We start from the raw sequence: 57,671 nt of genomic DNA on the forward strand, positions 1-57,671 counted from the left end.
GAAATCCACTTGTAATCAGCTACCTCTGTTACATTTATTTTTGGTGTTCCATCCCATTTCCCCACAAAAATATGATCGTATTCCTCTTCCGTCAGGCCATTATCAAACTGGGCTTTATAAATAAATGCAAAAGATTTCACCATTTTAGTATCAAAGCCCATCTCTTCCTGAAGTCTTCTATGCGCGGCTTTCTCCAAGGATTCACCTGGCCGCGGATGACTACAGCAAGTATTCGCCCACATCCCTGGACAATGATATTTATTCTCAGCACGTTGCTGAATTAACAATTTACCCTTTGAGTTGAAAATAAAGATTGAAAACGCCCGGTGCAGCTTTGGGTTCTTATGAGCATCAATTTTCTCGGCGATTCCAACCGAATTATCATTTTCATCTACTAAGATAACATATTCCTTCACCAGTTCCACCTCCAGATACCCTAGATTATACCTGAATCCGTACTGCTTTGAAATACAAATATCCATATAACATTATATGGGATATTATTAATAAGTATGCAAATAAAGCAATTTATGTCGTATAGTGAATTTCAATTTATTATTTTAGCTTATCTTACTATCAAAAAATGAAAAAATGAAATATTTGTTTTTAATTATTTTAATAGGTTATGCTGATTAATAGTACGGATACAAGCTGCATAATAAAAAAAGCCGTCCACTGCTTGATAACTAAAGAATGAGACGGTTTTTCATTAATCGTTTTTTCGCATTATCATATGAAAACTAGTAACTGTCCCAATGTAATTAATTTCATATGAATCCTTTCTCTGCGAAACTAAAATATCTGTCTCCAGCAACAATAATATGATCCGCTACATGCACAGAAATTGCCTCCAGCGCGGCAATTATCCTTTTAGTAATCTGCAAATCGGCATCCGACGGCCGCATGGAGCCACCAGGATGATTGTGGGCCAAGATCACACTGTTCGCCTGATGCCGCAAGACCGTTTCAACAATGATTCTTGGATACACCGGTGTCTCATTGATAGTCCCTTCATGGACCAGCACAGCATAATTGACTCTGTTTTGTGAGTCCAGGCAAATAACATAAAACACCTCGTAAGTGCGGCCCGTAAAAAGCGAAACAGCATATTCACCAGCTTTAGTAGAACTGCTCAATACCGGCTTCTCACCCCATTTACCCTTGAAATATCGCCGGGTCAAGGAGGGAATGATTGAAAGAAGTATTGCCGTATTTTCACTTACTCCGCAACGTTTGCATATATCTTTAGGATCTGCTTCAAATATGTTGGCCAGTGAACCAAACTCACCGATTATTTTATGCGCCAGTTCGTTGGTGTCCTTCATTGGTATACAATAAAACAACAGGAGTTCCAGTACTTGATGGTCTTCGAAAGAGTCCAGTCCTTCCGCCAGATACCGGCCTTTCACTCTCTGCCTGTGCCCTTCGTGCAATTTCTTCCCCATAATAATACCTTGTTTTTCTATCAGATTACATAATCACTATTATTATAAAACATTTCCATATTTTACTTCAACCATATAATTTGGATTCCATTCGGCACATCTCATATTTTTGATTATGGATATAATTTTTGTATGTATCTCATTCTTCGTATCTATTTCTCCATTTTAATACGCCTAATTTATAATTGACATATTGTGATACAATATCTAATATGAGAGTAAAATAAAGTTTAAATAAAAGGAGATGCCTATAAGTGGAAGAAGTACTAAAGTTTTTAAGTGAGAATAATCCGTTCTATTTTGCAACAGTTGATGGCGCCAAGCCGAAAAGTAAGGCCGTTTGGCTTTTTTATGTGTTATGAGAACAAGCTTTATTTCGGCGCAGGTAAACATAAAAAATCCTATCAGCAAATTTTAGCAAACCCCTACGTTGAAATTTCCACTACAAGCGCTAAGGGCGAATGGATTCGCATTAATGGCAAGGCCGTTGTTGATGATAGAGAAAATGCTCTTGAGAAAGCATTTGAAACGTTGCCAAGATTAAAGGAAATCTACAATGAAAAAACAGGATATAAAATGGGATTATTTTACCTGGAAGAAGCAACAGCAGAAATTGCTGACACCACAGGCGGCTTTAAAAAAATAACTTTGAGTTAGCCATCTAAACATTCATTTTGTGAATAAGCTGTACAGACGACGTACAGCTTATTGGTATTGGAGGATTTGTTTTTTTGACAGAATTAGTAGATGACCTACAGGCCAAAGGCAGCCTAACACTGAAACAAACAGCCTCCATTTGGACCAGGAATTTCACCTTGCTATGTTTAGCCAATTTAACCCTATTTATGAGTTTACAGATGCTCCTCCCCACCCTGCCTGTGTATCTTTTGGAAATTGGCGGTGACCAAAGGGACGTTGGATATGTGATGGGCGTCTATACCATTAGCGCGATGGTTATTCGCCCCATATCCGGCTGGTTGTTAGATAACTATGGCCGGAAAAAATTTATGATCATGGGTCTGGTGATGGTGGTGGCCATCACTTTACTATACAAGTTTGCAACGGATATCCAATTATTGATGGTGATACGAGGTTTTCATGGTCTAGCCTTCGGCTTGGTCACCACGGCCATCGGCACCATCGTATCGGATAGTTTGCCCCTTGCCCGTATGGGCGAAGGCATGGGGTATTTCGGGTTAACCACTTCTCTTTCGATGTCTTTAGCCCCCATGCTGGGTTTTTGGTTAGTGGGAAGAGCAGGTTACACCACATTATTTTTAATGATAACTCTATTGGCCTTGGTGGCCTTCTGCTGCAGTTTGCCTGTCCGGGAAGCCAATGCTCCCGCCAGAACTCCAGCCAGCTCTGTCACAGGGCTCTGGGCCAGCCTTCTGGAAAAAACCGCCATGCCGGCATCCGGAGTGATGTTCTTTCTGGCGGTTGTTTACGGTTCAGTGCTTTCGTTTATTGCTTTGTACGCGACTGAACGCGGCATTGCCAATATCGGTTTGTTTTTTACCGCCACTGCCCTGACTATGATAATTTCCCGGCCTATATCCGGTCGCTGGACGGACAGAGGCGGCGCCGATATGGTCTTACTCATTGGCCACCTGGCCCTTTTCATTGGCATGGCCGCCATTGGCCTGTCCAATACCATCACGGGCTTCCTTTCTGCCGGCGCAATCGTTGGCCTTGGTTTTGGCTTTTGCATTCCTACTTTACAGGCCCAGGCCGTGCGTTTTGCGCCAGTTCATAGACGGGGCTCCGCCACCAGCACTTTTTTTATCGCCTTTGACCTGGGCATTGGTTTGGGGACGATTCTCTGGGGCTATGTGGCAGAGGCAACCGGTTATCAAATTATGTATTTCATTACACTCTTTCCCCTGGCTCTGTCCGGAGCGCTTTTCTACAGGTTTAGCGCCGCGCGTCAACTCTTTATTAAATCCCGGCAATGTGGTTAATCACGCAGCGACATTATGGGCTTCATTTGTCATCGCAAAAGTACAAAAAAAGCCCAGGGTTCCAAACATAGCCCCAACCCACATAACAATTGAAAATGCGTGTAAAAATGCGGGTACCGTGTCCGCACCCTGGTGGGTGAAGTACCCAATTAACAAATAGAAAAGCGACCCTCCAATTGTAATTCCACACATCATGCCGATATAGCGAACTGTGGCTAAAACCCCGGATGCCACACCCTGTTGAGAACGCGGAGCCGCACCCAAGATCGCTGAGTTGTTCGGAGCTGCAAAAGTACCTGTTCCTAATCCTGCAAAAATCAGCCCAGCGATCAATGTCCAATGTGCTGTTAAACCCAGCTGAACCATGATCCCGAACAAAGCCAGGCTTATAGTATTGAAAGCCATCCCCAACGTAGTTAGCGTCCGTGGACCATACCGGTCTGACATAGCGCCTGCGATGGGAGCGCAAACCGTCATAACCAGTGGTGTAATGGCCATAAACATGCCCACCGTTGAGGCCGGAAAATGCAAAACCTGGTCAAAATAAAAAGGAAGAAGGAATATAATCAGAAAGAAGCACAGATAATTTAGCGCCGCGCCTAATGCTCCGAAGCCAAAATTATTAATTCTAAAGAGTTCAAGGTCGATCATTGGATCTCCTTGCTCACGTTCAGTGTGAATAAAAGCCCAAATTGCACCCACGAAAACGATAACAAGTAGTGACAGAATAAGGGTACGGTATTGTTTGATGGCATTAGAATTCAGCAACAAAGTTACGGCTGCCATTCCAAGTATGAACAAGAAAGTCCCTTTCAAGTCTAGAGCTTTTGGGTCCGCCACAACAACTTTTGGAACTGCCCATATACCTAATAGAAGGCCGCTGATACCAAAAGGAACTGTTACAAGGAAGATTGTCTGCCATCCCCAAGCCTGTGTCAACCAGCCTCCAAGGACTGGACCCAGTGAAAGCCCTATATATGTCATAAGTGCTTGAATCCCGAGCACTCTGCCACGCTGTTCAATCGGGAATGTGGTCGTTAAGATGGCAGGACCTACTGACATGATCATGGCTCCACCAAGAGCAACCAACGCCCTTCCCCACAATAGCGAAAAATAATTTTGCGATACACCGCATAGTACCGCTGCTGATGTAAAAATAGCAAATCCGAATAAAAGCACCCGCCTGTGTCCCCATAAATCCGATAGCCTTCCGATTGGTATCAGTAATATAGTCAAAACGAGCAGATAAATCAGGACAATCCATTCCGACTGAACCAGCGTGATCCCCAGGGATCGTTCGATTGTGGGTAATACTGTGTTTGTGGTGCTTGTGTTTAAGGAGGATAAAAAGGTACCAACCCCTACGGTGAATAATACGTACCAGGAACGAAGATAACCGGGTGTAAATTTCTCCATTTAAAATCATACCCTTTCCCATCGGGATCGCTCTTAAACAAAGTATGATTTATTATAGCAATATGCCTATATATATGACTAATATTTATTATTTATAAATATTGTATGAAATTGCTTTTACTTCAAGGTCTTGATTTCAGTTTTCCATGACATCTACTTGTTTTTCGTTTTATCTTAGAATACAATCAAAAATAAGTTAGAGCTAATAGAATATATTCGGATTATCTTTCCGCCGAGATTAAGGAAGTGACAGTTGGCGGTGAATCGGGAAATAACGCCCGTATTTGCAGGTACGACTGGGTGCTTGACATTCGGGAGCAATGCCTTCGAGCGGGAGTGCCTTTCTATTTTAAGCAAACTGGCGCTCGTTTTGAAAAGGACGGCAGACTCTATACCATCCCCCGAAAGTATCAGCATTACCAAGCGCAAAAAGCAGGTATCAATTTCCCTTAATCGTTCGATATCATCTGTTTCTCTTGCTGCTGTTTTCATGTCACCCTGCGCTGGCATCATAATTCCAGGAATTAATTGGCGCCGTTGAATGATCCTTCTAAAAGTACCGTAAATTTGCTTGCGGATTTGGACTAGCTAATAAAAAAGCGGCTGCTTTTTAATAAATAAGCAGCCGCTTTTTTATTTTCGTCAACTAATACTTTGACGGGCGAACTTTACCCCCATCTCAAAGGCTTTTTGGCAGTCCACGGGGAAGACTTCTTTCCGTCTCTTTGCCTTCTCTTCCACATTGAAAGCTGACGTCTCATATTTGGAATAATCGTCAAACTGATATGTATCGGTAACAAATAGCGCTTCCGATGCACCAAAAGTTCTCTTCATTGCCATTTCCGTTCCTTTGAGATTCTGCTGGTATGCCATCTCCTCCAAACGTCTCTGATTCACATTCATTGTGTAAATAAAACCTGTCGGGATTCTCCTTTTAAAAAGACTGGAATAGTTTGCATCATACACCAGGTACTGAAACATTAACCGCTCCAGGAAGGATCTCATCCCGCCCGTTGTCACCCCAAAGTATATCGGTGAACCCAGAATAATGGCGTCGGTTTCTTCAACTTTTTCAAGAATTGGTTTTAGATCATCATCTACAACACACCTGCCATAACTTTTACCGCCTTTCAGCTTACAGGCAAAACAACTGATACAGCCCTTATAATTGTAATCATAAAGATGGATAAGCTCTGTATCAGCTCCTTGCGAAGCGGCGCCTTTAAGCGCGTGGTCAAGCAGCGTCGCAGTATTCCAATTTTTTCTCGGACTCCCGTTAAAGGCAATAACTTTCATAAAACGACCTCCTGGAGCGATATTTTTGAATAGCCAATCCTTCCTGTTGGCATAAGAATCTCATTAAACACTTTCAAGACAGTTTTTTTCAAGTTAGTCTCCTGACTTCCATGCCGGCAGTCGGGCCATCATTTTTCGGGCCGCAACTTCTTTGATAATATCGATCGGTGCTTTTTTTAATGACCCTACCGCTATTATATCATAATGATAGTATAATGATGCCAGACAGCGCCAACTTCAATGGCATCAACCGAGCAGCATTCTGTCATTATCAAGCATTGAGCCGCTTTTCTTGCCAAAAAGTTCAACCAGATCTTCCACCGTCATATCTTCTCTTTCTTTCCCTTCGATATCAAGTATTATTCTGCCATCGTGCATCATGATAGTCCTTGTGCCATATTCCAATGCCGCCTTCATATTGTGGGTAATCATAATCGTACTAAGCTTCTGTTCGGCTACAATGTCCCGTGTAAGCTGCAATACCTTGCTTGCTATGGACGGGTCCAAGGCAGCCGTGTGTTCATCAAGCAATAACAGCTTCGGCTTGACGATGGTAGCCATGAGCAGCGTAAGGGCCTGGCGCTGCCCTCCCGAAAGCAGCCCGACCTTCTGCTCCATTCTATCTTCTAATCCCAGTTCCAAAAGTGACAAGCGCTCTCTAAACAGTTTCAGGTCGTTCTTTCTTATCCCTGCTCCCAGTCCAACGGGCTTACCTTTTGCATACGCTATGGCCAAATTTTCCGCAATGCTCATATCATAGGCATTACCTTTCATCGGATCCTGAAACACCCTGCCCATATATCTTGAACGTTTGTACTCGGGGCTGAAGGAGATATCGATTGAGTCTATCATTATTTTTCCACTGTCTATACCATGCACGCCTGATATGCAGTTTAACAGAGTAGACTTTCCTGCTCCGTTTCCACCAATCACAGTGGTGAACTCGCCTTCACCGATGGAAAGACTGATATTATCCAAAGCCAGCTTCTCATTGACGCTGCCTTTACCAAATGTTTTGCTTATTTTTTCGATTTTTAACAACAGGGTTGCCCTCCTCTTTAGCTTCTTGCGTCCAATCTCTTTTTCATAACTTCAAAACCATCTTTTATCGTAGACATAGATAGTGCCAAAGCTACTATCACCGCTGAAACAAGCTTCAGATCTGTTGTCGGCATACCGAGTTCAAGGGCAAAGGCGATGACCAATCTATAAATGATAGAACCAAGTATTACGGCAATAAGCCTTTTGAGCAGGGTCTTAGTCCCGAATATAACTTCCCCTACAATGACAGAGGCCAGACCAATAATGACCATACCGGTTCCCATGCTGATGTCGGTAAATGATTGATACTGAGCTATAATCGATCCGGATAAAGCCACCAGTCCATTGGATATAGCCAGACCAACAAGTATGGTAAAGTCCGTATTCACACCGAGAGCCCTCACCATTTGGTCATTATCGCCAGTTGCCCTCAAAACAAAGCCTAGTTTGGTTTTAAGGAACAGAAACAGAATTACTAGAATAACCAGTAATATACCAAAAGATATGACTATTTTCGTATAATCATTTAATAAAAAACCTTCAAAACTGCTGAAGATGGTAGCCATATTAATAAGTGGTATATTCGCTTTGCCATGCATTACTTTTAAGTTTACGGAATACAAGGCCAGCATGGTCAGTATCCCGGCAAGAAGCGGCTGAATCTTTAATTTGGTATGAAGCAGCGCAGTTATACAACCGGCTCCGCAGCCAGCCACAAAAGCCAGCAGCAATCCTGTGAACGGATTGCTGTTTGTACACATAACCGCCGATATGGCCGCACCCAGGACAAAGCTTCCGTCCACCGTCAGATCGGGAATATTGAGCGTCCTGAAGGATATGAAAACACCCAGGGCCATTATGGCATATATAATTCCTAATTCTATGGATCCTTGAAACACCGTCAAAGACATATCAAACTACCCCTTTAAAATACTTTAGTCAGCACACAATAGCCTTATTAAATGCAATAAAGAATTTACACCTCTTTTGGATTGTAAATTCTTTATTGCTGCTTATCAGCTCAATTTGTTCTGCTGCTTATTTTTTTAAAAAACCTGTGCCGCCTCTTTTAATACGTCTTCGGGTATGGTTATACCTATTGCCTGAGCGGTATCCTTATTTAAATATATATCCATCTGATTCATTCTTTTAACCGCCATGTCCCCGGGCTTTTTGCCATTCAGTATTTCTATGGCCATGTCCCCTGTCTCTTTGCCAAGCACCGTATAATTTACGCCACAGGTAGCAAGCCCGCCGTCCTTAACCATTGAGTCGGCTCCCACATACACAGGTACCTTAGCCTTATTGGCAACCTGGGCAACTACAGGCATGGCCGATGCAACAGTATTGTCAATTGGTGAAAATATGGCATCCGCTTTTCCAGCAAGAGATTGTGTTGCCTGCTGCACCTCAGATGAATTGGTAACTGTCGCTTCCACAACAGTCAGTCCATTATTCTTAGCATATTCTTTTAATTCATTGATTACTGAGATAGAGTTGGTTTCACTTGAATTATACAAGGCTCCGACAGTTTTGATATTAGGCGTAATACGTTTTGCCAGCTTCATGATCTGTTCTGCTGATACGGCATCGGATGTACCTGTAACGTTGCCACCCGGCTTATCCAGGCTTTTTACCAGGCCTGAGCCGACTGGATCGGTACAGGCTGAGAAGAGAACCGGTATATCCTTTGTTTCACCTGCTGCGGTCTGCGCTGATGGGGTCGCGATGGCAATAATCAAATCATATTTGCTGTTGGCAAACTTCTGGCATATGGTTTTAAGGTTGGTCTGATCACCCTGCGCGTTCTGATAATCTATGGTAATATTTTCTCCGTCCTTAAAACCTTTGTCAGCCATTTCCTTTATTATGTTTTCTCTTATTGTGTTCAGTGACGGGTGTTCAACTATCTGGACGATACCGATCTTTTTCTTTGCGTCACTTGTTTTTGGGGTACTGCTGCTTTGATTCTTTGAACACGCCGTCATGGTCAACATTGCTGTAACCATCATACAAATCGTTAGGACCACTGATAACAACCTCTTCATTGAAACTCCTCCCTTATCTTTTTAATTTTTTAAATAAAAACACCTGCCCTCTGAATAAGGACAGGTGTAATAACCTGCGGTGCCACCTTGATTGATGCATTGAAACTCCATTTCAATGCATCCTCTTTTGCAGGGCGCCAACACACCCCTCACCAATAACGCCGGCTGCGCGTCGTAAGCTACTAAACTTTCACTCCGCCCTCAGAGGCCCATTTGTCTGCCCCAATGCCTGCCAGGTTTCCATCATCCCCGGCTCTCTATAAAGCTGGTTTGCAGTTTTACTCCCTCTTCATAGGTTTAATGGAATAATACCATATGAAAAATACACCGTCAACTGCTTTTACAGACTATGATAATACTAAAACCGTCCTATTCCAAGCCTCTTAACACCTTTCCCACCTGGAGGAGATCTTTCTTAAACAGCTCTTTTTTCTCTTCGTCGTGAAAAATCGCAGCAGGATGATAGGTGGGAATCACCTTTGTACCATCCTTTTCTCTCCACTCTCCCCTGATTTGGGTGATCTTGGCCTTCGGCTCAAGAATCGCCTGCACGGCGATGCTTCCCAGACATACGATGACTGCCGGGTGTATCAACTCAATTTGCCGTAACAAAAAGGGCAAGGACTCTTTTATTTCCGCTTTTCCTGGTGTCCGGTTACCGGGAGGCCTCACTTTTAAAACATTGGTGATATAAACATCCTCCCTGGCTATTCCCGCTTCCTCCAAATATTTATTAAGCAGCCTCCCTGCATTCCCTACAAAGGGACGACCTGTTTTGGCCTCCTCTTTCCCTGGCGCTTCCCCGATCAGCGCCAGGCGGGCAGGTTCCGGTCCTTCGCCGAACACAATGTTTTCCCCCGGCGCCGGCAAAAATATACGCAAACAAAGGTTTTTCAATGTTTCCATATCTGTTATGGTCTCCAGGCTAACCGTCCTGCCCGTCATTTTAAACTCCCTCCTTCTCCAGCATCTTTTTCAGCATGCGCCCGTTGATCACAGCCTGGGCCCGGTAATGATTGTTCATACTGACAAAAGTCTTTTTTGTCTGCCGGAGAAGTTTTAAAATCCTGGGGAGCCAGTCCTGCAATTCCTCTTCTGTATATAAATAATCGTAGCGTTCGTGGGTTTCCTCATGGCGCCACCATTTTTTGTAATTGCGTCCATGGAAACGCACATACCCAATGGAACCGGTGGCCCTGATCACAGGTGGAACTAAGGTTTTAAACTGGGGTTCATCGACACAAACATAACCTAATCCTTCTTCTTCCAGGAGCTCAAAAGTTCTTTCGTTAATCCACTCTTCGTGGCGAAATTCAACGACAACAGGGATGTCTCCCAGCTGCTCCTTAAACTCTTTCAAATAGTCCGTGTTCTCATCCCGGTCCCGGAAGCTGGTAGGAAACTGGGCCAGGATACAGCCCAGTTTACCTGTTTCAATCAGTGGTTTTAGAGCTTCTTTAAAATCGCTGAAATGCTGGGCATTGTCTTCCCGTTTATGGGTCAGTCCCCGGTAGGCTTTAATCACGAATTGAAAATTGTCAGGAGTTTTTTCCTGCATGTGATAAAGCATAAAGCGGTTAGGGAGCCTGTAAAAGGTTGTATTTACTTCCGTGAAAGCAAATTCCCGGGCATAAAAACTGAGCATTTCTTTCTTGTCGATATCTTCAGGGTAAAAGATGCCCCGCCAGTCCTCATAACTGTACCCGGCGGTACCGATCAAAAGCATAGTTACCCTCCCATGGCTTTAATTTTTTCAGCGACAATATGCAAATTCTTGTCCTCTGAATGGAGAATTCCTTCTACTATTATGCCCTGTGGATTTAATTCATACAGGCAGGCCTTGTATGTCTTGGGATATAAACTCACTTCCACCATCCCGGAATGATCCTGAAGAACAAGAAACAGGACATATTCCCCGTTCCCTGTGGGGTGACGCCTGCTGTGTATAATTGCGCCACAAATTCGAACCCGCTTATTCTTTTGCCCCTCACATAAGGTATCAATGGGAGCTATTTGATAGCGTTTTAAAAATTGCCGCCACTTATGGGAGGGGGGTTGCACCAGGGAAAATCCCAACAACAATTTTTCCTTTCTCCTCTTTTCACTCGCGGAAAAATCTTCGATTGTATCGAGGGATTCACCGGCAAAAAGACTGTTTTGTAAAGAATTTAGCGAGAAAATCATTTGCCGCCTGTTGTCTCCCAAACTGTCACAGGCGCCTGCAGCGATCCATCCTTGCAAAACCGGCCTTTTAACACCATAGGCTTTCATCCTTTTAACCAGTTCCTGAAAAGAGGTAAAATGACCGTCTTTTTGGCGGGAGCATAACAGGGAAGCCACTGCTTCCGGACCGGATCCTTTGATGGCATCCATTCCTATACGGATCCCCTCTTTCTCCGGCAGGAAGCCAAAACCACTGCCGTTCACATCTGGGACGAGCAGGGGAATCCCCATTTTCACAGTTTCCCGGAAATACACTCTTTTGTCGTAGTATCCTCCTTCCAAACTTAATAGGGCTGCCATATATTCTTTGGGATAGTGGGTTTTTAGATAGACAGTCCAGTAAGAAATATAAGCATAGGAAACACTATGGGCTTTATTGAAACTGTAGCCGGCAAAGCGGGCTAAAAAATCAAAAACAGCGGCAGCCTCCTCTTGCGAGCGGCCCCGTGCCATGGCCCCCCGGACAAAGCGCTGGCGGTGACGGGCCAAACCCGCAGCGGATTTTTTAGCAAGCACACGCCGCAGGGAATCGGCTTCCCCCATGGAATAGCCGGCCAATACATGGGCGATTTGCATCACCTGTTCCTGGTAAAGAATAAGGCCGTAGGTCCGTGAAAGTATCTCTTCCAGTTCGGGAAGGAGAAAACTACTTTTCTCCTGGCCGTGCCGCCGGCGCAAATAAGTTTCAACGATCCCTTCCTGCCAGGCCCCGGGCCGGTATAGGGCCAGCAAAGCCGTAAGATCCTCCAGGTTTTGCGGTTTCAGCCTGCGCATCAGGCTCCGGATTCCCATGCTTTCCAACTGAAAACAACCGAGGGTATCCCCCTTTTCCATGGTACGGAAGGTATCCGGATCATCCAGAGGAATATCTTTAACCTCTATTTCCCTTCCTGTAAGATTCCGAATGGTCTGGAACGCGCCATTAATCACACTGAGATTGCGCAAGCCCAGCAAGTCTATTTTCAATAAGCCGAGGGCTTGAATGTCCTCCTTGTTAAAGGAGGTCATCAGGGCTCCATTGGGTCTATGCTGCAGGGGGATGACGCCGGCTAACTCTTCATGCCCGATGAGAATTCCCGAGGGATGGGCAGAGTGATTGCGGGGTAATCCTTCCATACGTTGGGCATAGTGAAACAGGGATTGATACGGTTCCTGCCTGACCGGTAATTTCCGCAGTTCAGGCAGCTTTTCCAGGCAATGCCGGATTCCACCCTGGCCGGTAAAGGGAGGAAGAAGCTTGGCCAGAAGATCAATGTGTTCCTCCGGCAGCTTCAAGTATTTTCCCGCTTCCCGAATCGCCCCCCGCGTACCGAAGGTGTTTAACACACCGATATGAACAACCCGGCCGGCTCCGTACTTGTCCTTGATGTACTGCAGTATTTCCGGGCGCCTCACCTGACAGACATCCAGGTCAATGTCCGGTAAATCAGCCCGATCCGGGCTTAAAAAACGTTCAAAAGACAATTCATGCACAAGGGGATTGACCTCCGTGACGCCTAATAAATATACCACTAGACTTCCTGCCGCCGAACCTCGCCCCGGACCAACTGGTATTTTGCTTTGCCGGGCAAATTTCACCATATCCCAAACGATAAGAAAATAAGAGGCCAGGCCGCGAGCAAAAATCACAGCCAGCTCCTGTTCCATCCGCTCCATAACTTTCTGCTGCTCCCCGTCACTTAAGGCCTGCAAAGCAAAACGTCTGTGCAAACCTTCCAGGCAAAGATGTTTTAGATAGGCTTCCTCGTTCCAACTTTCCGGCACTGGAAATTGGGGCAGCCTGTAACATCCAGGGTCCAATCTTACCTGGCAGCGCCGGGCAATAATGCCCGTATTGGCTAAAGCCGCCGGAAGGCCACAAAATTTTTCCTCCATTTCCTGGGGGGAGGGAAAATAAAAGGGCCTTGCCGCTGTTTGTTGAGTCTGGGGGTTATTTTGCAGCATTTGAAGCAGAGAGGCGTCTTCGGAAACAAGGTAATGCGCATCATGGGTAGCCACCAGGGGAATCTCTGTTTTCTGAGAAAGTTTGACAGTCCGCTCCATGATCATACGCTCATCAGCCAAACCGTGATCCTGCGCCTCAAGATAGAAGTTTCCCTCCCCGAAACACTTTGCATATTCACGAGCCTGCTCTTCCGCCAGATCCATCTCTCCCCTGGCCAGTAAACGATAGATGCTTCCGTTTCTTCCCCCGCTCAAGGCAATCACATCCCCGGGAAAAGGCGGCGGTGGGGAAAAACCATTGTTCAACCATTTAACGATCCGGGCATACCCACTGTTCGTAGCAGCTAACAGAATGAGCGATTCTCCCGCGTCATTAACCTTTATTTCACAGCCAATAACAGGATGAAGGCCATATTTCCGGGCCAATTCATAAAAGCGAATGGCTCCGTCAATTCTGCCCTTATCTGTGATGGCCAGGGAATTCATACCGAAAGACTTTGCCTTTTGGATTAACTCTTCCAGACGGCAAGTGGCCTCCAGAAGACTGTATTCCGTATGAACATGCAAATGTACGAACCCTGTGACTTTTACTTTCATTACTATACCCCTCAAATAGAACATTTGTTCTTATCATACCGGGGTAACCGCACTTTTGTCCATTGGATATTGTTGGTAGAAGTTTTCATGTGCTGTTTCAATGCTTCGCAATACACTTCCGTCGGATAAATATAAAAATCGCCAGCCCTCAAGCTGACGATGTGAGGATAACGCTGTATTCTATTGATTCATTGACACAGCAAGCCCCGCTATCATCGCCGCAAGACAGATGATTGTTGAGGGAGCCGAATGTGTCAAGCGGCGAAAAAAAGACAAAAATATATTTGAAAGGCGAAATTTATTAGAAACGGACAGGTTCGCAAACCCATGTGTCGGTTTTAGACGGGTTATTCAAAAAGAGCGGCTTGCTGGTATTGAGGCGTTTGCTTGGGCGTAAAAGCATGCTCTCTTATCAGGTGCTTTTCGGATAGGTCGGCAATAAAAAGGGATGGGGTACGGTAGGTCAGCAGGATAAGTTCATCCCGGGCCCTGGTCATCCCGACATAAAACAGCCGTCTCTCCTCATCCATATTGCATTGAAGGCGGCTGTTCCTTAAAGGAATCCTTCCATCGGTGACTCCGCAGATGAACACGACGGGAAATTCCAGGCCTTTAGCGGCGTGGATGGTCATTAAGGAAACCGCATCCGGCGAATAGACTTTGCCGCCGCTGCGGACTACATCACTTTCCCGGCCCAAAATCAGGTTTTGCATCAAGGAAGGCATTTGGGTATACATAACAGCGGTATGGGAAAGCAATGCCATGGAATGGCTATCGGACAGGTTATGGTCGTCAATCCAGGAATCTATGATTTGCTTCGGCTTTTCCTTCCGAATGATTGGTGCATACTTTCTCAGCATCTCCAGGAAATTCCCGGGTTGGTCCGGTTGTTCCAGGGGCAGTCGAATCTCTTCCATGATTCTTGCCAGAGATGCCAGGCTTTTATTCCCGGCCGTATAACTTTCAAAAATTTTTTTGTTCAGGTCTGCCGAATAGCTCTCTTCTGCTTTCAGATATCGCAACAGGGAAACCGTATCCCCGGGGTTGAGCAGAAATTTGAAAAAAGCAAGGGCATGGCGCACCGGCTTATCTGTCAGGAACTCCTCCCGCCCGGCCACCACATATGGAATCCCCTCTTTTAAAAGACATTGCTCCAAAATTCGCGCCTGGTGATTGGTGCGGTATAATAAGGCTATATCGGAAAAGCCTCGGGGATGTTTGGCTCCGATTCTTTTGGAACGGGATGCCGATAGCGCCTGGGTATCCAGCATATCGATACCGCCGACCATCCGGTTTATTTCCTTGGCCACAAACAGGGCTTCAGAAAACTCATCCCTGGCATCTATCAGACGTACTCTGCTGCCCCTTGCCCTGCCGGCCTCCAAGAAAACCCCGCGCTCCCCGGCATTTTTCCGGGAGATTAGCGCTTGGGCGCAAGCGATGATCTCGGGCGTGGAGCGGTAATTCTGCGTCAGCCGGACCTGCTGGAGTCCTGGAAAATCATCTTTAAACCTTGCAAAATAGCGCAGATCCGAACCCCGGAAACCATAAATCGACTGGTCCGGGTCGCCGATAATAAAAATACTCTCGCTTTTCCTGCTCCATGCTTTAATCAAGCGGTATTGAATCTCGTTGACGTCCTGAAACTCATCCACAAGCAGGTGGGAGAAAGGGTTTGACACGTTCCTGCCTGCGGTATCCTCTGTGCTTCCACCTTCAAACTGGTAAAGGACCTCCAGGAGGATATCGTCATAGTCCATTACCCCGTAACCCTTAAGTTGCGCGCAGTATGCATCGTAGACCAGGACCGGGGGCACACCGTCGCTGAGGGGGCCTCCCTTTTTTTTATCTCCCACCGGGGATATACCGTTTTTAACCAGCGATATCCCTTTCATGACATCTCGAGGGGAAAGCTCCAATTTCATATCCTTGACGATTTCCCCGATGATGGCCAGGACATCCTCCTCATCAATAATCGTCATGTTATTTTTGCCCTTCCATTGGGACAAAATTTGCAGGCTTATGGAGTGAAAGGTCCCTATGGTCATGGCGGCCGTTGTCCGTTTTTCCCCGAAGTGCCTCTCCAACCGGACACGCATCTCCTGGGCGGCCTTATTGGTAAAGGTAACGGCAGTGATCTGGTCGGGATGGACACCACATTTTTCAACCAGGTAGATAATACGGTATACCAGTGTTTTGGTTTTGCCCGTTCCAGGGCCGGCCATGACAGCAATGGCTGGGCTGGGGGAGGAAACGGCTTCCCACTGCTCTTTGTTCAATTCATAAGACGTTTCCACGGGAACCGCGGTCTTTGTATCCTCGCGGCCCCTGAACGAAACAGCATCCTCTAGAACCGGCAGCAACACGGTTTCTTGCCGGGCCGAAGCCTTTTCAGCCGCAATCGTTTTGGATATTGATGGACTTGGCAGTGCATCGCTTTGATCGTTGAAAATGTATAGCTGACCGGAAAGCCGCTCGATTTCGCTTTTGTCCATGACTGTAATTTTACCGTATTCTCCGTCAAAACCGGGTTGTATGTCGATCTTGCCGCACCTCAGCCTGCGGATACCCTCAGCGATCCAGGAGCCGGCTACCAGTTCAATATCGGGCAGCGTTGCCTGGCGGAGTATAAACAACTCCGGTCCGATGCTCCGGATTAAATTCTCGTATGTTTCCTTCACCTTTTTGCTGGTGACCGTACAACCGATCGAGGAAGCGATGATCTCCTGAAGAGGAATCAGGCTTTCAAAATGCTTGGCCGCCGGTGCTACAAACCCTTCTTCCCGGTCGGCCATGGCTTCAACCCGGTGAAGCACGCCCACTGTAATTCGACCGCCGCAGACCGGGCATATACCTTGCGCAGATATTGTCTCCGCAGGCTTCCAGCACACCTTGCAGTTTCTATGCCCGTCATAGTGGTATTTTCCTTCTTCCGGAAAAAACTCTATGGTACCGAAAAACTCTTTTGTACTGCGGTTGTTTAATGCCTGCAAGATACTTTGATAAGAAAGCGCGGTATCAAAAATATTGGCTTCTCTTCCTAGGTTGGCGGGGGAATGGGCATCCGAGTTGGAAACCAGCGTAAAGCCATCCAAGGCGGAAAGGCGCCAATTCATGGGAGGATCTGAGGAAAGGCCTGTTTCGAGGGCATAAATATAGCCGGTTAAATCTTCAAAGCACTCTTGAATGTGATCGAATCCGGAATAAGCGCCGTACAGTGAGAAATGCGGGGTCCATATGTGAGCAGGTATCAATATAGCCTCCGCGCACATATCAAGTACGATCTCCAGCAAGTCCCTGCTGTCCAGGCCCAATATGGGCCGACCGTCAGAGTTCAAATTGCCTATGGCCTCAAGCCTGTGCGATACCAACTCAGCATGTTCCAGGCTGGGTAAAAGGATCAGGTTGTGGACTTTTCTTACTCTGCCGTTCTTTTTGTATATGGAACTGATTTCGCCAGTGACAATAAATTGAGGCTTGAGGCTTCCTCCCGCCACCAGATCCTTTTGGCGGAAATCATCCTTGAGAATATAAAGGCCTTCGCCAGTAGGGACCAGCTTTTCTTTTAATTCCTCACGCCAGGCCGGATGCGTGAAATCGCCTGTGCCGATAACGTCAATTCCTTTGCGCCGCGCCCAAAATTCGAGCATCTCAGGTACACAATTCTTACTGGTGGCTCTTGAGTATTTTGAATGTATATGAAAATCAGCGATAAACATCTAAAAACACCTGTTTTCTATATTGGGGCGTATGGGGAAAATCTGTAGCAAAATCCTCCCGTCGTATGGGCACTGCTTTTAAAAACGTCTGCCAGTCGTTACTGTTGTTCATTACTCATTTATGAAAAATCAGAAGTTAATATAATTATAGCACAAATGTTAAAATAAGGTCGAAAAACTGTTTCTTTGCTGCAGAATAGAAAATGCCGTAGTCGCTGTGCGAGGCAGAGAAATGCTCAACTGCCGATAGCACCATTACGCAAGGATCTATAAGGATTTTCGTAAACAATCTGCCGTAATTGTTTCTCCATTTTTCAACATCTCCAATGGCGTCCCTGTAAATACAACTTGTCCACCATTTTTACCGCCCTCTGGGCCAAGGTCGACAATCCAATCGGCGGCTTTTATAACCTGCTGATTGTGTTCCACTACAATTACAGTGTTTCCGGAATCTGCAACGCGGTTCAAAAGTGTAAGAAAATTGTCAACATCCATTGGATGCAATCCGGTCGTAGGCTCGTCCATCAGATATAAGCTGTGCTTGCCTGTATTGTTAATCAGTTCTTTTGCCAATTTTAAGGTCATCATACCTGCGGCCAATAACGAAACCTACTCCAGCGTATACGACCGCAGCCTGCTTTACATTGCCTGCACTCGAGCAATGCACCGGCTGTCTTTGACATATACCGGCGAGCTGACTCGGCTAATTGGTCCATAATCTACTTCTTCATGCTGTACGGCAGATTGCTCTGCTTCAAGCTGGGAGCAAATACCCGGCGCGGAGAAAACCGTATTTGTCATACAGGTCCGCCTGAATGGTCTTTCCGTCGCCTGCCTGGCAGGGTAACTGTCTCGTCGGGTTTGGTTTTGTAATTTTCATAGCAAAAATTCATATTGCCTTCGCCTATATAGTATTCGCCGTATTTGCACTGTTTTACCACTTACAACGTAGAACACTACATAATTATGCACCACCAGCATACGGTATTGTTTTGCTCGAAGCACAGTATTTTTAGCAAGGGGACAACACATTGGCATTTGCTCAAGAGAAGCGATGCTATCAACAATTTCATCATAGATTTTAAGAGCAGCCTGCGGTGAAAGCTCATTTAGATAATCAGTAATATCCTTTAGATCTTGCTCAGCCAAGGGAAATATCTTCAGTTCATACTTTTCCATGAACATAAGCCCTGAACTTTTTTGCCACTTCAAAAAAGTCCTTTCCCTCTGCACCGTTTGCAATCTCAGCCTCAGCTTCAGCCAACTTGCTATAGAGTTCAATTAAAGCCTGTTGTCGCTCATAGGTTTCTATGCTCATCACCACCATGTCACCTACGCCGTTCTTTGTTATGAAAACAGGCTCGCGTTCTTTATGGCAGAATTCGGAAATCTCGTTTGCATTATTGCGCAAATCAGAAATGGGACGTATATTTGGCATATCCCTCACCCTTCTCAATATTTATGTATTTATAATATCATAATTTTGAGAAAGCCTCAATCCCTCTTGCACCACAGATTACCAAAGCTGAGGCTTTTATTGGTCATCATCTTAATAAAGATCGGAACTAAAGTAGGATCAAACTGGGTTCCTGCTTTGAGACAAAGTTCATGTAGAGCTTCGTTTATAGTCTTGGCGGGTTTATAAGGCTGCTGGTGGGTCATGACATCAAAGGCGTCTAAAATGGATATGATACGCGACAAAAGAGGAATCTCATCTTCTTTAAGTCCCTGGGGATAGCCTTGGCCGTTCCACCATTCATGGTGATATAAAATGATATCGGCCAGATGGGCAAATTCTCCGGACGCGTAAGCAATTCGATAGCCAATTTCGACATGTTTTTTCATAATAAACCATTCTGATTCATTTATTTTGCCTTATTCCTATAATAATCGTAGCAATGCCAATGCCTGATAATATTAGTTCTCAACTATAGAAAATTATTCCAATGATAGCGTGCGAGCACTTGAAGCACTCAATTCTGCTTCACTATCCACTCCAGCACCGGATCAGTCCCTTCCAGGTAAGCGGCAAAAGTCTCTTCTATCACCTTATCCGGCTCCAGCGTGTTGACATCCTGATCCAACCAATGGAAATACTTCGTCGAATAACGAACCGGTTTTTCACTGTTCGGCAGTTTGAATTGTTTTACCTCTCCGTAGTGGTTCGGCTCACCGCCGGTCGCTTCTCCTACAAGATAGGCCTTCGTATCTTTCTTTAAACTGATCGCATTCAGAATAGCAGAAGAGAAAGTGTCTTTACCGATGATCACATAAAGCTTGCCATGCTTGTTAAAGCTGCTGTTTTTCACTTCTCTGATCAAAGGGTCCAGAATAGTCGAGATACCGCCGCGGTTTTCCCTGATATCAATAACAAGCTTGTTCACTTCATGGCTTTGAACAAAATTCCAGAATTCCTTGTCAAAGATTTCAAACGGCTTTTCTCTCATTTGGCCGCACCTGCTATAATTCAAATAAATGACTTTCTCGTCCTTTAAATATTCATACCAATAATTTTCGTCTGGATGGCTCCGGTATAGCGGAACAGATACTTCCGGCTGTTCGGCGGCCATATAGTCTTTATAACTAACCGGTTTCAGTTTGACCGTTTGCCTTTGGCCGTTTTTCAGTTCCACACCCAGTTCGATCTCATCTGCCTTGCTTAAGCCATAATATTTGAGAACACCCGGCATTGGCAGATAATAGACGATTTGAGTTTTAAACCAGCTTTCATTGGCCCCCGCTAGTAAGGGCCTGAGCGTATTGGCCGCTTCTTCGATTTTTTGGCCGTTCAGGGTGATGATTCTGGCATTCAGCAATTCCTGATATTCTTTGCTTGAACCCGTAATATAGATACCTTCGGCAAACCAATGAAGCTCCAGCGGGTACCGGTATTCCGAACCGATACTTGATCCGGTATGGGTATCACCGATACCGGCCAGAATAACGCTTAAGGCGATCTCGATCTGTTCGTCCGAATAAGCGGGAACCTTTTTCTTCAGCTCTTCCAGCTGCTGGTGGAACTCTTGCTCGGAAAGGTGAAAATACAAATTCTTATGGACTTTCGGCAGCGTTTTTTCCAGATAGGTGATATCGTTCACCCAACGGGTTTCCCTGTCTTTGGCCAGGTAAGGCTTGGTTGAAGGGACACTGCCGCAGCCCGTCAGCGAAATCATAAGCGTAAATATCAGTAGAAAGACAAGAACAAAAGGGACGCTTGCCAACCGGCAGTTCTTTCCACAATTAGAATGATTCATAATTCTCCCACCTCTTTACCACCATATCACGATATTTCTTGCATATAAAAAGATAGAAACCTGTCATGGCCAGGATCAAAACACCAACTCCTGTCAAGATACTGCCGGTAAATTGATAATGGATACACGATTCCAAGGCTTTAATGGCCATAGTTCCATGCAGGATTCCCAATAAAACCGGCAGAATAAAGGCAATACCTACTTGGGTATAAATACTTTTGGCTATTTCCTGTTCCGTCACTCCGATCTTCATCAGGATCTTATATTGTTCCCGGTCCAGGATGGCGTCGCTCAAAATCTTGAAATACATGGTACTGAAAGTAGAAATCATAAAAACAACGGCCATCACCAAGCCCATAAAATAAAAGGCCCCGATCAGATAGTACTTATATTGATATTGACCGGCATAGCTGTTGAGATTATCACTGGGGTTTTTTATCACCCCGGCGATTTTTTTTACCAAGGACATGCTGTCCTCCGGATCGGTAATATTGATCCCGTACATCGTCATCTCTTTACCGTCTTCTTTTAATTCATTGTATTGGTTATCCGTGACGATATAGGTATCATTATGGCCTATACCCTCCAGTTCACCGATAAACGGAATTTTCATCACTTTTTTCAAGTTATAGTCCCTACCCTGAATAACAAAGTCCTGTCCGATATAACTGACACCCGAAAAAACCAGATTGGAATGCAAGATACTTACAGTTTCATTATCATCAAGTTCAATTTCTTTTAAGATTTGCTGATAATTCTCAGGCCAGATGATCATCAAAGATTTTTTTACTTCGGAAAAACTGGTAATTAAACATGTTTCAGTACGCTCGCCTTTGCCATTATTATAGGAAACATTACCAGTCAGAAAATGGGACTCATGCTCGGCCAGAATCTGATGCGGCGATGCTTGAATCAGCGCTCTGATCTTTTGGTTCGTAACCTCGTCCTGATCGTAATAAGTAATGCTGTAAGGCGCTTCGACTGCCGTATTGGTGTCGGCAAAATACTTTAGGGCCAGGCTTCCGCTGAGGGCAGCCAAAGTTGCGGCACATAAAATCGCTGTCATGGACAGGCTCCGGTAATGCGTGCCCAGCCGGAATAACGTATTGCTAAAGCTTATAAGTCTTGATTTTTTATAAATAACTTTTTTCTTTTGAATCAGCGCGTTAAGGACAATCGCCAAAAAGCTGCCGAAGAAAAAATAGGTGCCGCAGCAGATCAGGATCAGGATTAAAATACTAGTCTGGAAAAAATCAATTGGTAAATTAAACGGTAAATCAAGAATATTCAAAGCCAGATAATAGGCCGCGGCAATGCAGACCACACCTGCGATGCCGCCAATCCATCTTATCTTAGGCAGTCTTTGTTCTTTTTTGGCCGCGTTCAGGATTTCGATCAGCTTGCTTCTTCGAACCATCCGGTAATTCTTTATGCCCATCAAAAGAATAATAAAGGCCAGGATTAAGAGCAGCGTGCCGATCGCCTTGAGCGGGATATAAAATGGAATCTGAGTGTCCAGAATCATCGCTTTGCTCAGTAGCATAAAAAAAAGCTTGGAAAACAGCAGGCCGAGAGGCAGGCCAATGATAACGGCTGTTCCCCCGAGCAGGATACTTTCCAGGGCAAAGACCGTTCCGATTTTACTGCCGGGAATGCCCATCAACATATATGTTCCGATTTCTTTGTAACGCAGCTTGTAAAAGAAATTATTGGCATGGAACATAAAAGAAAATACAGTCAGAAATAGGATGATACTGCCCAAGGAACTGGCTACTTTCGCAAAGACGTACTGCTCATTGAGAACCTCTAAGTAAGGGTTAAAGTTGACCGCCAGAAAATTATAATAAATGGCCGTCGTCAGGATAAGGACCATAAGATAAAACTGGTAGAGTTTCAGGTTATTCTTAAAGAGCAGCCAGGAGATTTTAAAGGCGTTCATTCCTTTCACCCCCTAACAAGGCCACCATATTTAGAATCTTTTTGAAGAACTCTTCGGCGTTGCCGTTTGTTTCCAACTTACCGCTGATCATCCCGTCTTTTAAAAACATTACCCGGTCACAGTAACTGGCGGCGGACGCATCATGCGTGACCATTACCACCGTTGTCCCGTATTGGTTTTTGACGTTTTGGAAACAAGCTAAAAGTTCGGAAGCTGATTTAGAATCCAGCGCGCCGGTAGGCTCGTCGGCAAACAGTATTTTGGGTTCATTGACCAGAGCTCGGCAGACTGCCGCTCTTTGTTTTTGCCCGCCCGAAAGCTGGTAGGGATATTTGTCCAACTGGTTATCGATGCCGAATAACACCGTCAACTCCTGGACTTTACGTAAGATTTCTTCTGCTTTAATATTATTCAGCGTGAGGGGCAAAGCAATATTATCCCGGATTGTCATATTATCCAACAAATTGAATTCCTGAAAGACAAAACCGATGACATCCCTGCGGAACAGGGCCAGTTCCCTTTCCTTGAAAGCCCCAGTTTCCCTGCCGTCGATTATGACCGTTCCTTCAGTCGACTTGTCGATGGTGGAAATTATATTCAGTAAGGTCGTTTTCCCGGAACCGGACGGTCCCATGACGGCGACAAACTCCCCGGCGCCTATCTCCAAACTGACCTCATGCAACGCCCGGCAGACAACGCCGCGCTGACCGTAAAGTTTGGTCAGATTATTTACTTTAATCATCGAAACCATGAACCTTCCCCCTTGTCATCTACCCATCCTGTTATGAACAGAACCGATACATTAATGGACGTAATCGATGCTTTTATTCTAGTATTCCTTCTGCTCCAGTTCCATCGGTTTTGATGACATTTCGGAAGTCAAATGTGACTTTTTTGTCATTTTAGAGTCGCTGGCGCTGCATGTAATCAGACAGCTTATAAAAAGATAAAACAAATTCGGTATACACCCCTTGCTCACTCTGTATGTTCAGCCCTATTCCCAGGGTATCGGCCATTTTTTTTGCGTAGTACATGCCCATTCCGGTGGACTTGGTACTGTTTCGGCCGTTGCTGCCGGTAAATCCTTTGTCAAAGACACGGCCGAGTTCCTCTTTCGGAATACCGATGCCGTTATCTTTCAGACGCAGATGGTAACCCCATTCATCTTCCTGACCGCTGATTGTCATTTCACCGTTTTTCTCCGTGTACTTGGTGCTGTTATTGAGGATTTGCGAAACGATATAATGGATCCACTTTTTATCGCTGATAAAATGATACGGCCTGATATTGCTCTGAATATTGATACTCTTCGCGATAAAAAATTCGGCGTTATCGCCGATAGCTTCTTTAACAACCTGTTCCAGGTCAACATTTTCCGATATGATATCCTCGCTGTAATGATTGGCTCGGGTGATCGATAAGGCTTGATTAATCCGGAATTTCATCTGTTCGATCTGAAATAACAATTTGTTGGCAATATCCGTTTCATTTTCCAACCGGTTTACAACCATTTCACTGACGGAAAGGTTCACTTTCAAGTCATGGACGGTCTGGGTCAGATAATCTTTTAAATCGTTCATCCTTTGCCGGTAATCGTTTTCTTTTCGGCTGAAGCCGTTGTTTTTATATTCCAGCAGTTCTTTCATCAGACTGATTCCCGGGACACTTTTTCCTGCTGAGGCTGAAGGGCCACGGAAAAGCCAGTCGATGTCCAGGCCCCCGGCCATTGTTTGCCTGATTTTCGTATAGGCTTTATTCAGCCGCCGATAATGAAAGGTATACCCCGCAGCGGCTACGAAAATCATAAGTAAATCCAGATAAAAAATCTCCCCCAGAGTTTTCGCCAGGGGAGTGCTTGTCAATAAAATCAAATTGACCAGGATAATAATACCCGCCTGACTGGCTATCCATTCCCACTGTCCCTTGATATAAGCTATCGTCTTCATAGAATCACATACCCCATTCCTTTTTTGGTCGTGATAAATGACTGAAGTCCCAGTTCCTCCAGCTTAAGCCTGACACGATTGACATTAACGGTCAGGGTATTTTCATTCACATAGATTTCATCATCCCATAAACTCCTCATCAAGGCTTTCCGGGTGACTATTTTCCCTTGGTTTTCCATAAGGAGTCTTAGAATCTTCAGTTCATTTCTAGTCAACTCACATTTTTTATTATCATAGACCGCCGTCGCTTCCTCCAGATTAACAGTCAGTCTGCGGCAGCAAAGAACATGGGATTCCTGGAAACTATACTCATAGGTTCTGCGGATGACTGCCTGGAGTTTCGCCACTAAGACGGCATTGTCAAACGGCTTGGTCAGGTAGTCGTCACCGCCGTTATTCATTCCCATTATAACGTCCATACTGCTGTCCCTGGAGGAAATATAAATGATCGGAACAGCGGAAATGTCCCTGATTTTCTTACACCAATAAAAGCCGTCAAAGCTTGGGATATTGACATCCATTAATACAACATGCGGCTGTACGGTCAGAAACTCATCCAGGATGTTATCAAACATTTCCGCTATCTGGACTTCGTACCCCCATTTCATCAGCAGCCGGCAGATCTCATCGGCCAACATCCCGTCATCTTCAACAACATATATCCGGTATCGTTCTTTGGTTATCATCTTATTTTCCTCATACACTTTATTTTTATCTTTAGCTTAAAGATCTGAATAGACTCAGCAAAATTCTGTTACCCTATTAAAATTACATCCAAATTAACCGTACAGCTACCTCGTAATACGTTGTTGATGTAATTCGGATGTACTATTATTTTAGGATATATAGTATTTTTTCGCCATACATAGAAACTTTGTTTTTAAAATCGGCCAGGATTTAGATATAGCTGTTATACAGATTCCCACTCATATTTTTGACAGCATAACACAAATTTCCACATGCCTTGAGGATACAAAAAAGATGCCGTGTGAAGCTGGTGGGACCTTGGCGGACAGCTCTATTTTAACTACAGTTGTTAATTACATTTTCGGCAAATGATATATCATTGCCGAAAATGTAATGGAAGCTACAGCTGGTCCAATATCTAAGCTAAAACTTTATCCGCTTTTTCTCTTGTGCTTCAAGTTCAGCAAAGAATTCATTAAGTGCTTCTTCGTTACGTTCTTTAAGTACTACGATGCCATGTCGACTAGGTGTATTGATTACCCGTAAGAGCAGGCCAAACTCACTGAGATAATTACGCGAACTACTCCTTGGCGTAATACTAATAATTTTCTTCCCGAGTTTTTTCAAAACCTGAAATACAGTTTGAGCTTTTAAGGGGTCCAGATTGGCATCCCATTCATCAAGCAGTAAATATCCACCGCTCTTACCTTCCATTTTCTTTTCTTCTTTAATGCTAAGAATAGAATACATCATCATAAGCGATACAATTGCATGTTCACCGCCAGATAAACCACCACGCTCGGTCACCACCCTCATCTGTTGTTCATGGGTCTTTTTAAACCACATAACTAGCCGGCGATGGCCACCGCCCTCTTCTTTATTGCGATATTCGAGTTGAACCGTGTAGTTCATAGGAACGAAAACTTCATTCAGTCTTTCAGAAATTGCCCGGATAGAACTGGTAATGATACCTTCAACCGTTCTATAATCGGACTCAACGATGCCTCTGAAAGAGGCAAGTTCCTCCTCAAGTCGTCGTTTGTCACGCATATTCTTCTCAAACTCTAGTTTTAGAATTTCATAGTCTTTCACTGCGGACTCTTTAATTGGCCTCATCGTCAGGGTGCGTAATTGCTTTAATGAGTGATTAATAACCAGACGGCCCTGAGTATATTTTTGTTCTTCAATAATTTCCTGACTTTCAAGGTTGAGTAATTCCATAAACTCATCGAAGCCTGGCATATACTCTTGTTGGACAGCTTCGGAAAACTTGCCATTATATAGAAGACGAAAAATCGGCAAACAATCTCCCAACGTAATCTGCGAAAAGTTATCTTCACTAAGGCGCCGGTAATCGTATTCTTCATCTAGTGTCGGGGTAACGTCTTTTTTAAGCTCCTCTAATTGCTTCGTTAAAAGATTATTATCCTCATTTAGTTTTTGAATAACACCGTCGATATCTTTTAATTCCTTTTCAACCGGGGCAATTTTGAGTTGGATTTGTTCAAGCTGTTGACGATACTCTTCTTGCTTAGTGGCCAGATTATGGAATTCTTGCAGTAGCTTACGATGTTTCTCCCGTTCCACCTTTAATTTTTCAAGTGCAAGCTCGTATTGATTTAAAAATTCAAAATCGATTTCCTGGTGCTTGTTAAAATACTCCTGGTATTGTTCCAAACTCTTTTGAGATTTCTCCTGATTTTCCTTTAACTCATTTATCTTCTTTTCCAAGACTCTAATATCTATTGAACAGTTATTGGTCTGATTGCGCAGCTCTGTAATGGACTCTACTAGCTGCTTCTTTTCAGGCATACGATCAACTACTTTTTGGGCGTCTACAACTTTAACGCGTTGCTCTTCACGCCGCGATTTTTCAAGTCTGAGGTTTTCAATTTCCTTAGTTAGGTTACCACTATCAGTCAAAATTGTGTTAAGCTGCTGCTCATAAAGATATAGATTTTCAGACTTCGCCTGAATTTCCTCCAGAGATAAAACACCATCATTTTCCACTAAAGAATTCTCGATATTGAGATAAAAAGTTTGCCGGGAAAAGTATCTGTCAAATTCATTAATCCATTGTTCAATGGTTCTTAAAAGCTTATCCTTTTGCACATAGCTCTGCTTGAGAGATTCGAGCTTGTCTTTTTCCTGCGCCAACAATGCAAGCCAAACTTGAATATCTGAATTGACTTTCTCCAGCTTTTCTTGATTTACCTTGTACTCAGCTAATTTTGATTCTAGTTTTGCTATCTGAGCAGTGTTAGCTTCAAGCTTACTCTTTGTCTCTATCTGCAGTTTTTTGCTACTTTCAAACAACTCAATCTGCTCTTTTAACTCTGTCATTCTTGTAAGGATCTCATTTAATTCAAATGACAGGGTTGAAGTTTGTTGATCATACGCTTCTTTAAATACATCTTTAACTGAATTGATTGTTTCCTGAAACCCGCGGCATTTCGCTTCCTCCGCTTGAAGACTCTCTTCGTTCTTACGATACTCTTCAAGATTTTTTCCTAATTGAGCAGCTTTTTCTGTTAACTCGCTTAGTTTGGAAAGTAAATTATCGATATCGTTCTTTTGGGCTTCAAACGTTGATGTAATTTCTTGTTGTTCAGAAGAATGAGTACTTAATTCAATGATTCTTGCTTCTTTCGTAGTGATTTTTGCCCGCAAAATAGCCTTGGTATATTCTATGGCAGCAGCACTGAGAAAATAGCTTACATTATCAGGATCATACCCTCTTATTCCAATGTTATCTTTAATAAGTCCGTTTTCTCTGAGGTAACCGCTGATTTGTCGCAGCCATGAAACTGCTTTCTTGGCATTGGTGGGATTAATATTGTTTTTGAACGAAAGGCCAAACGGTAAAGGCTCTATAGAATTGTCCGGTGCATACTCATTCAATGGAACATGATAGTGCCCGGAAAAAGGGAACAAATCTTTTTCGTCTGCATCAACCAGGATAGTATATTTTAAGAGGGATAAATTCTTCTCTTTCTCTTGATTAAGTTCACTATCCTTAAATTCGAAAACATCTTGAAAAGCATATGTTTTAAAACCCTGCTTAGCCATCGACTCCCGTTGAGAAGAGTCAAATATTCCTTGGTCAATTTTCACAAGTTGATCTTTTAACTCAACTATTTGTTGAGTTACCCGTTCCGTTTCCAAATTTAAATCATTTTCTATTTTCCGAGATTCTTTGATCTTTTGCGCATATTCCTCTGAACTTAGAGGGTATTTTTCTAACTTTGCTTGAGTGTTTTTTTGCTCGGTATAAAGATCGTCCATCGACTGCTTGGTCATATCTATCTGAGTTTTTGCTTGTTGAAGCCCGTCTTCGATTTCTCGTATTTGCTTTGCTAATTCTTCGCCCGTTTTCTTAATACTGTGATATAGACCGACCACCGCTGGACCATTCTGCTCAATAATTTCTTTATAACCCTTTTCCTTAACATTAAGATTCTCATTTTCATTGGTAAGGGATGAGATAGTAGCACTCAATTGTTCAGCAGATTCCTTAGATAATTCATTTTCCAAGATAATCTTGTCCCGGTCTAACTTCTGGAGATCGTCGTGGCATTGCTTAATCTGGGTTTCTTCCTGAGTGATTTCCTTTTGTAAATTTTCAGTATCCTTTGCCAATGTCTTTTTATGAAAATCAAGTGCCATAGCAATTAAGGTTAGTTCCTTTTCAATTCTTAATCTATCGTTCTCCTTATTTGAAAGTGCTTCTCTTTTATCTTCAATGTCCAGCACAATACCTTCAATCCATTCCTGAAGAGTAGCTACGTCCGGGTTTTCTTCAAGGATGGATTGAGCGCGAGCGATTTTTCCTTCGAGTTCCTCTTTCTCCGACTCTAAAGCTGCGATTTTTTCTTCAAATTCTCTCTTGGCCTTTTCCTTATTGGTTGACTCTAATTCATTTTGTTCAATCACTAGTTTAGTCGTTATTAAGTCCGATTGCAGTTTTTCGATCAATCTTTGCAATTCTTCAACGCCAAGTTCCTTTTGCTTAAGGATATCGAGAAATTCTTTAATTTGATGGTACTTACTCTTGCCTTCGTCAATTTCATGTTCAAGATTCGATACTGATTGGCTTACGCTCACCATTTGTTCATTGACTTTCTGTATTTGAGACATACATTGGTCAGAATCTGTCTGAATTGTTGCCTTTTGCTTCAGAATAGCATTCAATTCTTCTTCGACTTGAGCTTCCCGGACATTCTGTTCATTTAAGGCGTGCTCATTTACCGAAACCTTACCTTTGAGCACTTCGGTAGTTTTCGTATGGTAGTCAATGAGCGCATTTAATTTATCGACAAAATCAGCGGAGCCAGCCATGAGTTCCTCATCACGCCGTTCCTTCTCCTTCTTGTCAATTTCTTTATTCCTGAGATCGAGTTCCAATTGTAAACAGTTATTAGAAACGATTTCAACATCCTTCTCTTTCTCGGCTTGTTGCTGAATCATTCGATCAAGGTTCATAATGCTTTCTTCAATACCCATCATACGTGCGAATTGGTTGAAGCGCTCAACATCTTTAATCTGGGTAAATTTACTGGTCTCCCCTTGTTTCCAATACAAAAGATATTTGTCCGGAGATATGCCCAAAGCCTCGATTTGTTTCCTATACTCGTCCAATTTACCGTACTTATCATTTTTATTACTATACACATACTCGCGGGCAGTTTTTAATTCTTCAATCGAATCTGATTCTTTGATCGTAAAATATTTAGAGCGTATTCTGGGCTTTTCATGTTCTGTGATTCCCTCGAAGCGAGCGTTAATCTCGATAAACATCTTATTATCTTCAAGTGACCCGTCATTATAAAATATCAAGCGTCCTTTGAAGAGCCAAGGGTTCTCGTCAGAGTACGCTTGACTTGAAGAGATTAGATCAACTGGATCCGCTTCATTAACATCAGCGTTGAGAATGCAAACAAAAACAGCAGCAATGGTAGATTTTCCCGTACCATTCAAACCGCCAATCAGGACGTTATCCTTATAATGGTTGGCGATTTCAGAAATGTTTTCAAAACCTTGAGGATCGGCAAAATAGACCGATTGCTTCTTGAATTCCCGGGCGTTTTCAAACGTCAATTCAATGGGATAGAGCATCTATTCATCCCCCTCACTAAAACAGTGATTGTGGTTTAGGATTGGGAACTTCTTTTCTGAAAAACTCCAAAACAACATCTAGCGAATAGTTTTGCGACATGGTCACGTCAGTAAGCCGTTTAAGTAAAATCGGTGTCATAAACGCTTCGCCAATACGGGTTATCGTATAGCTTTGAGCTTCCTTGTCTTCTTTTATCAGGCAGTATTCTATTAAAGGCTGCATTATGCTGGCAATCTTTTGGTCTGGTCTATCTGTTACGGAAGAGTCGATAATTTCAAGCAACTCACGGACACTGGTGGAAGGGTGGCCAAGCGTGATCTGGTTGTAATACATAAGCAAAAAGAGCAGGATAGGTGCAGTTTTTAAGCGATCTGTCAAAATTATGGGATGAACCGTCTGAACATAAACGTAACGGTTAATAATGTCATCATAAATAATTTTAGCCGGTATTGTTTCTTGTTCCAGACGCATGTTACTGATCGCTATAAAATCTTTAATTTCCTGATCACTTTTGGCGTTAAGGGCTTTCTTCAATCCGTCCTTTGTCAGTCCAATCCAATCACGCCTTAAAATAATGCTCGAACTGGCAGCAAGCAGTTGAATAGCATTTTTATATTTGGGAAGTAACGAAATGCTATTACTTGTTGTTTGTTCCATTTTCTTCACTCCTGACTAATCCTCTTAATTCTCCTAACGTGTTGCCTGCTTCCAGTTCATCTATTTGGGGAAAGCGAACAAGTTCATTTCCGCTCAACAAATTACTGGCACCTTTTACGGTTAGAAACTCCCAGTTGCCGATTTGTTTGGTTTTTGAGGTCCCCGTTTTTAAAAGGTTGAAATAGCTAGGCATTAGTGTTGATAAATAAGAGATAAGGTCCATAAAGGTTACCGCTTTCAGACGATCCGGGTTCTCAAAAAGATAAATCCAGTCTTTAATCGTTTCCTCTCGTCCGGCATTCTGAACTCCCATCTCAAGCACTTCTTCAAACTCTTGAAGGTAACTGCTGTCTCCCGCTGTATTTTGATTGTATTGTCCTTCTATTTGAGCAATTTCTTTCATATTGGCATATTCAGGAGCAGTGTTTTCAATTTCCGTATGCAGAATATCCAATCTTTTATTGGGTATAAAATCAAATCCAAAATCACCTCGTTCACCATCTTCGATCGCCTGCCATACATCATTTGGTGATATCCCGCCAAATATCTTCGCCGGCAAATAGGCTACAGGTTTATCCTCTGTTTCCATTTGGATCATGATTTCATAAGCCGATTGGATTTCGCTTTCTTCGTAATATTCATGTTGAACGGCTGACTTGATCTTTTCCCGCAAGGCAGTGCTGAACTTTTCTCTGGATATACTTGCAGTCCAGACTTGCAAGGCAGCGATACTTATCGCTTTGGCGACTTCTCCTAACCCTTCTTGTCCAACCAGAATAGCTTTTTGGATAATTCCTTCAATATAATGATTTCTCAGGCGAAAATCATCGAGCTTTTCCGTTATTGTCTCTTCTTTGGTGTAATCTTCAATTTTATGGACAGATTCAAGGATCAAGTCTTTGAGCTTACTAATTTCTTCAAGGGCATTTTCCTTTTGGATATAATAGGGTATATTGCGCTGGACGAGTTCAGTCATGCGGTAAACCGAGTTTAATAATTGCAAGAAGTTGGGCATACTGTCCAATCTTAACTTCCGACTCGTTTCAAGGTTTAACGAAGATAACTCTGCGATAAAAATCTCTTTCTGCAAGTCATCCTTTTCGTGATATACATAGTTTCTTTGCACCATATCTAAAAGCAATGTGCCCATGCGAATGCCTGCATTGGTGATCCTAATTCCGTCCTGCTTTGTTTTATCAACCCATCCTGCGGAGCGCATTTGGTAAAGGACCTGTTGGACAAATTCGTCAGTGATGGGACGCTTAAAGCGATTTCTTAATCGATTGGCCAATTGCTCTTCTGTATCCAGCCGCTCATCCGGATCAAAAGCGGTTTGAAGAACTAAATGAACCAAAAGTAAAAAGTCCAGTTGAAGCTTATACTGGTTGGTTTCGCGCACAAGAAACGACAAAACCCGGCTCAAGTGTGACAGCTCATTAAGACTGCGCCCCAGAATATCGGTATCACCTTCTGAGTCAGGCAAGAAAGGAATACGCTCAATCATTGACATTTCCCTCCAAAACGATTGCCTCTAACAAATCAAAATCCCATAAAAAATTTTCTTGCTCCGTTAAGTGGTTTGTGCCGGCCAATTCTTTTAATTGCTTTAAGCCTTCTGCATAGGAAACCAGGAGGAGCGTTCCCTGTTTTTTGGCAACAAACTTAAACTGTTCAAATTCCAAAGCATAAAGTTTTTCAACCATAGCGATTGCGGCCCTGTCATAGTCGCTCCAAATAATAATTTGACCGACACCCGCATTCTTGAAATGACGCAGTAAATCATAGACAGCAGAGCGTACTTGACCGTCAAACCCAACGATGCCAATATGGGCCCTATGTCCATAGGGTATATGTTTAATCAGCTTTCGAACGACCGCTCTGTTTTCAGCAGCAAAAATAGTTCTAATATTTTTTGCGTCTATCGACTGTAAATAATGCACTTCTTCGTCAGTTACTTTAGCTAAAACCGGAGCTTTTTCATAGTTATACATACCAAATGTAAAGACCAACCGGCACTGAGCAGCCAGTATGATATCCCTGTTTCCCGGCCGTGTTGTCAGGTGGATACTGCTAACGGGGTCACCTATGATTTCTTCCAGCTCTTCCAGCAGTGCAACCATGTTTCCATCAAACATTTTTGACGCAGCATGGACTTTCTCTTTAAAATAGGAGTTTGTCCCTATCTCTTTCCAATCAAAAAAAGGTGCTTTGGAAGCGGTTATAAGAACAGAAAGGAAAAAGTCCAAATGTTTTATCGAAATTTTCTTTTCGTTAATTCGATTTAAAAGCCATTGCTTTAATGTTTCAAAACCCACATGCGCATATGGATTGGTTAGGTTGTTCAGGATTTCGGTAAACGCTCTGATAAGTTTTTTATTCTGTTCTTCATTTTCTCGCGCTTGAGTTTTCCAATAATTTAGCAAATTGAAACCCGGAACATAATATGTATTTTTAAGATTAATTCCTCGGTCGGCAAATTCATTAACCTGAATAAGAATACCCAGGGCTACCCACTTATTAGTTTGATGAGAAAATGCCAAGCCACTTAACCCGGAACCTGACCAGTTTTTAAGTTGCGAAGCAGTCTTCTTCTTACTCCATGGCGTTTTATTTTGTATTTCTGGGGGTATATCGTTTTCTTCAAGAGAGTAAATCAGTGTTTTTGTTTTGTACTGAACAATTTTTTGCTGTTGGTGAATAACTCTCTCATGAATTCCTCTATCGTCTGCAATATCGGAAATGACGATTTCACCATTGTTCAAAAATGTATTTAAATAGCTGTCATGCATTACTCTTTGAAGACCCCCCTTCGACTGGAGACTTCTCATACAATCATAAACTTCCATGCCTATTGACATAAATCACTTATCCCACACTTATTGCCCTAATGGGTTCCTGAAGTACTTTATCATCCGACTTTCTTCGACTATGATTATAACACCAATGTAAAAATAAGGATATAAACAAGATTAGCACTCCCTATCAATTGAATAAGCCGCCACACCTGTGACGGCTAAACAATACCTGATTTTAGTCCTCGGTCAGCTCATCTGAAAAAAGAACTGACAGGTAATCCCTTACCCCATTCAATATACGATAAACTGAAACGAATTCTCCCTCGATCTTGTAAAATACCAGATAAACGCCACAAACAAGGAAGCGATAATCCGTTTTTAGATTAATCTTTGCACCAAGCGAGACTCCCATTTCAGGAAAATCAGCCAAATTTTCTATTTTAGAATAAATGACGGCTCCCATCTGTATAGCTGCTTCCGGATTATCCTCAGCGATGTAGGCTTTTATTTCCTGCACATCAGCAATGGCCATAGGGTTGATTCTAATTTTGTATTTCACCTTCAGACCTCCAATGCTTTCTTGAGGTCATCAAGGGTCTTCCATTCCTTTCCTGTTTTAATGGTATCCTCCGCTTCAGCAAGCTTTGATAAAAGCTTAACTACAGCCTGTTGCTTTTCATATTCCTGTATATCCAGAAGCACGTAACGACCTCTGCCGTTTTTGGTCAAAAACACAGGCTCCCCAACCTGGCAAGAACGAAGAACCTCGTTATAATTTCTCAAATCTGAAACCGGTTTTATATTGGGCATCCTTTGCGCCTCCACAGTTTATTGCGTTGTAATCATTATATGCTAATGTTTCGTAAAATTCAACATCATATTTAACAGCAAACCCTCAATCCATCAGTCTTTTACTTTTTCAAGCTTCACAACCGCCTCGCAATGCCTTGAGGATACAAAAAAGATGCCGTTTGAACCCGGTGGAGCCTTGGCGGAATGTTTTTTTAATTTCAAACGTTTTAGTGTAAAAAGTTAAACGGGGCTTATTATCCCGCCATCTGGATACCGTGGACTTACTCCGGCGCTTAGAAGCGAAAATTTGGTTATCTTCCGGCAAAGTATATTTGACAAATGCTTATCGCAAGGAGTACTTTTAGCTAAACAAGTTTTCCATCTTATCATATACTCTTTGTAAATTGGCCGTAGACCGATTGAACAATTCTAAACGTATTGCTGCTTGAATTTTCTAAAAAGTGTTATGTGAAATTCTGGAGGACTAATCTTTGGCTATTGACAACATTATGAAATTGTCTCATGTAATTACTTTTTTCCTTCTGAGAAAGCGACCCTGATTGGGCCGCCTTCCTAGCTTTCATCTTTTATTTAGCTCCCCAGGAGGAAGACAACATCTTCCCCATTATAGGATTTCTACATACCCTTCTGTTCCGTGCACGCGAATTCGTTGCCCATCTTTTATCAGTTTGGTAGCATTATCCACTCCGACAACTGCTGGTAAGCCATATTCACGTGCGATAACTGCTCCATGGGTCATCAGTCCACCAACTTCGGTGACTAGGCCTTTTATGGATACAAACAATGGTGTCCAGCTAGGGTCAGTAAAGGAGGTGACTAATATATCTTCATCTTCTAGATCAGCATCTTCCATGTTTAAGATGACACGTGCTCGTCCCTCTATAACTCCGGAAGAAACAGGTAGACATACAAATAGCTTCGGCTGGGAGATTTTCTCGTTTGTACTCACCTGCAATGATTTCACCATCAGACGTGATAACACGTGGGGGAGTTAGTTTTTCATATAATTTGTACTCGTCTTTTCGTTTGCTGATGACCTGGTAATCCAGTTTATTTGTGCGTACGACTTCGCGAAGTTCTTCAAAAGGGAGGTAGTAAATATCTTCTTTTTCATGAATAACGTTGGCTTGTACGAGTTGTTCGGCTTCTTTCAGTAAAGCCTGCTTATAAACGAAGTAGCGATTAACGATGCCGTATTTGGGATATTCACGATAACCGATGAAATTCCGGATTAGGTCGATCATTCGTTTTGTTTCTTTGGCTTTTTGTTCACCATCCGGTAATTGCTTCAATCGATCTAATAACTCTTGTTCTTTTTTCAAAGCTTCCTGTCGCCCTTGCTCAAATTTCCGATTGCCGGCATTAGGCTCAAAGTTTTTGATGTTACTGAGAATCATGGGGACAAGTGTAGTTGGTTTTTCGCTCCAACGGGTTTTAGTAATATCGATTTCTCCGACACATCGCATTCCGTATTTGTTAAGATAAGCATAGATAACATCTTGGGTTTCCTGTCCACCATCAAACTTAACCAGTTCATCCAAAAAGTTATCATCTTTTACATGTTGTAAATAATCAATTACTTCTGGATAAGGACGAATCACATCTGCGACATCCAATAGCGCCAGCCCCATTTCCGAAGTAATATTGTTTGGCACAGATTGAGAAAGCGTGTCTGCTACGTTTTTTTCACCTAACCACTCTTTCATTTTTTCATTGATCCATGATGAAGCATTTATAGCGGCCATAATCACACCCATATTTTGTGGATCTGATAAACTCTTCTTTAATTGCTGGATATCTTCCAGGATAAGATCAAATAAATCCGATCCTGATTTCGTTTGGATGTTATGCTTTAACTCATCTATCGATGTTTGACTACGCTTAATCAAATCAGAAACGATTGTCGGATCGTTTTCGATTTGTGTTTGAAAACCCGAAGACGACATAACTTTATTGCTTTTACCGGGACTCTGTTCTTTTTTATCATTTGGTAACGATTTTATAAAATCTCCTCGCTCTACGATGGTCATAAGTGCGTCTTTTATGAGCGGATCGGATTGTCCCAAGGCATCTAATACAGTTTTTCTGCTGTCAGGTGAAGCCAGCATATGTGTAACATCAACAAACAACCTTCCGCCAGCTTTACACATGGGTGCATTAGTTGTTAACAGGAAAAAAGACAGTCCCAATGGTTTCATGGGGTCGGTCATCATTTGTTGATGACCGACAGATACATAGACATGATTTTCGTGATCATTTGCTTCAGGGGTGGGGTATAAAGTAGTGATTGGCCGACTCTGGACAATATAAAATGTATCATCAGCCAAACACCATTCGATGTCCTGGGGGCGGCCGAAATATTCTTCGATCTTTCTGCCCATGTGCTCAAGCTGCAAAATCTGCTCATCCGTCAGCACTTGCCTATTCTGCCGCTCAGGCAGGGTCTCCTGTTCTTTCGTACCGCCATCTTTTAAGGCATAAACAGCCAGCTTCTTGGTGGATATCTTCTTATCGATAACCTTGCCGTTACGCACTTTATAGATATCAGCATTCACCAGGCCGGAGACCAAGGCCTCACCAAGTCCGAAGCTGGCATCAATGGATAACACCTTCCTATTAGAAGTGACGGGATCGGCAGTAAACAAAATCCCTGCCGCCTGCGGGAAGACATCTTCTGAACAACCACAGACAGGTGAACTTTACGGTGGTCGAAGCCGTTTTGAAGGCGGTAAGTTACTGCCCTCTCGGTAAACAGCGATGCCCAGCACTTGCTGATATGCTTGAGGATTGCTTCTTTTCCGATAATGTTCAAATACGTATCCTGCTGGCCGGCAAAGGAGGCCGTCGGTAAATCCTCTGCAGTCGCGCTGGAGCGTACTGCAGAGGCAGTTTTTTCATCAAGCTTCGAGAGGAAGCGGGTGATTTCTTCATTAATGTCTTCAGGTATGGCTATCCCTTCGATGACCCTGCGAATCTCACCGCTAAGTTCAGCGATTTTATCCCGGTCTTCCACCTTTAGAAGCGCTAACCGATCAAGTAATTCGTTAAGCGACGACGTTTCCCCAATGATTCTTTTAAAGGCTTCAGTAGAAATACAAAAGCCATCCGGTACGCGTATTCCTTCAATCCTGGAAACTTCCCCCAGGTTCGCGCCTTTACCCCCAACAACCATGAGTTTTGCTTTGTCAATGTCCTGAAAACCAAGCACAAAGGAACTCATACATTTGCCTCCTTTGGCGATTTCTTCTTTGATAATTTTGATGACATCCTTTCCATAATAATCCTCTCCAACAAATCGCATTAACATACTATTGCATTATAGCAGTAGCAAATCGGAACAAATAGTCTACATTTAGAATTTTTTATATGTTATAATTAAAGTGGGGAGGATTCAATTTTCAATGAAGTAAACCTTAAAGAAGCACCAGATGCCAAGGTGCATCCTTTTATAAGCAAATGAAAACAGTTATTTAACGAGCTGAAATAGTTTAAACATGTAAGGGAGGGTAGAAACCCCCTCCTTTTGTTATTCTAGCAGCAATCTAAATCGATTAAACTTACAATTATCCTACTAATGCGAATGTCTGATTTTTGTTCTTTGCCCCTGTTAACATCAAAAATCAAAACCCCTAAAAAAACAGGCCGAAAAATGCACTTTTTCAGCCCGTTTTTGCTCATTTTTTACTCCAAAACCACTACATATAGTGGTCAACCTGCCTTATTTGCCCTTCAAACCACTATTGGTCATCAGAACTATACTCTCAACGTGCCTTGAGGCTACAAAAAGTATGCCGCTTGAAGCTGGTGGGGCCTTGGCGGCACACTAGTTATTTTCTCTTAAATTTTCAATAGTATTTTCTAAACTGCAGGTAAAACTTTTTAAATAACTATTCTGATGGGTTAAGCAATATTGTTCGCGTTTAAAAGTATTTTCAAATAAGATTGACTTAATGTCCAAATCCTTGCAAATGTTATCAAAATCTCTTTCATATTTAGGATAAGCTTCACCCTTATATAATATGAGACGCTTTATAGGATTGGCCTTTAAAATGTCAATTAAGCCCTTATCATGCGAAGCAATGGAATGTGCATAAAATATATTTGAATTATTATTAATTGTGCTCCTAATGGCCATTTCAGTCTGAATATTCCTTATATGAAGGATATCCCACGTCATATTTTTAATTACATCTGTTATGTTATCCTTATCAGGCTGCATTAGCCTAAAAAAATAGGATAATTTAGGATCATTCTTCAAGAACAAACAACATATAACAAGTTCAAATTCTAAATAGCAATATAACTCATTATTCATAAACTCAACTAATTCTTTTACTTTATTTTCATATGATTTTTTGCTGCCAAATTTAATTAAATAAGTCTTACACAACACACAATATATGACTAAATATCTGTCAAATAGATCTTCATTAAAGTCAGAATTAATTACATCCCAAGCATCGTCCGCCAACAGATAATCTTCGATGCTGGGCATTACCTTGAAATAATCTTCTTGGAGTTGTTTTAAAGATAAACGACTAAACAGAAAGAAATAGAGAATATTTTGATAAACTATGCTTTTTTCTAATATTTTTTTATTGTATGTACATTCTAAAATATACGGGGAGGCGCTAGTTTGCACGTTTGCTTTTTTTATGCTGATCAATAAATTTAAAAGGCTGTGCTTATTTACCAGCTTTTTACCACTAAATAGTTTGTAGATATCACTAACAATATTTGAGTCTAAATTAATACAATACGCAACTTTAGTTGGAAAATCACTACCATATTTGGCAACTTTAAAACCATCATTATTTAGTATTCCCATTTTCTGATAGTCTGCTAAAGGTACTACTTGATAACCACCGCAATCTATCTCTGCATAAGATTTTCTAAATGCTGTCGAATCTGCATCAAATAATATACACATGGATTGTGCTAAATAGTTACCTGTTTTTAAGTATTCTTTAATTGGGTTTATAGCAGCAAGAATACGTTTAATCTTATCTTTTTCACTTTCAGCTATCATTGTAAAACTATTTCTCCTTTTTGTATAGAAGAACCACACATTCCACATGCCTCGAGGCTTCAAAAAGCATGACGGGAAAAACTGGTAGGGCCTTGGTGGAAACAATAATTTTAATAATTATTAGTATACTTCATATTTAAATATTTCTTCGAGGGATAATTCTTTTGATCAGATGGGTAAAGAATTTTTTGATATGGAATATTCAAGCTCTCACTATATACTTCAATATCTCCATTCATAGTTATCTTAATCAATCCTTGATCATAGGCAATTTCATGATTTGTGCAAAGACATAGTCCATTTTCTATCTTATCGTTACCACCTTTTGTTACAGGGACAATATGTGCCGCTCTTAGTATTTTAGGCTCTTTTACTCCACATATGGCGCATTGATTATCATACGCCTCTAAAACTAATTTTCTAAACACATTTTGTTTCCTATATGGTTTCTTTATAACTTTTTGTGTCCACTCACGGTTTTTGTATGGAAATTTTTTTCTTATTTGTTCGTCTGTTTCAAAGATAAATTTTCCGTTTACATCTGTTTTATATTGAGGCAACATCCCATATCTCTCCGACGACATGTCAAGAAAACCAGTATTTCCTTTTTCGTCCAGTACAATTTGAACCCTAATCTCATCTCTAGTATGATAAAACATCAATACTATAGGTATGATAATATCATCTGGTAAGTTATCCAAATAATCTTCCTTTAGTTGACGATTTCTATTTTCTCTTATTGCCGCATTATTATATTCAATTAGCAGCCATTTTGTAAAATACTTTTTAATTTTCATAGCTCCAGTCATCCTCTTAAATTTGTAACAAATTGTTTCTGCAACAAGACTATAGATTCTACGTGGTGCGTCCAGGGGAACATATCCACCGGCTGGACTTCTCTGACCTGATATCCCTTCCCAACCAAGTATCCCAAATCACGCGCTAGGGTGCCAGGATCGCATGAGACATAGACCAAACGCGGCGCCTCCATTGCGATAACCGTAATCAAAGCTTCCTGGTCACAACCCCGGCGGGGAGGATCGAGCACAACCACGTCCGGGCGCAGGCCCTGACCGGCCAAAGACGGAAGAAGCCTTTCCACCTTGCCGGCCAAAAACTCGGCGTTCCCGATTTTATTAAGAACTGCGTTGTGTCGGGCATCTTCAACTGCAGCGGATACAACCTCAAGACCGTAAACCTTGCCGGCTTGTTGAGATAGATACAATGCGATGGAACCAATCCCGGAATAGGCGTCGAGAACGGTTTCTTTGCCTGTCAAGGCAGCGTACTCTGCGGCTTTTCCGTATAAGATCTGTGTCTGCAGCGGGTTGACCTGATAAAAAGAATCCGGCGATATTCTGAAGGTCAGGTGGGCCAACCGGTCATAGATAGCGTCCCGGCCTGCCAGAAGCCTGAACTCCTTGCCCATAATCTCCCCGGACAAACCTGTGTGGATGTTGCGGACCAGGGAGGTTATCCCCGGCTGTTGGGACATAAGCTCACTTGCAAAGTCCTTCTCGCGCGGCCAATCCCGGCTTCCGGTAACGACTACGGCCATCATTTCGCCTGTAAAGAAAGCCTTACGCAATACCAGGTGTCTAAAAAAAACAGGCTCCCGTTCCAGGTCTCCTCCGTACTTGTTAAGGAGTGTCCCACAGAGGGAGGCCAACTGGTTCAACCCGGTGTCTACCAGGAGGCAACCAGGTTGCCGGCAGTTTCCGGCGCTGAAAAAATCGGTCAGATTATGGGAGCCCTCTTCAAAAAAACCAAGTTGATAGCGACCGTCTTGCTTTTCAACCTTAAAATGGACTTTATTGCGGTAGTGCCAGGGATGCTCCATACCCACGGTCTCACCAACCACTACCTCACCCAAACCGCCGATACGGGCTAAAGAATCCTGGACCAGACCAGTTTTCAGCCTCAAATGCTCCTTATAAGACACATGCTGCAAACGACAGCCGCCACAGGCGGCATAGTGGACGCACTGCGGCTCAAGCCTGCAGGAAGAAGGCTCCAGAATTTCCAACAGCCTCGCTACCGCATAATTTTTTTTCTTTTCTAAAACCTCGGCTAAAACCTTATCCCCGGGCAATGTCCCGGGGATAAATACTGCCAACCCATGGTAACGACCCACACCTGCTCCTGAGTGGGTGATCCCGGTAATAAGCACTTCGGCTTTTTCTCCAGTTCTGATGGTGGTCTTATTTGTTGTCAATTAGCAGCCTCACTGTTTGGCGAATCTTACGAAAAATGTAGTTCCTTCAGATCCGGTCTTAACCTTGATGGTGGCGTTGTGGCGGGCGGCGATGCTGTAGCAAACTGCCAGACCCAGGCCGGTTCCCTTTTCCTTGGTGGTAAAAAACGGAGTACCCAGCTTTTTAAGGACTTCCGGATCAATACCCGTACCCTGATCCTGCACGGACAGGACTACTTTGCCGTTATCCAGGCACGTCTTGATAGTCAGGTGCTTGCCGGGTTGCATGGCTTCCATCCCATTCCGGAACAAATTTAGGATTAACTGGCGTATTTCTTTTTCGTCCAGGTTTAAGTTTATTATTTCTCCAAGTTCTATTTTTATCTCCTTGTCACTTACCATTGCGTCGGCCTGAATAAGGGGATACAAGCTTTCAATAATATCATTGAGGTTGTGATGCTTCAACTCCACCGCCCTGCTTCTGGCAATGGAGAGGAATTCAGAAATAATTGCATTGGCCCGGTCTAGTTCGAGGATCATCAGGTCGTAGTATTCTTTGTATTGCACACAATCCTTTTTGCCGCTCAAGTATTGCAGAAAACCCTTAACCGCGGTCATTGGGTTTCTTATCTCGTGAGCAATCCCGGCAGCCATTTCGCCAACCAGGTTGAACCTTTCGAGCCGGGCCATCTCTATTTCCAGTTGCTTCTTTTCGGTAATATCAATGGAGTTAGTTAATACGCACTGTTCTCCACCAAGGGCTATGACATCCGCCGACAACAGACCTATCCGGATTTCACCCGACTTGGCTCTAAGCTTAACCTCCATGTTCCTGACTATACCATGTTTTTTAATTTCGCGTATATATTTCTGGCGATCTTCCACTTCCGGCCATAAGTTCAAATCCATACATGAACGGCCCAGGCTCTCCTCCAGGCTATACCCCAATACCCGTTCAAATGTCAGGTTTACGTCAATATACCTGAAATCTTCAAGTCTTCTAAGCGTCTGAATGATTGAACTGGTGTGAAAGATTTTATAAAAACGTTCCTCCGAATGGCGCAGGGCTTCTTCCGTCTTTTTATGTTCTGTTATATCGCGCCAGGTGACGGCAATCCCATCACCCAGCTTCACGGCCCTGATATCGTACATCCCGTATATAATTTTTTTTACAGGATCCTCATAGGTCATTTTTTCTCTGACCAGAGGGACACCTCGATTGGCAACCAAGCAGAATTCATTGAAAATGCCCGCTTCTTTATAAAGGGGACGCAGCTCCAGAATGCTCCTGCCGATCTGCTCCTCTCTGGTCATTTTGAAGTTGTGACATGCTGCGTCATTAACATAGTCAAGCAGGAAATCTGTGATTTTCCCGGACTTGTCCCGCACAGCCGAATAAACCGCAAAACAATCCAGCATACTGTCTACAAAGGTTTGAAAGCGTTCCTCGTTTTTTTGAATTCGTTCCTCCATGTTACGTAGTTGGGTAAGAAGCATCGCGCACTCAGGTGTTTTTAAAATTTCCTCATTGACAAACTGAGATCCGTACTTATTCTGGTAATCACAAATTTCACGACGGTTAATATAAGTATCCAAAGCTTTTCTTCTCAGCCCACCAGGTATACTTAATTTTACACTCACCAGTAATACCTCCAGAATATGGCACGATACTTATTTTATTTATTTAGACAAATATCTCACATTTCCTTCATGAATATTGTCGAAATCTGAAAAATTTCTAAATTTTTTTTCAATTTCGTAATCGCATAAAACAAGAAATATGCCTCTATTCAAGGCGCTTTCAACTTGTATTGAAGTAATTTTTATTATTTTTTTGTTAATTATTGTTAGATTATATTTTTAAAGGAATTTCTTTCATGTAAATACATTAAGCTAATATGCATGATAACGTAATTGATATGATTATTGTCATGGCAAATGCATGTGGGTGATTTTGGAAGCGGCAAATCGATCATTCCATAAAAACCGGCAATCATGGTAGGTATAGATTAATATTATTGTAATTGAGGTGAATAATTTCATAAAGAAAAACGCCCTATTCAGGCGTTTTCTTTATTGATGTGTGAGTAAATCAATAAGCCGGGTATAGATTTATATTCATTTTTGGTCCTCCACAATACTACTTAACGTAGTTTACGTACCGTCCAACTTTAAATTCTTTTTCCATAAATTCTTTTTCTGCTGTATTGCCCACAATTACTCCTGCTAACGGGGTAAATCCTTCCGGCACCCCCACTTCTTTTATCAGTTCAGGAGCTACAGAAAATGCGGCCAAAAAGCCTGTCAAGTAGACTGAACCCAGACCCAAAGCAGTTGCTGCAATTAGCACATTTTCTCCGGCACATGCTACATTTGCACCTGCTCCGCCATATGAGGTTTCGTTGTTACCAGAAATAACCAGCAAAGTTGGAGCCCCATAAAATGGGGTGTAGCCTTCTCCTTGACAAAAAGCTGTTGCTGCTGCCTGAATCAGCTTTCTGAGCAGTTCCTTGTTCTGAATTACTGAAATATGCACGCATCCCTCTGCCCCTCCTGCCTTTGGAGCTGCATCTGCTGCGAAAAGAAGTGTTTCCAACTGTCTGTCTGAAATCTGTTCTGTTGTATAGCTCCTCGTACTCTTTCTCTTTGCGATTGCTTGTAATGCTTCCATTTTGCATTTCTCCTTTTATAATTTAATCTTTTTGTTATGTTTACAAGCACACCTCCATATCCAGGTTTTTCATCATGTTAGACGTCTAACTATATACGCAAAAAAATAATCCTTGGATTATATGTGATTCATATTTGTTTATCCAGTCTGGAGTTTACCTTATTCAATAACATTTCAAAAACCTCTGATTCTTCATCTGTAAAATCACCATAGAGCATGGCATTAAGCTTTTCAGAAATATCCTCAAAAATTGGTCTCAGTTCAATTCCCTTATTGGTTAATTTTATATAGGTTACTCTACTATCCGTATAACTTTTTTCCTTTTGAATAAAACCATACTCCGCCAGCTTATCTATCAATACAGTAACTGTTGGCTTTGTCCTATTAATTTTATCTGCTAACTCCTTCATAGTGTATTTCTCTCCATGAAAAAGGATAACTAAAATATCACCATGAGAAGGAACAAGCCCTTTAATTCCATGACTTTCGAGTTCCCTGATGATAAACTTATTTGCTTTTTCTCTTATCCTGCCTATTAGGGAAAGCGCATTTTTTTGTTTCATATTCACAGTATAGTTAGACATCGAACTATTGTCAAGTTTTTTAGTCAATCGACAGAGAAATAAATTTAGAAACCCACAAACTAAAAAATACGCCCAATTTAGAGCGTATTCCGTCATTGACGTGTGAGTAAATCGATAAGCCGGGTTCTGTCTTGAGTGATCATCTATCTAGGACGACTGTTTCCAGCCGCCTCAAGCGACCTTACCCGGGAACGGGACGGGCCGTCCCTATGTTCCTCTATTCGGTCTTGCTCCAGGTGGGGTTTACCTAGCCGGCCGGTCGCCCGGCCGCTGGTGCGCTCTTACCGCACCGTTCCATCCTTGCCTCACACCGGAAGGTCAAACCTTCCGGCGGGCGGTCTGCATTTCTGTGGCACTTTCCTTGGGGTCGCCCCCACTGGGAGTTACCCAGCACCCTGCCCTGCGGAGCCCGGACTTTCCTCAGGCGCCACCTTTCGGCCTTGCGCCCGCGACCACCTGATTTACTCACTAGCATTTATATAACATATTATATCACTAAATATATAATAATTGCAAATCTCGCGCTCCGACTTGTCCGGTCTACCTTTCCCAGAATAAAAGCCGGCCGCAGTTGCTGCAGTATACCAGATCTGCTCCATGCTTTAAAAGGCGCAGGTCATTGAAAGGTACCCCCATCCGGCAACCCAGACAGATCCCTTTTTCGACCTTGGCCAGGGGGTCATTAAACCTTTTTTTCATCTCCTGGTATTTGTTCCAGAGGTTAATATCCAGTTTATCCAATATTTTTTGTCTTGATAGGGGCAACTGGGCTAAAACACTTTTTATCTTTTGCTGGTTGGCCAGGTATGTGCCGTGCATCTTACGAAACTCATCGGCTTTTTTATTTAACTCTACGCTCTTCTTCTCCAGCTGAGCGCGCAGGCTGTCCAGATGCTCCATGATATTAAGGATTTCATCCTCGGTCTTATTGACGACGCTCTTCAAGCTGTCAAGCTTGATTTTGCTGGTGTTGATTTCTTTGATGTTGGTGATAGTACCGCTGTATAATTTTTGCCCGAGATGATCCACCTGCTCAGTTGCCGCGGCAGCATCCATTTCTTTTTTTTTCAGCTCTTTTTTTAAACTATTATACTTTTCCTTTAACTTATCAAAGTCCGCCCGGCCCTGTTCTATTTCACTCCTGAGAGCCTTTAAGTCTTTGGAAATCTGCCCCTCCTTCAACTTTATCTCCAGCGCCTTCCTCTGACTATCCAGCAGCTGGATTTCCCACAGCGGTTTTAAATCGAGCATAGCAAACCTCTCTCCTCGACAAAATTAATAAAGGATAGGAATATTTCCTATCCTAAAGATACTCAAACGGGTCCGTCTTGGTCTCAGACAAGATTACCTCAATATCCATGTTCAATTCGCGGCAGCGGCTCCGGAGATAGTTCTGCAGCGCCGGCAGGACCACGGCTTCCGTGCCATAGTGCCCAGGATCCACAAACTTGAGTCCGGCGTCCAGTATTTTCTGGGCTGTATGGTACTTGATATCGCTGGTGACCAGGGTATCGGCTCCGCAAGACAAGGCTGCCTCCCAGAGCTCGGCGCCCGATCCGCCGCACACGGCCACCTTGCTGACGGTTTCCTCAAGGGATCCCCCAAAGCGCAGGGCAGCTAAACCCAGGACATCTTTCACCTTTTCGGCAAACCGTCCCAATGGCATCGGCTGGGGAAGCGCGCCAACCCTGCCTAGACCATAAGCCGCGCCGGGATTGTCCAGACGATAGAGATCGTAGGCGACCTCTTCGTATGGGTGGGCCTTGCTCATGGCCTGCAGGACCCCGTTTACCCGTTTGGCAGGAACTACGGTCTCCAGCCTTATTTCCTGCACCTGCTCTATTTCTCCGATACTGCCGATGAACGGATTGGCGCCTGCCAGCGGCTTGAAGGTACCAGTGCCAGGTACGGCAAACGTGCAGTGGCTGTAATTGCCGATCCAGCCGGCGCCGGCTTCAGCGATAGCGGACCTGACCTGGTCCAGGTGTCCCACCGGGACAAACACAGCCAGCTTAAAATATGCGTCACGGCCGGCCTCTTGCAATATCGAAAGGTCGTTAAGACCGAGCCTCCGGGCCAGGGCTGTATTCACCCCTCCCTCCGCCAGGTCAAGGTTGGTATGGGCCGCGTAAACGCAAATATTGTGGGAGATGAGGTAACGGATCAGTTCACCTTCCGCACGGTCAAAGCGGATAGCTTTGACCGGTTTAAAAAAAAGCGGGTGGTGGTTCACAATTAAACCAGCGCCTTTTTCCCGTGCTTCGGCGGCCACAACTGGGTTGACATCAAGCGCGAGCAGGACGCGGGCGATTTTATCTTCCGGGTCCCCCAACTGGAAGCCGCTGTTATCCCACTTTTCCGCAAGATATAGAGGCACAGCCTCTTCAATAAGACGAATTATCTCACTGACTTTTACAGGCATGCCGAAACCTCCCTGATTCTAGCCACTTTTGCCTCGATTTCCAGGGCTTTTTCCCTGGCCGCCGTACTATGGGCGAGGGCCAGCCCCGCCAGAACACGCTCGTACTTAACCATAAAACTGTTCAGGTACCTTTCCAGCAACGGGCTTTTTTTCTCCAGCAGTCTGGGGCCCAGCTCCAAATAGAGCGGGTCACAGGTAACTTCACATCCCGGTTCGGCGGCAATGACAACATATATCCGGCCTTCTTCTTCTACCAGTTCCTCATCGGCAATTTTCCAACCGTTAGCTGCCAGCCAATTCCTTAAGTCCCCCGCGTCGGTCATTGGCTGCATTACCAGCCTTTTAATTCCCGCCAATGTTGGCGGCGCCCCGGCCAGGATGCCCCTGATCGTGTTGCCGCCCATCCCGGCCAGGACCAATACCTCGACCTCGCCCGGCTTTAACGGTTGCAGTCCGTCTCCCAGGCGCAAAATTATCCGGTCTTCCAGGGTGTGCTCTTTAATCTTGTGTTTTGCTGACTGGAATGGTCCTTCCCTCAGGTCGGTAGCAATTACAAAACGGCATATTCCTTGTTTAACAAGAAAAATTGGGAGGTAAGCATGGTCGGTCCCTATGTCGGCGGCAATACTGCCGTATGGTATAAATGCCGCCAGCGCGGCTAAGCGCTTTGGAAGCTCCATGTTTTCCTCCACCATATTTTGCATCAGAACCAGTATAGACCATTTTTCAAAAAAAGACAAACCCCGCTATCCAGCGGGGTAACCGGAGTCATTTTTGCTCCTTCCAAATTCTGCTCCCAGCAGAGATCTCCATAGTATTGAAGACTTGTCGACATCACATTCATTTATAGCCTTGGCGGTTGTATCGAAGGCTTTCTCGATAACCAGCTTTCTGACCCCGTCCGGCGCGCCGCATGATATAACCTCATCCGCCGCGGGGCAGTTTAAAAACTCCGGCAGAAACATACGCATGCTGGCAAAAAGAGAATGTACCAGTTCCGCATACGTTTTGTTAAAATCATTAACCCTGTAGTAGACAAGCAACTCCAGATAGTAAGGGTCAAACGGCCTGGCGGCTGAAAGGTTCCACGCTTTGATTACCTTAACCAGCTGTAAAAATCTACCCGAGGAGGCTTTGTCTTTTGCCTTAAATAGCGCTTCCTCCTTATCCGGATTAGACTTAAACCAGCCGCCAAGGCCGTTGGGCGTAAGGTAACCAAATGATTTTAGTTTTATTGAGAGTACAAGGTCGAGGTCAACCCCCGGGCTTTTCACTCTGATAACCATCCCGTCTTCCCCTACCAGGGCATTACCGGCAAATTTCGATAACCTGTTTTTCAGGAAGTAAAGCAGTTTGGTTGAGTTTTTCTGGTAGCTATAGTAATATTTGGAACCAAGGACCAGGTGCAGCCTGAGTGTGTCGGAAGGCACACCTGTCCCCCTGCGGTAAGGGCCTCCGAAAAAGGAGCCGTTGACCTTCAATTCTCTCCCGGCCAACTCAATGAGCTGCTGACTTTTTGCCATTGCGGGGACAACGCTTTGTTCTGTTAACTCCAGTCCGGCTATGAAGTTCAGAAAAGCTTCTTCAATGGTTCCGTAAGGCAAGGGCTAACCCTCCGTCAGCTTGAAATTTAAGCCTCCGTTGTGTTAACCAGAGGACTAAATTCCAAAATTATCGACCTAAGCGCTATGGCCAAAATTGTAAGTTTAAATGTCATAATAAAGCATAAACTCGTACGGATGGGGTCTGAGTCTGATGGCGTCAACTTCACGGGCTATTTTATATTCAATCCAGGCATCCAGCACATCCTTGTCAAAGACGCCCCCTTCCAGGAGGAATTCATAGTCACTCTCCAGGGCCTTAAGAGCCTGGTCCAGTGACCCTGGTACGGAACGGATTTCTTTGGCCTCCTCGGCGGGCAGATCAAAAATGTCCTTGTCCATCGGTTCACCCGGGTAAATTTTATTTTTGATCCCGTCAAGACCGGCCATCAGCATGGCGGCAAAGGCCAGGTAGGGGTTGCAGGACGGGTCGGGCGGCCGGAACTCGATGCGTTTGGCCTTGGGGTTGTTGGAATACATGGGAATACGGACCGCCGCGCTCCTGTTCCGCATGGAATACACCAGGTTTACCGGGGCTTCATACCCGGGAACAAGCCGCTTGTAAGAGTTGGTGGTGGGACTGGTCAGGGCTGTAAGCGCATGGGCGTGCTTCAACAGGCCGCCGATATAATAAATGGCCGTTTCACTTAACTTGGCATAACCGTTGGCATCAAAAAACAAAGGTTTACCGTCCTTCCAGAGGCTCTGGTGGACATGCATGCCGGTACCGTTGTCCTGGAAGAGCGGCTTCGGCATAAAGGTCGCCGTCTTGTTGAATTTCCTGGCCACATTTTTAACGATATACTTAAACATCATTACCTGGTCGGCCATTTTGGTGAGCGTGCCGTACTTCATATCAATTTCAGCCTGGCCGGCGGTAGCCACTTCGTGGTGCTGGCACTCTACATGAATGCCGGCAGCCTGCATGGTCAGGACCATCTCGGTACGCATGTCCTGCTGGCTGTCCGTGGGCGGTACGGGGAAATATCCTTCTTTGTAGCGGGGCTTGTAGCCCAGGTTCGGATTTTCGTCCCGGCCGGAATTCCAGATTCCTTCCACGGAATCAACAAAGTAGTAGCCCGAATGCTGGTTTTGGTCATAGCGAATGGAATCGAACACGAAGAACTCTGCTTCCGGACCCCAGAAGCTCTGGTCCGCAATACCGCTGGCCTTTAAGTATTCTTCCGCCTTCTGAGCTATCCCCCGCGGGTCCCGGTTGTACCTATCCCCGGATACGGGATCAAACACATTGCAAATAATACTGAGCGTCTTCACCTGGCAGAAGGGATCTATACAGGCTGTGGCCGGGTCTGGAATAAGGACCATATCGCTTTGGTCGATGGCCCTGAACCCGCGGATACTGGAACCGTCAAAGCCAAGTCCTTCTTCAAATATTCCCTCGTCAAACTCTGATACGGGTACGGTGAAGTGCTGCCAGATGCCAGGCAGATCGATAAATTTGACATCAACCATTTTAACATCTTTGTCCTGGATTAAAGCAAGAACGTCCTGCGGTGTTTTCACTATGTATACCTCCTTTGTGATACATCAAAATGTAAAAACAACGGTCCTCCTTTCAAGTTCTTCTATGGAAATAAAAAACCTCATACAGGCCACCTTTTTGGTGACCCGTATGAGGCTTCATTACCTCATGGAAACTACTCAGTTCCAAGTATAAGAAACAACCCTGTTTCTGTATTCTTATAATATTTTAATTAACTTATATTATACATCTAATCTTACCAAAATCAAGAACCATAAATTGAAATAATTGTATAGCCAAACTAAATCCATTTGGCGCCTGTTTACTTATACTTTCAGATACATTATTTTTTCCTTGGCACGTTCCGCAATGCTCCTGAACAGGGTGCCCCAGACAATAGGAGCTGAAGAAATCGCCAGGATAATGGCCCAGTGCTCGCCGTTCAAAGGTACGGTGTGGAAGACCGGCTGCAGAAATGGCACATATACCGAGGCAAGCTGCAGCGTAGCGGAAAACAGAACGGCCCCCACCAGATAGGGATTGGTTCCCAGCCCCACCTCGAGAATGCTGTGAAATTCGGAACGGCAGATGAAAACATAAAACAACTGAAAGAACACCAGGGTGTTAAAAGCCAGGGTCCTGGCCAGGGCCAGGTCGCCCAGTGACAGGCCGATCCGGAAGGCAAGCAGGGTACCGGCTCCTATTACCACCCCGTTGAGGCCAATACGCCAGGTCATGCCGTGGGAAAACACACTCTCCTTGGGATGGCGCGGCGGCCGGTTCATAATGTCACGGTCGTACCGGTCAACCCCCAAGGCCATGGCCGGCAGGCCGTCGGTGACCAAATTCATCCACAGGATCTGGATCGGTACCAGCGGGAGGGGTAAGCCCCCCAGTACGGCCAGAAACATGGTCAGCACTTCCCCCACATTGCAGGAAAGCAGGTAGCGAATAAACTTCCGGATGTTGTCGTAGATGCCCCTGCCTTCTTCGATGGCGGCGACAATACTGCTGAAATTATCGTCCGACAGCACCATGGCCGAGGCTTCTTTGGTGACATCCGTCCCGGTCGTCCCCATGGCGATGCCGATATCAGCTTCCTTAACCGCCGGCGCGTCATTAACCCCATCCCCGGTCATCGCCACCACATGGCCCGACTGCTTTAAGGCGCGGACAATCCTAAGCTTGTGCTTGGGCGACAACCTGGCATATACGGATACCTTCCCCGCGGCCTCCTGCAGTTGCTTGTCCGATAACCGGTCAATTTCAGTGCCCGTCAGGATATCGCCTTTCTTGGACAGAATGCCCAGTTCTAGCGCTACGGCGCGGGCTGTCAACGGGTGGTCGCCGGTAATCATAACTACTTTGATGCCTGCTCTGTGACAGGTATGAACAGCGGTTACGGCGGCAGGCCGCGGCGGGTCGATCATGCCGGCCAGACCTAAAAAAACCAACCTCTGCTCAACAGCCTCCTCCGATAATTCTTCCGCTCCGGCCGGCAGCTCCCGGTAGGCAAATGCCAGCACGCGCAGGGCCTTCTCTGCCAGCAGCCCGTTGTGGCGCAGGATTTCTTCCCTGTCCCGCGCCGAGAGGGGGACCGCGATCCCGCCCCGGTAAGTGTGGGTACAAAGTTCAACGATACTGTCCGGCGCTCCCTTGACATAGGCCGCAACCTTTCCGGATGGTTGCCGGTGCAGGACAGTCATGCGCTTGCGGTCCGAGTCAAAAGGAAGTTCGGCGATCCTCGGCTCTTTAAGCTCCAGCCTCTCCCGCCAATAACCGGCCTTGGCGGCCATCACCAGGAGCGCTCCTTCGGTAGGGTCTCCCAGGATCGACCAGTCATGAGCGGGCCGTCCCTTCACTAATCCTCTGAAAAGCCCTGCGACACTGACTCCTCCCCGTTCCAGCACGGCATTGTTGCAAAAGGCCGCCGCCTTCATCAGCAGGGTAAACTTTATATCCCGCATGTCCCCTCTTCCCTCAAATTCACCCTTGGGATCGTAGCCTTCTCCGGTTATGTCAAACACATCACCATTTATGACAACCTTCCTGACAGTCATCTGGTTCTGGGTCAGGGTACCGGTTTTATCAGAGCAAATTACCGTGGCGCAGCCCAGGGTTTCTACAGCGGGCAGCTTGCGAATGATGGCATGACGCCGGATCATCCGCTGGACCCCTATGGCCAGGGCCACGGTTACAATGGCGGGAAGTCCTTCAGGTATAGCAGCTACCGCCAGACTAACCCCGGCCAGGAACATCTGGTAAGCTTCTTCGCCCCGGGCAATACCCACCACTACCACCGCCGCGCAAATCAATAGGCAAAAAGCCACCAGCCCTTTGCCGAGCTGTCCCAGGCGGCGCTGCAGCGGGGTTTCTTCCTGGCCGGCTTCCTGGATCATGCCGCATATCTGCCCCATCTCCGTAGACATGCCGGTGTGGATTACCACACCCCGCCCGCGCCCGCGTGTAACCGCGGTGCCAAGGTAGGCCATGTTGCGGGCGTCAGCCAGGGCAACTTCCTGACCGGGTAGAGCTTCTTCCCGCTTCCGTACGGGTACAGACTCGCCGGTAAGAGATGACTCTTCTATTTCCAGGTTGGCGGTCAGCAAAAGCCGCAGATCGGCTGGAATCCTGTCGCCCTCTTCCAATAAGACCAGGTCCCCGGGAACAAGCTCCGAGGCAGGGATTTTGCGTTCCTGGCCGCTGCGTACCACCCTGGCCTCCGGCGCGGTAAGCTGTTTCAGAGCTTCTATGGATCGCTCGGCACGGCACTCCTGGACGAAACCAAGAATGGCGTTAACCACCACGATTATCATAATGGTAACAGCATCGGCATATTCGCCCAACAGTCCTGATATAAAGGTAGCCGCCAGCAGCACCAGGACCATAAAATCTCTGAACTGGTTTGCAAAAAGACTCCATAGTGACGTTTTGGCGGCACGGGCCAGTTCATTGGGACCAAAACGCCCCAACCTTTCTTTAACTTCTTTCTCATTAAGACCTTTTTTACTATCGGTTTGCAGCTTCGTCAGAACTTCTTCCCCGGTTAAGGCATACCAGCGCCCGGCCATCACAGTCACCCCTTGTCCAATTACCTTATTATTCCAAATTATATTCAGAATCACCTGGAAAAATTACCACATGTCGGACAGGGGTTTTAAATGGCATGTGGCTTTTTCGAATTTACATGTCTGAGGTTGATCATTTAAAATACTTATAGAGTGCAGTATTAGAAACATACAGAACCTGAGGTGGATTATGATTACAATCACTATTCCAGGTAGAGGCGCTATAACTTTTCAGCATATCGTCCTGGACTACAACGGGACCTTGGGGTGCGACGGCAACCTGATCCCTGGCGTCAAGGAAAGGCTCAACCTACTGGCGGAAAATGTAAAGGTGCATATCATCACGGCAGACACTTTTGGGTTGTGTAAATCTTCATGCCGGGAGATAAAAGCAGTCATTCACATCCTTACTTCAGCAACAGGCGGCCCTGAAAAAGAGCAATATGTTGAAACCCTCGGCCCGGAAGGGGTTATGGCTGTAGGTAACGGCAACAACGACGCGCTCATGCTTGCCCGCGCGGCCGTAGGCGTGGCCGTGCTCGGTCCGGAGGGGACTTCCACCCTGGCCCTCAAAGCCTCAGACGTTGTGGTAAATGATATCAACGCCGGGCTGGACCTGCTGTTAAATCCTAAAAGGTTAATCGCAACCTTAAGGACATAGACACAACCGTGATTAAGAGATAATTTTTGTATTGATTACCCAGTATGTTCGCTCGAAACGGGCGTTCTTTTTTTTCGAAATTCTAGCAGCAACCTATCCCAACCGCTGCGATCATTTAATAAGTAAATGTAACAAAATGGATATTGTTGGCATATCATGTGTTAACCGGTCAAAACATATCTATTTTAAGGGGGATTTTTTGATGGATGAAAATATCAACGAGGATTCTCAGTTATCCGAAGTATTGGAGATACTCGGCAGGGTAAAACCAGAATCGAAGCTGACGCGTCACTGTCCGGGCAGCGGGTGCGCCAGCGAAAGTATTTTTACCTTCAGCCGGTGCGGTAACTATTACTGGATCGTTCTTATCTGCAAAAGTGGAACCTTTGCCTTTAAGCATATTAGCCCCGAATGGATTAGGACCTATTCTAATCTGATACTATCTTCCACACAAGTTTGTGTGGAGTGGAACATAAACCACTATATAACTGACTGGGCTGTTGAACAGGATAAATTCTGCGGAAATTATGATGACAGAAAGATGGTACGAGCGGTATAGTAGATATCATTTTTAAGTCAATATATCCAATAATGCCATTTTAATGTACTGGTAAAAATATATACCTTACCAGGCAGGCGCTGTATGTAACACAACAACCTTTGTTTTAATACCATATATTAAAACCAAAGAAAGGGGAGAATATTATGAGACACAGTATTCAAGCATCAAGTTTGGCCGAAGTGGTTGACAGAATCCTGACAAAAGGTATAGTAATTGACGCTTTTGTAAGGGTAGCCCTCGTCGGCATCGAGCTTTTGGCTATTGAAGCCCGGGTCGTTATCGCTTCCGTTGAGACCTGGTTGATGTACGCTGAAGCTGTTGGACTAACGGCCGGCCCACACCCGCATCCGCACGCTGCATAAAAAAGGTATTGCCGGGGTCATTTAATGGTCCCGGCAATTATCAACACATATTGAAGGAGGTTATCCCATGTCATTAACGATAAGTATGCAATCCTGGTGTGATATGTTTAAAAATAGTTGCAAAGATAGAACAGCTAACATTGATTGTATCATAAAACAAACAACCGATCTTGTCAGCAAGTACTACGACAATAGGCTCCGGCTTGGCGCAGAAACGGAAAAGCAATTAAAAATAAAAAATTCGGAGAACGAAAAAAAAGTCTCTAAAATATTATATGCCTATTTTAAAGATCGTAGCGATGCTGCCGGCGCATTGGCGGCCATGAGAAAATAGCATGGTTATAAAAAAAGTGATAAGAACTGTGCAAGATTTTTTTTCTGAAGTACTAGGCAAACCAGGAAAGGTTGTTGGGGTGAGCCGGGGAGAAGACTGTTGGAAAGTAAAAATAGAGGTACCTGAAGAAGTAGAATACATGAGGAGACACGCCAAGGGTGATCTCATGGCTATATATGATGTATCTATGGATAACAATTACGAAGTGACCAACTTTGAAAGGATAGCCCTAATGGAACGCGGCTCGCTGACAATTTACCCCATTGAACCCGACAAGGAAGAAGAAAAAGCCTAGATAAAACAGTCTTATAGACTGTAACACAGTTATATAGATTCGTTTTATTCTGCTTCATGAAAGAATGTTTTTGTTTCCTGTTTTCTTCTTTCAGAAGAAAACAAATTTTTTTGACTTATAGGGGTGATTCAAGCTGCCTGAACAAAAGATTTTCTACAAAAACCAAAGTTTTGTTGAAACAACATTTTTACATGAAATCTCCGAGAGGGCTCTAAGGTACCTCAACGCAGGGCTCTCAATACATTTTAGCGGGCCGTCAGGAACAGGAAAAACCACACTTGCTCTCAAGGTCGCCAGGTCCCTCGGAAGACCTTTCAGTATTATATACGGAAATAACGACTTTAGCTCTGCAGATTTGATTGGGGGTAACTACGGTTACCGCCGTAAGAAAACCGTTGATAATTTTATCCATAATGTTTATACGATTGAAGAAGATTTTCAGCTAAGATGGCTTGATAAACAACTAACCAAGGCCTGCCGGGACGGGCATGTTTTGGTTTATGACGAATTTTCCAGAACCCGCCCTACCATAAATAACATTTTGCTATCGGTATTGGAAGAGGGCGTTTTATTTCTGCCGGGTTTCGATGCGGAAAAACAATCGATAACAGTGCATCCTGAATTTCGCATCATATTTACCAGTAATCCCTTAGAATACGCGGGAGTGCACAAAACACAGGCTGCCTTGGAAGATCGCATGGTCACGATCGAGCTGAACGAAATGGACCGGGAGACTGAAGTTGCCATAACCATGGCCAATTCCTGCCTGAGTGATGAAGATGCCGGCAAAATTGTTGACATAGTCCGGGACTACCGGGTCATTGTCTCATCATCAAAAACCTGTACCGTCAGGACCTGCATCAAAATCGCCAGGGTTTTGGATAATGAAGATTTTAGAAAATATAGAAGCAGTATAACAAAAAATATGGTGGCGGAAATACTGTTTTCTGAAAGCAGGCACAAGGTAATAAATCAAAAGGAAGTATATCCCCACGTCCTTTCACTTATTGATAAATATTTATAAGGCCTACCTTGTAACCCATAATTAACCGGTAACCTTTTAAATTCGCAAAAAATAGGTGAGGATGAATGAAAATCTCCCAAGGGCTTTATGCATACTGCATTATTCAGTTGGAGCAGGAAAGAGATTTACGCGCCAAGCTTCCCGCTGATCTTTTTTTTATTTCACACCGGGGAATTGCCGTTATTGTTAAGAAAGCAGCGCAAGCCAGTTGGCAACCCACTCGAAAAAATATACTCAATCATCAAAAAGTTGTTACGCAATTGCAAGAAATAATAGATCTCCTGCCCCTGAGATTTGGAACTGTATTCAAGAACAATAACGAGGCAGAGAAAATATTGGATAAAAATTTTGATGAAATAAACCACTTGTTGAGCAAAATCAAAGGCCGGATAGAGCTTGGGTTAAAAATATTTTGGAAACAGGATGCTTTTGTAAAAGAAATTGGAGACAAAAAGATCGAGACATTGAAAAAAGAATATGGAAT

The 57,671-nt window shown here is 44.1% G+C and carries 49 protein-coding genes, 1 other RNA gene, 1 pseudogene and 1 other annotated feature (2 of these 52 cut by a window edge); of the genes and pseudogenes, 10 read left to right on the forward strand and 41 right to left on the reverse strand.

All coding sequences use genetic code 11. The features are described from left to right. A protein-coding gene (gene idi, locus Psch_RS03340; RefSeq protein ID WP_206663715.1) for an isopentenyl-diphosphate Delta-isomerase crosses the window boundary here: on the reverse strand, window positions 1–416 show its 5' portion. 199 nt of this gene lie to the left of the window's left edge; the window shows 416 of its 615 coding nt (coding positions 1–416); the start codon lies at window positions 414–416; its stop codon lies off the left edge, out of view. A 351-nt stretch (window positions 417–767) separates the two neighbouring features. Continuing rightward, window positions 768–1,445, reverse strand: a complete 678-nt coding sequence (gene radC / locus Psch_RS03345) for a RadC family protein (protein WP_190239114.1) — start codon at window positions 1,443–1,445, stop codon at window positions 768–770. A 279-nt stretch (window positions 1,446–1,724) separates the two neighbouring features. Here radC and Psch_RS03350 point away from each other — a divergent pair, with 279 nt between their 5' ends. Both Psch_RS03350 and Psch_RS03355 read left to right on the forward strand, forming a co-directional pair. Further along, window positions 1,725–2,102, forward strand: a complete 378-nt coding sequence (locus tag Psch_RS03350) for a pyridoxamine 5'-phosphate oxidase family protein (RefSeq protein ID WP_243123939.1) — start codon at window positions 1,725–1,727, stop codon at window positions 2,100–2,102. Between the two features lie 74 nt (window positions 2,103–2,176). Beyond that, window positions 2,177–3,406, forward strand: coding sequence for an MFS transporter (locus Psch_RS03355; RefSeq protein ID WP_190239115.1), 1,230 nt, complete (start codon window positions 2,177–2,179; stop codon window positions 3,404–3,406). Here the strand turns inward: Psch_RS03355 and Psch_RS03360 are convergent, their stop codons facing one another. Further along, window positions 3,407–4,822 (reverse strand): MFS transporter, encoded by a 1,416-nt coding sequence (locus Psch_RS03360; RefSeq protein WP_190239116.1) that lies wholly within the window; start codon window positions 4,820–4,822, stop codon window positions 3,407–3,409. A gap of 246 nt (window positions 4,823–5,068) precedes the next feature. Here Psch_RS03360 and Psch_RS03365 point away from each other — a divergent pair, with 246 nt between their 5' ends. Then, window positions 5,069–5,275 carry a DUF5131 family protein gene (locus tag Psch_RS03365; protein ID WP_243123940.1) on the forward strand — a complete coding sequence of 69 codons (207 nt, stop codon included), beginning with the start codon at window positions 5,069–5,071 and terminating at the stop codon, window positions 5,273–5,275. 189 nt (window positions 5,276–5,464) lie between these two features. Here the strand turns inward: Psch_RS03365 and Psch_RS03370 are convergent, their stop codons facing one another. The 38 genes and pseudogenes from Psch_RS03370 to Psch_RS03550 form a co-directional block, all read right to left on the reverse strand. Then, entirely contained in the window at window positions 5,465–6,118 is a 654-nt protein-coding gene (locus Psch_RS03370) for a flavodoxin family protein (RefSeq protein WP_190239117.1), read from the reverse strand. 246 nt (window positions 6,119–6,364) lie between these two features. Further along, on the reverse strand, window positions 6,365–7,159 hold the full coding sequence (locus Psch_RS03375) for an ABC transporter ATP-binding protein (RefSeq protein ID WP_190239118.1): 795 nt from the start codon (window positions 7,157–7,159) through the stop codon (window positions 6,365–6,367). A gap of 17 nt (window positions 7,160–7,176) precedes the next feature. Beyond that, window positions 7,177–8,070: an ABC transporter permease gene (locus Psch_RS03380; protein ID WP_190239119.1), complete on the reverse strand. Its 894-nt coding sequence runs from the start codon at window positions 8,068–8,070 to the stop codon at window positions 7,177–7,179. A gap of 135 nt (window positions 8,071–8,205) precedes the next feature. Then, window positions 8,206–9,147 (reverse strand): ABC transporter substrate binding protein, encoded by a 942-nt coding sequence (locus tag Psch_RS03385; protein WP_427910085.1) that lies wholly within the window; start codon window positions 9,145–9,147, stop codon window positions 8,206–8,208. 113 nt (window positions 9,148–9,260) lie between these two features. Then, window positions 9,261–9,509: a binding site (T-box leader), on the reverse strand. 67 nt (window positions 9,510–9,576) lie between these two features. Continuing rightward, a complete protein-coding gene (locus Psch_RS03390) occupies window positions 9,577–10,152 on the reverse strand; it encodes a uracil-DNA glycosylase (protein ID WP_190239121.1) in 576 nt (191 codons plus the stop codon). 1 nt (window position 10,153) lies between these two features. After that, a complete protein-coding gene (locus Psch_RS03395; protein WP_190239122.1) occupies window positions 10,154–10,933 on the reverse strand; it encodes a DUF72 domain-containing protein in 780 nt (259 codons plus the stop codon). Between the two features lie 2 nt (window positions 10,934–10,935). Further along, the gene (locus Psch_RS03400) at window positions 10,936–13,971 is read right to left on the reverse strand and encodes a DNA polymerase III subunit alpha (protein WP_190239123.1); all 3,036 of its coding nucleotides are present in this window, start codon (window positions 13,969–13,971) and stop codon (window positions 10,936–10,938) included. Between the two features lie 347 nt (window positions 13,972–14,318). Then, window positions 14,319–17,621: a UvrD-helicase domain-containing protein gene (locus Psch_RS03405; RefSeq protein WP_243123941.1), complete on the reverse strand. Its 3,303-nt coding sequence runs from the start codon at window positions 17,619–17,621 to the stop codon at window positions 14,319–14,321. A gap of 336 nt (window positions 17,622–17,957) precedes the next feature. After that, on the reverse strand, window positions 17,958–18,290 hold the full coding sequence (locus Psch_RS03410) for a hypothetical protein (RefSeq protein WP_190239125.1): 333 nt from the start codon (window positions 18,288–18,290) through the stop codon (window positions 17,958–17,960). 276 nt (window positions 18,291–18,566) lie between these two features. Beyond that, window positions 18,567–18,869 carry a type II toxin-antitoxin system RelE/ParE family toxin gene (locus Psch_RS03415; RefSeq protein ID WP_190239126.1) on the reverse strand — a complete coding sequence of 101 codons (303 nt, stop codon included), beginning with the start codon at window positions 18,867–18,869 and terminating at the stop codon, window positions 18,567–18,569. Beyond that, window positions 18,856–19,128, reverse strand: a complete 273-nt coding sequence (locus Psch_RS03420) for a type II toxin-antitoxin system Phd/YefM family antitoxin (RefSeq protein ID WP_134218353.1) — start codon at window positions 19,126–19,128, stop codon at window positions 18,856–18,858. The genes Psch_RS03415 and Psch_RS03420 overlap by 14 nt, the downstream gene beginning before the upstream one ends. A 56-nt stretch (window positions 19,129–19,184) precedes the next feature. Continuing rightward, on the reverse strand, window positions 19,185–19,559 hold the full coding sequence (locus tag Psch_RS03425; protein ID WP_282432446.1) for an HD-GYP domain-containing protein: 375 nt from the start codon (window positions 19,557–19,559) through the stop codon (window positions 19,185–19,187). A 104-nt stretch (window positions 19,560–19,663) separates the two neighbouring features. Next, entirely contained in the window at window positions 19,664–20,944 is a 1,281-nt protein-coding gene (locus Psch_RS03430; protein ID WP_190239128.1) for a S41 family peptidase, read from the reverse strand. Next, entirely contained in the window at window positions 20,931–22,883 is a 1,953-nt protein-coding gene (locus Psch_RS03435; RefSeq protein ID WP_190239129.1) for an FtsX-like permease family protein, read from the reverse strand. The genes Psch_RS03430 and Psch_RS03435 overlap by 14 nt, the downstream gene beginning before the upstream one ends. Further along, window positions 22,870–23,634, reverse strand: coding sequence for an ABC transporter ATP-binding protein (locus Psch_RS03440; RefSeq protein ID WP_134218349.1), 765 nt, complete (start codon window positions 23,632–23,634; stop codon window positions 22,870–22,872). The genes Psch_RS03435 and Psch_RS03440 overlap by 14 nt, the downstream gene beginning before the upstream one ends. A gap of 151 nt (window positions 23,635–23,785) precedes the next feature. Further along, the gene (locus Psch_RS03445; RefSeq protein WP_190239130.1) at window positions 23,786–24,829 is read right to left on the reverse strand and encodes a sensor histidine kinase; all 1,044 of its coding nucleotides are present in this window, start codon (window positions 24,827–24,829) and stop codon (window positions 23,786–23,788) included. Continuing rightward, a complete protein-coding gene (locus Psch_RS03450; protein ID WP_190239131.1) occupies window positions 24,826–25,515 on the reverse strand; it encodes a response regulator transcription factor in 690 nt (229 codons plus the stop codon). Before Psch_RS03450 ends, Psch_RS03445 begins: the two co-directional genes overlap by 4 nt. Window positions 25,516–25,939: 424 nt before the next feature. Then, on the reverse strand, window positions 25,940–30,631 hold the full coding sequence (locus Psch_RS03455; protein ID WP_190239132.1) for a hypothetical protein: 4,692 nt from the start codon (window positions 30,629–30,631) through the stop codon (window positions 25,940–25,942). 16 nt (window positions 30,632–30,647) lie between these two features. Then, window positions 30,648–31,289: a hypothetical protein gene (locus Psch_RS03460; protein ID WP_134218345.1), complete on the reverse strand. Its 642-nt coding sequence runs from the start codon at window positions 31,287–31,289 to the stop codon at window positions 30,648–30,650. Next, window positions 31,270–32,793: a hypothetical protein gene (locus Psch_RS03465; RefSeq protein ID WP_134218344.1), complete on the reverse strand. Its 1,524-nt coding sequence runs from the start codon at window positions 32,791–32,793 to the stop codon at window positions 31,270–31,272. The genes Psch_RS03460 and Psch_RS03465 overlap by 20 nt, the downstream gene beginning before the upstream one ends. Further along, the gene (locus Psch_RS03470) at window positions 32,786–34,078 is read right to left on the reverse strand and encodes a DUF2399 domain-containing protein (RefSeq protein WP_190239133.1); all 1,293 of its coding nucleotides are present in this window, start codon (window positions 34,076–34,078) and stop codon (window positions 32,786–32,788) included. Before Psch_RS03470 ends, Psch_RS03465 begins: the two co-directional genes overlap by 8 nt. A gap of 241 nt (window positions 34,079–34,319) precedes the next feature. Further along, window positions 34,320–34,643 (reverse strand): type II toxin-antitoxin system RelE/ParE family toxin, encoded by a 324-nt coding sequence (locus tag Psch_RS03475; protein ID WP_134218342.1) that lies wholly within the window; start codon window positions 34,641–34,643, stop codon window positions 34,320–34,322. 2 nt (window positions 34,644–34,645) lie between these two features. Beyond that, window positions 34,646–34,894: a type II toxin-antitoxin system prevent-host-death family antitoxin gene (locus Psch_RS03480; RefSeq protein WP_134218341.1), complete on the reverse strand. Its 249-nt coding sequence runs from the start codon at window positions 34,892–34,894 to the stop codon at window positions 34,646–34,648. A gap of 607 nt (window positions 34,895–35,501) precedes the next feature. Next, complete coding sequence (locus tag Psch_RS21785) at window positions 35,502–35,750, reverse strand: PEP-utilizing enzyme (RefSeq protein WP_486644309.1); 249 nt, start codon at window positions 35,748–35,750, stop codon at window positions 35,502–35,504. Then, window positions 35,737–38,204: pseudogene (gene ppsA / locus Psch_RS03485) on the reverse strand (phosphoenolpyruvate synthase). Before ppsA ends, Psch_RS21785 begins: the two are co-directional and overlap by 14 nt. 516 nt (window positions 38,205–38,720) lie before the next feature. Next, on the reverse strand, window positions 38,721–39,926 hold the full coding sequence (locus Psch_RS03490; RefSeq protein ID WP_190239134.1) for a hypothetical protein: 1,206 nt from the start codon (window positions 39,924–39,926) through the stop codon (window positions 38,721–38,723). A 110-nt stretch (window positions 39,927–40,036) separates the two neighbouring features. Then, window positions 40,037–40,723 (reverse strand): HNH endonuclease, encoded by a 687-nt coding sequence (locus Psch_RS03495; RefSeq protein WP_206663716.1) that lies wholly within the window; start codon window positions 40,721–40,723, stop codon window positions 40,037–40,039. Window positions 40,724–40,731: 8 nt separating this feature from the next. Further along, a complete protein-coding gene (gene rlmD, locus Psch_RS03500) occupies window positions 40,732–42,141 on the reverse strand; it encodes a 23S rRNA (uracil(1939)-C(5))-methyltransferase RlmD (protein WP_190239136.1) in 1,410 nt (469 codons plus the stop codon). Window positions 42,142–42,150: 9 nt separating this feature from the next. Beyond that, entirely contained in the window at window positions 42,151–43,761 is a 1,611-nt protein-coding gene (locus Psch_RS03505; RefSeq protein WP_190239137.1) for a PAS domain-containing sensor histidine kinase, read from the reverse strand. A gap of 499 nt (window positions 43,762–44,260) precedes the next feature. Beyond that, the gene (locus tag Psch_RS03510; protein WP_190239138.1) at window positions 44,261–44,791 is read right to left on the reverse strand and encodes a nitroreductase family protein; all 531 of its coding nucleotides are present in this window, start codon (window positions 44,789–44,791) and stop codon (window positions 44,261–44,263) included. Between the two features lie 128 nt (window positions 44,792–44,919). Further along, window positions 44,920–45,354: a MarR family winged helix-turn-helix transcriptional regulator gene (locus Psch_RS03515; RefSeq protein WP_190239139.1), complete on the reverse strand. Its 435-nt coding sequence runs from the start codon at window positions 45,352–45,354 to the stop codon at window positions 44,920–44,922. Between the two features lie 120 nt (window positions 45,355–45,474). Further along, window positions 45,475–45,843: RNase P RNA component class A (gene rnpB, locus Psch_RS03520), an RNA gene on the reverse strand. A 72-nt stretch (window positions 45,844–45,915) separates the two neighbouring features. Next, on the reverse strand, window positions 45,916–46,626 hold the full coding sequence (locus Psch_RS03525) for a zinc ribbon domain-containing protein (RefSeq protein WP_190239140.1): 711 nt from the start codon (window positions 46,624–46,626) through the stop codon (window positions 45,916–45,918). Between the two features lie 52 nt (window positions 46,627–46,678). Next, window positions 46,679–47,797, reverse strand: coding sequence for a Nif3-like dinuclear metal center hexameric protein (locus Psch_RS03530; protein ID WP_190239141.1), 1,119 nt, complete (start codon window positions 47,795–47,797; stop codon window positions 46,679–46,681). Next, entirely contained in the window at window positions 47,788–48,477 is a 690-nt protein-coding gene (locus Psch_RS03535; protein WP_190239142.1) for a tRNA (adenine(22)-N(1))-methyltransferase, read from the reverse strand. Before Psch_RS03535 ends, Psch_RS03530 begins: the two co-directional genes overlap by 10 nt. Window positions 48,478–48,543: 66 nt before the next feature. Then, window positions 48,544–49,401, reverse strand: a complete 858-nt coding sequence (locus tag Psch_RS03540; protein WP_190239143.1) for a hypothetical protein — start codon at window positions 49,399–49,401, stop codon at window positions 48,544–48,546. A 102-nt stretch (window positions 49,402–49,503) separates the two neighbouring features. Next, the gene (gene glnA / locus Psch_RS03545; RefSeq protein WP_282432419.1) at window positions 49,504–50,922 is read right to left on the reverse strand and encodes a type I glutamate--ammonia ligase; all 1,419 of its coding nucleotides are present in this window, start codon (window positions 50,920–50,922) and stop codon (window positions 49,504–49,506) included. Between the two features lie 285 nt (window positions 50,923–51,207). After that, on the reverse strand, window positions 51,208–53,952 hold the full coding sequence (locus tag Psch_RS03550) for a calcium-transporting P-type ATPase, PMR1-type (RefSeq protein WP_190239144.1): 2,745 nt from the start codon (window positions 53,950–53,952) through the stop codon (window positions 51,208–51,210). A gap of 187 nt (window positions 53,953–54,139) precedes the next feature. Between Psch_RS03550 and Psch_RS03555 the strand changes: the two genes are divergently transcribed. From Psch_RS03555 to Psch_RS03585, 7 genes are all read left to right on the forward strand, one after another. Next, window positions 54,140–54,610 (forward strand): HAD family hydrolase, encoded by a 471-nt coding sequence (locus Psch_RS03555; RefSeq protein WP_134218558.1) that lies wholly within the window; start codon window positions 54,140–54,142, stop codon window positions 54,608–54,610. Between the two features lie 202 nt (window positions 54,611–54,812). Then, window positions 54,813–55,169: a hypothetical protein gene (locus Psch_RS03560; RefSeq protein WP_190239145.1), complete on the forward strand. Its 357-nt coding sequence runs from the start codon at window positions 54,813–54,815 to the stop codon at window positions 55,167–55,169. 146 nt (window positions 55,170–55,315) lie between these two features. After that, window positions 55,316–55,534 carry a gas vesicle structural protein GvpA gene (gene gvpA / locus Psch_RS03565; RefSeq protein WP_134218556.1) on the forward strand — a complete coding sequence of 73 codons (219 nt, stop codon included), beginning with the start codon at window positions 55,316–55,318 and terminating at the stop codon, window positions 55,532–55,534. 67 nt (window positions 55,535–55,601) lie between these two features. After that, a complete protein-coding gene (locus Psch_RS03570) occupies window positions 55,602–55,868 on the forward strand; it encodes a hypothetical protein (protein WP_134218555.1) in 267 nt (88 codons plus the stop codon). Between the two features lies 1 nt (window position 55,869). Then, window positions 55,870–56,163, forward strand: a complete 294-nt coding sequence (gene gvpO, locus Psch_RS03575) for a gas vesicle protein GvpO (RefSeq protein WP_190239146.1) — start codon at window positions 55,870–55,872, stop codon at window positions 56,161–56,163. A gap of 148 nt (window positions 56,164–56,311) precedes the next feature. Beyond that, window positions 56,312–57,187 (forward strand): gas vesicle protein GvpN, encoded by an 876-nt coding sequence (gvpN, locus tag Psch_RS03580; protein ID WP_282432447.1) that lies wholly within the window; start codon window positions 56,312–56,314, stop codon window positions 57,185–57,187. A gap of 65 nt (window positions 57,188–57,252) precedes the next feature. Continuing rightward, a protein-coding gene (locus tag Psch_RS03585; protein WP_190239147.1) for a GvpL/GvpF family gas vesicle protein crosses the window boundary here: on the forward strand, window positions 57,253–57,671 show its 5' portion. Its footprint extends 307 nt past the window's final position; 419 of the gene's 726 nt are visible here — the first part of the coding sequence; its start codon is at window positions 57,253–57,255; its stop codon lies off the right edge, out of view.

This window comes from Pelotomaculum schinkii (assembly GCF_004369205.1).
Lineage (GTDB): Bacteria > Bacillota > Desulfotomaculia > Desulfotomaculales > Pelotomaculaceae > Pelotomaculum_C > Pelotomaculum_C schinkii.

Coding starts and splice junctions, on each gene's coding strand:
- radC (WP_190239114.1), bottom strand. CDS start 1,445: ATGGGGAAGAAATTGCACGAAGGGCACAGGCAGAGAGTGAAAGGCCGG.
- Psch_RS03360 (WP_190239116.1), bottom strand. CDS start 4,822: ATGGAGAAATTTACACCCGGTTATCTTCGTTCCTGGTACGTATTATTC.
- Psch_RS03370 (WP_190239117.1), bottom strand. CDS start 6,118: ATGAAAGTTATTGCCTTTAACGGGAGTCCGAGAAAAAATTGGAATACT.
- Psch_RS03380 (WP_190239119.1), bottom strand. CDS start 8,070: ATGTCTTTGACGGTGTTTCAAGGATCCATAGAATTAGGAATTATATAT.
- Psch_RS03385 (WP_427910085.1), bottom strand. CDS start 9,147: ATGACGGCGTGTTCAAAGAATCAAAGCAGCAGTACCCCAAAAACAAGT.
- Psch_RS03390 (WP_190239121.1), bottom strand. CDS start 10,152: ATGACGGGCAGGACGGTTAGCCTGGAGACCATAACAGATATGGAAACA.
- Psch_RS03395 (WP_190239122.1), bottom strand. CDS start 10,933: ATGCTTTTGATCGGTACCGCCGGGTACAGTTATGAGGACTGGCGGGGC.
- Psch_RS03400 (WP_190239123.1), bottom strand. CDS start 13,971: ATGAAAGTAAAAGTCACAGGGTTCGTACATTTGCATGTTCATACGGAA.
- Psch_RS03405 (WP_243123941.1), bottom strand. CDS start 17,621: ATGCTCGAATTTTGGGCGCGGCGCAAAGGAATTGACGTTATCGGCACA.
- Psch_RS03415 (WP_190239126.1), bottom strand. CDS start 18,869: ATGGAAAAGTATGAACTGAAGATATTTCCCTTGGCTGAGCAAGATCTA.
- Psch_RS03420 (WP_134218353.1), bottom strand. CDS start 19,128: ATGCCAAATATACGTCCCATTTCTGATTTGCGCAATAATGCAAACGAG.
- Psch_RS03430 (WP_190239128.1), bottom strand. CDS start 20,944: ATGAATCATTCTAATTGTGGAAAGAACTGCCGGTTGGCAAGCGTCCCT.
- Psch_RS03435 (WP_190239129.1), bottom strand. CDS start 22,883: ATGAACGCCTTTAAAATCTCCTGGCTGCTCTTTAAGAATAACCTGAAA.
- Psch_RS03440 (WP_134218349.1), bottom strand. CDS start 23,634: ATGGTTTCGATGATTAAAGTAAATAATCTGACCAAACTTTACGGTCAG.
- Psch_RS03445 (WP_190239130.1), bottom strand. CDS start 24,829: ATGAAGACGATAGCTTATATCAAGGGACAGTGGGAATGGATAGCCAGT.
- Psch_RS03450 (WP_190239131.1), bottom strand. CDS start 25,515: ATGATAACCAAAGAACGATACCGGATATATGTTGTTGAAGATGACGGG.
- Psch_RS03455 (WP_190239132.1), bottom strand. CDS start 30,631: ATGCTCTATCCCATTGAATTGACGTTTGAAAACGCCCGGGAATTCAAG.
- Psch_RS03460 (WP_134218345.1), bottom strand. CDS start 31,289: ATGGAACAAACAACAAGTAATAGCATTTCGTTACTTCCCAAATATAAA.
- Psch_RS03465 (WP_134218344.1), bottom strand. CDS start 32,793: ATGATTGAGCGTATTCCTTTCTTGCCTGACTCAGAAGGTGATACCGAT.
- Psch_RS03470 (WP_190239133.1), bottom strand. CDS start 34,078: ATGCATGACAGCTATTTAAATACATTTTTGAACAATGGTGAAATCGTC.
- Psch_RS03480 (WP_134218341.1), bottom strand. CDS start 34,894: ATGCCCAATATAAAACCGGTTTCAGATTTGAGAAATTATAACGAGGTT.
- Psch_RS21785 (WP_486644309.1), bottom strand. CDS start 35,750: ATGGAAGATGCTGATCTAGAAGATGAAGATATATTAGTCACCTCCTTT.
- Psch_RS03490 (WP_190239134.1), bottom strand. CDS start 39,926: ATGATAGCTGAAAGTGAAAAAGATAAGATTAAACGTATTCTTGCTGCT.
- Psch_RS03495 (WP_206663716.1), bottom strand. CDS start 40,723: ATGAAAATTAAAAAGTATTTTACAAAATGGCTGCTAATTGAATATAAT.
- Psch_RS03510 (WP_190239138.1), bottom strand. CDS start 44,791: ATGGAAGCATTACAAGCAATCGCAAAGAGAAAGAGTACGAGGAGCTAT.
- Psch_RS03515 (WP_190239139.1), bottom strand. CDS start 45,354: ATGAAACAAAAAAATGCGCTTTCCCTAATAGGCAGGATAAGAGAAAAA.
- Psch_RS03525 (WP_190239140.1), bottom strand. CDS start 46,626: ATGCTCGATTTAAAACCGCTGTGGGAAATCCAGCTGCTGGATAGTCAG.
- Psch_RS03530 (WP_190239141.1), bottom strand. CDS start 47,797: ATGCCTGTAAAAGTCAGTGAGATAATTCGTCTTATTGAAGAGGCTGTG.
- Psch_RS03535 (WP_190239142.1), bottom strand. CDS start 48,477: ATGGAGCTTCCAAAGCGCTTAGCCGCGCTGGCGGCATTTATACCATAC.
- Psch_RS03550 (WP_190239144.1), bottom strand. CDS start 53,952: ATGGCCGGGCGCTGGTATGCCTTAACCGGGGAAGAAGTTCTGACGAAG.
- Psch_RS03555 (WP_134218558.1), top strand. CDS start 54,140: ATGATTACAATCACTATTCCAGGTAGAGGCGCTATAACTTTTCAGCAT.
- Psch_RS03560 (WP_190239145.1), top strand. CDS start 54,813: ATGGATGAAAATATCAACGAGGATTCTCAGTTATCCGAAGTATTGGAG.
- gvpA (WP_134218556.1), top strand. CDS start 55,316: ATGAGACACAGTATTCAAGCATCAAGTTTGGCCGAAGTGGTTGACAGA.
- Psch_RS03570 (WP_134218555.1), top strand. CDS start 55,602: ATGTCATTAACGATAAGTATGCAATCCTGGTGTGATATGTTTAAAAAT.
- gvpO (WP_190239146.1), top strand. CDS start 55,870: ATGGTTATAAAAAAAGTGATAAGAACTGTGCAAGATTTTTTTTCTGAA.